The sequence below is a fragment of the Brevibacterium epidermidis NBRC 14811 genome (assembly GCF_001570805.1).
GTDB classification, from domain to species: Bacteria; Actinomycetota; Actinomycetes; order Actinomycetales; family Brevibacteriaceae; genus Brevibacterium; species Brevibacterium epidermidis.
Genome location: NZ_BCSJ01000015.1, coordinates 516,959 through 573,831, shown reverse-complemented (window position 1 = coordinate 573,831; position 56,873 = coordinate 516,959). Strand labels below are relative to the sequence as shown.

Here is a 56,873-nt window from a genome sequence, read left to right as displayed (position 1 = left end):
GACGGCTTGAGTCCGGCGGTGAGTCCGGCGGCGGTGAAGCCGAGTGGGGCGGTGACGCTCATGGGGCGACTCCTTCGAGGGGAAGAGCGGTGGTCTCGTCGAGACCGAGGGCCAGGTGGATGGATTGGATAGCTTGTCCAGCCGTGCCGCGGACCAGGTTGTCCAGTGCCACGACAATGAGGATCTTCTCGGCTCGTTCGTCGACGGTGAACTGGATCTGCGCAACGTTCGATCCCGTGGTGGCAGCGGTCTGCGGCCAGAGGCCGTCGGGCAGGATGCGGACGAACGGTTCGTCGGCATAAGCATCATCGAAAGCTTGGCGAATCTGCTCCACCCTTGCTTCCGCTGTGATCTCCTCGTGCTTTCCCTTCCAAATGCGATCCCCGAAGTCGGCGGTGATGGTGGCGAGGATCCCTCGGGCCATGGGCACGAGTGTCGGGGTGAAGGAGATCCGGGTGGGGCCGTCGGCAGCGTCGGCGCCGAGGACTCCGTTGAGGTTCTGTTCGATCTCGGGCACGTGCCGGTGGGTGCCGCCGGTGCCGTACGGGGAGGCATTGCCGAGGATCTTTGCGGCGGTGAGATGCGGCTTGAGTGCCTTGCCCGCGCCGGAGACGCCATTGGCGAGCACGGCGTTGAGCCCGGTCGGTGCTGCGAGGCCAGCTTGGATGAGCGGGGCGAGGCCGAGCGTCACGGCGGTGACGTTGCAGCCGGGCACGGCAATGCGTTTCGTGGTCTTCAGTGCCTCGCGCTGTTTGGTGCCGTCGGCGGTGAGGAGTTCGGGCAGGCCGTAGGTCCAGGTGCCCTGGTGGTCGGAGCCGTAGAACTTCTCCCAGGCGGCGGCGCTGATGAGGCGGTGGTCGGCGGCGAGGTCGACGATGAGGGTGTCGGGGCTCGTGGATTCGAGCTCGGCGGCGATCTGTCCGGACTGACCGTGCGGGAGCGCGAGGATGACGACATCGTGGCCGGCGAGCACCTCGGCGGTGGACTCCTTGACCACGAAGTCGGAATATCGGGCAAGATGGGGTTGATGTCGGCCAAGCTTCTCGCCTGCAGTGGAATGTCCGCACACCGTGGTGACGTTCAGGTGAGGGTGAGTGCTCAGCAGCCGGAGGACCTCTCCCCCGGCGTATCCGGTAGCACCGGAGACGGCAACCGTAAGATCGTTCATATGTATAACCATACCAGGCAATTAATTTATATGCAGGAGGCGTTATGACCCAGGCAGTTCGTGCGATGCAGGCTGGTGGACCGGAGGTCCTTGAGTTCGGTGAGATCGAGACTCCGAAGCCCGGCCCCGGCGAGGTGCTCGTCAACGTTGAGGCTGCGGGCGTGAATTTCATCGATACGTACCGTCGTTCGGGCGTGTATCCGATGGACTACCCGCATGTCGTCGGATCCGAGGGAACCGGTCGCATCGCCGAGGTGGGCGAGGGCGTCGAGTCCTGGCAGGTTGGTGACCGTGTCGCTTGGCACGAGGCGCCTGGTTCGTATGCGACTCAGGTTGTCGTGAACACGGACAACCTGCTGCGTGTCCCGGAGGGTGTGAGCGCCGAGGTGGCTGCCGCGATGCCGCTGCAGGGGCTGACCGCGCAGTATTTGGCGACGAGTTCGCATGAGATCAAGCCGGGACAGACGGCACTCGTCCATGCCGGGGCGGGCGGAGTAGGCCTGCTGCTGACGCAGATCATCAAGCACTTGGGCGGCAATGTCATCTCGACCGTGAGCACCGAGGAGAAGGCGGAACTCGCCCGCAAGGCCGGAGCCGATGAGGTCTTCCTCTACGGCGAGGGCGTCGACATCACGGCGAAGGTCAAGGAACTCACCGACGATGAAGGTGTGGATGTCGCATACGACGGGGTCGGCAAAGACACGTTCGATGCCTCGTTGGCTTCGATCAAGCCGCTCGGTTCGATGGTGCTCTTCGGCGGAGCATCGGGCCAGGTGCCGCCGTTCGACATTCAGCGCTTGAACTCGTCGGGCGGAATCTTCCTCTCCCGCCCGTCGCTGGCCTGGTTCGTCCGCAGCTCGGAGGAGCTGGCGAAGCGTTCGGCAATGCTCTTCAACGGCATCGAACACGGCTGGCTGAATTTCCGCGTCGGCGCCACGTTCGCGCTGGCCGATGCCGTCGATGCGCATCGTGCGCTGGAGGGCCGGAAGACGACGGGCAAGGTAGTGCTGACTGCCTGACCCAGCCACATCAGGTTTGGCCCGGAGTTGCTGAAAATGAGCAGGAACTCCGGGCCCCATTTGTCGGGATAACGACGTAAGACTGAACGCACTCCAATTCCGCTTGGTTGATACATGAGATCCAACTTTCGCTTGGCATCGCCCACTTGTCGCACGTCGCTGATAACTTGAAGTCATGTACGAAGATTCTGTTCGCGACACAGTCCGCCAGTTCATGGCAGAACGCGATTGGCAGCAGTTCCACTCCCCCGAGAATCTCGCGAAGAGCGTTTCCATCGAAGCGGGAGAACTACTCGAATGTTTCCAATGGGGAGATGCCGACCTCGAGTCCGCGAAGGACGAGTTGGCTGATGTGCTGACTTATTGCATGTTGCTCGCGGACAAGCTGGGCCTGGATCCCGACACCATCATTTTGGACAAGCTGGCCAAGACTCGCGAGAAGTATCCAGTGGATAAGGCTCGAGGCACGAGCGTGAAATATGACCAGCTTTAAGATCGAACGGTTCCCGTTCAAGTCGGAACGGGTCAAGGTTTGGGGCGCTGCCGACCCACGACACCGGAACTGGCCCGTCGTCTACGTGATGAACAATCACAAAGAGGTGTACATCGGTGAGTCGCTCAACGTCGAAGGGCGAATGCGCCAACACCTGGACTCCGAATCCAAGAAGAACTTGAACTCAGTCAGAGTCGTTCTCGACGATACGTTCAACAAGTCGGCATGCTTAGATCTGGAATCGTTCCTCATTCGAATGTTCCACGGCGATGGTAGCCGCCAAGTTCTCAACCTCAATGCCGGCATCACTGATGCCGACTATTACGACCGAGAAACCTACAACAAGACGTTCCACCAGATCTTCGAAGAGTTGCGGACTCAAGAAAGCCTCTTCAAACGCACCATCCCCCAGATCATCAACAGCGATCTCTTCAAGCTCTCGCCTTTCAAAGCTCTCAACCATGACCAGGCCATCGCTGTCGATGACATTCTCGAGGGCTTCTTTGACGACTTAGAGAGCGGCGTTGACAACACCGTCATTGTCGAGGGCAATCCAGGAACGGGTAAGACTGTCGTAGCGATCTATCTGCTCAAGTTGCTGGAAGACATCAGACGGCACGACTCGGAAGAGCCGCTCGACATCGATTCCATCTTCAGCGACTACTTCACACCTGAGCATGCGGAACTGCTCAAATCTCTCAAGTTCGCAATCGTAGTCCCCCAACAGTCTCTACGGGATTCAATCGCCAAAGTATTTAGACTGACTCCCGGATTGAGCAAGAGCATGGTGCTGACTCCGTTCGAGGTAGGCGAAAGCGCTGAACGGTTCGACCTTCTCGTTGTCGATGAAGCTCACCGACTCAACCATCGTGCAAATCAACCCTCTGGATCACAAAACACGAGGTTTGCAGAGATCAATCAGAAGCTATTTGGCGAGGACGACCTGAAGAAGACCCAATTGGACTGGATCAAAAAGCAGAGTCGTCATTCAATCCTCATGTTAGATGTCAATCAAACTGTTCGTCCCGCTGATCTGCCTGCAGACGCGACGAAGAAGCTCGCTGCGCAAGCAAGGTCTGCCGGTCGGCTCTATCCGCTTCAAACTCAGATGCGCATTGAGGCGGACAAGGACTATGTGGGGTACGTCCGCTCAATACTTAGCAACAATCCGCCAACCGCTCGGGAAGATTTCGGGGAGTATGACCTTCGATTGTTCACTGATCTGGGAGACATGAGAACCGAGCTTAAGAAGCGCGAAGAAGAGTACGGACTCTCCCGCCTCGTCGCTGGATACGCATGGTTCTGGAAGAGCAAGAACGACAAGACTGGAACCGTCTACGACATCGAACTTGACGGGCAGCAGATGCAATGGAACAAGGCCAAGACGGACTGGATTAACTCACCAAGCTCGGTGAATGAAGTCGGCTCCATCCATACCGTCCAAGGCTACGACCTGAACTATGTCGGGGTCATCATCGGCAACGACCTCCGCTACGACCCTGACGCAGGCAAGCTCGTCTTTGACGGCGCCAACTATCACGACAAGAAGGGTCGCGAGAACAACCCCAAACTCGGAATCAAATACACAGACGAAGACCTTCTCGAATATGTTCGCAACATCTACAGCGTGCTGCTCACACGAGGAATTCGGGGCACTTACGTTTACATCTGCGACCCCGCTTTACGGGCCCGACTCCAAGAATTTTTCTAAGGTACCGGTCGAATTAACTGATTGTTCCCGTCTCGCAATCTAACGCAAAACGAGACCGCCGACGGTAGCATAGCGAATCAGCTCCCGAGTTGCGACTCTCTCATCCGAGTCTTTGAATCGCTCCGGTCCTTGCAGGACATCGGCAACGGTCTGCCATCTATTCTGATCAAGATATGCTTATCGACGCCCATGAAGCGGCGAATCCGAGTTCGGATTGAATCCTTCGGTGACTATCGGGTAGTCGTCGAGAGTATCCACCATTTTTCACCGTCAAAACGCCGACGCTGATACATGGATATCTTTTGAACCATTGTCAGTTTCAAGAGCATTCTCCGCAGATCGATTATCTTGAAGCATGATTTGGGGCGTCTACTTTAGAGGCTCTTCGTAAACGAGAGTGTAGACCGGTGATCCCAGGACACGGCGATTCGCTTGTCCGGATAGTCGTCGAGATCTTCCGATGATGGAAGTTCCTGCACAGTCCATCCGATATACCTCGTCGTGGCCAGGCCTCTCTTCTCAACCATTGACCTCATGACATCAGGCCCGACCTTCTTCGCCGGACCTCCTGTGGATCAAGCCGGTGCGTAACCTCGTGACATCCAGGTTTTTCATCATTTCGATGACTTCTCGACCCCAGCTGTCCCGAAGACTCCGGGCGACCTCATCGACTATCTGCAAGCGAACAACGAGTTTATTGAAGCCCGCAACCGACGGATCGCCCGGAGTCTGGAGTAATGCCTACTCTTCGACGCGCTCAACCTTGCCAACGAGGAACACGTACGACAGCACACCCACGATCGTGATCGCGGCCATATAGACGAACGCCGGCGCGAAGTCGACATCGGTGACGAGGAATCCGATGACAATTGGGGTGGCAATCGATGACAGGTTGCCAATGAAGTTGAACATGCCTCCGGTCAGACCCAGCAGCCGTTCCGGTGCAAGCGCAGACACCAGTGACCACGTGATGGAGGCGAAGCCGTTGCCGAAGAACGCGATCGACATGAACACGATGACCAGGGCTGATGAGTCCGTGTAGTTGGCGCCGAGCATGAACACTGTCATCGCCAGGCCGATGATGATCGGCAGCTTCCGGGCTGTACCCAGTGACAGTCCCTTCTTCACCATGAGGTCCGAGACCCACCCGGAGAGAAGCACACCGACGAGCGCGGCGATGAACGGCAGCGAGGCCATGAAGCCCGACTCGATGTAGTCCATTCCTCGGTAGTCGACGAGGTAGGTCGGGAACCAGGTGAGGAAGAACCATAGCGTCGAGGTCAGGCAGAACTGGCCGAGGTAGATGCCCCACAGCTTCCGACGAGTCAGCACGACCTTGACGTCGGACCATTTGAGCTTCGGCTTCGACTCCTTCGACGTACCAGACTCGACATCGACCAGTCCCCCACCTGAGGCGATGAGGTCGATCTCGGCCTGGTTGGCTCCCGACTTATCGCGCGGCTCGCGGTAGACGAACCACCAGATCGCGGCCCAGATGATGCCCACAACACCGGTGAGGATGAACACCCAGTGCCAAGTGAGCACCGTCTGCAGCCACGACAGCACGGGAGTGAGCAACGCGAGACCGATGAACTGGCCCGAGGTGTAGAAGGCGATGACTCGTCCGCGTTCGCGCTCCGGGAACCACGCGGTAGCGACCTTGTTGTTGATGGGATAGGCCGGCGCTTCGAACCCACCGACCATGAGCCTGAGGATGATGAGGGCGACGAATCCGCCGGACATTCCCATGAACAGTGTGGCCAGGGACCACAGCACCAGGCACGAGGCGTAGAGCACGCGCGGTCGCACGCGGTCGACGAGCCACCCGCCGGGCAGCTGCATCGCGGCATAGGTCCAGCCGAACGCAGAGAGCAGCAGTCCCTGCTGTCCCGTGGTGAGGTCGAATTCCTGGGACAGTGCCGGCATTGCGATGGACAGGTTGGCCCGGTCCATGTAGTTGATGACGACGGTGATGAAGAGCAGAACCGCGATGATGTAGCGGATCCGTGTGGGACGAGTGGTGACTGCAGTGTCGAGTTTCGTCATGACGTCGGGTTTCCGGTTTCTGTTGGGCCGCTGGTCACACGTATCGGAGCCCGCAGCAGGAGCAGGTAGGCGATTCCCGCAATTACTGCGACGACGGCGCCCAGGAGGAAGGGAACGAGGTATGAGTCTGTGGTCGTCACCAAGACTCCGGTGAGCCAAGGCGAGAGTGAACCAGCGAAGTAGCCGCCGAAGTTCTGGATAGATCCCAGTGAGGCGACGCGACTACCAGTCACCACATCAGCAGGGATTGACCACCCCACGGCGCTCAGTGCTCCACAGAAGAACAGTGCAAGGCTCATCGCCGACAGTTGGAGAACAAAGTGACCGGTGGTCACTCCGACAAGGACTGAGCATACGGCGAGTGCGCCGCCATAGATTGCAGCGATCTGTCGTTTGCAGACCAGAGGAGCTAATTGGTCTCGCATCCGCGAATACTTCGTGGTGAACCAGCCGCCGAGGATACCGCCGATGCCTCCGACCGCGAATGGAATCGCCGTGTACCACCCCAGTGCGGCATCGGCCACCGAGTAGATGTCATTGAGCATCAGGGGCAGAAAGGTCACGAAGATGTTCAGTGTCCACACGACGGCGACGAATCCCAGCACCATTGCCCAAGTTTGGGGCTTGGTGAAGAGCTTCAACCAGGGGATGTGACCGGTCGGGGCATTGTCGTCTTCTTCTCGAGCTCGGATGTGCTCGAGTTCAGCCGCCGAGACCCTGCGGTCATACTCCGGGGAACGGTAGAAAACCCAGAAGCCCACTGCCACGATGACACCGAGCACACCGAGGATGACGAACATTGCTCGCCAACCGAAGCCCATAATGAGGAAGGTGAGGATCGGCGGAGCGACGGCGGGTCCCCATTTGCTTCCCGAGTCGTAGACGCCGACTGCGGCTCCGCGCTCTCGGGGTGGGAACCACTCGGCGACTATCTTCGCTGAAGTAGGCGATACCGGGGCTTCGAAGACTCCGAGCAGGACTCGTGACACCATAAAATGCCACATGTGGTGGCCAAAAGCCATCAGCGCAGTGGCGATCGACCAGAGCCCCAACGCAATGACGTATACCGGCTTCGCACCGAGACGATCGGTCAGCCATCCACCTGGCAGCTGAAAGAACGCGTATGTCAGTGAGAACGCAGTACCCAACAGCCCGATGTCCGCGGCGGTCAGACCGAGTTCGTCGATCATGTGTGGAGCTGCGATCGACAGTGACGATCGATCCATGTAGTTGATCATCATCGCTGCGAGCAGCCATCCGAGGATCCACCACCGGGCTCTTCCCGGTGAGGCTACACGTCGCGACACCGTAGCTTCCGTCTTCGAGCTCATCGTTGAACACCCTTCTCTTCTACCGATCCCATCCCGTCACCATTCCGCGAAGGAGCCGTCGGCGTGGCGCCAGATGGGGTTGCGCCACCGGTGTCCTTCTGCGGAGCGTTCGATGACGTACTCTTCGTTGACCTCGATGCCGAGACCCGGTCCGGACGGGATGTCGATCATGCCGTCGTCGTAGTTGAACACCGACGGGTCAGTGACGTAGTCGAGCAGGTCGTTGCTCGTGTTGTAGTGGATGCCCAGGCTCTGTTCCTGGATGAAGGCGTTGTAGCTGCCGGCATCGACCTGGAGGCAGGCGGCGAGCGCGATCGGCCCCAAGGGACAGTGCAGCGCGAGCGCCACATCGTAGGCTTCGGCCATCATCGCAATCTTCCGCGTCTCTGTGATGCCGCCGGCGTGGGAGACATCCGGCTGGACGATGTCGACGGCACCGGAGGCGACCACCTCACGGAAGTCCCACCGTGAGAAGAGCCGCTCTCCCAACGCGATCGGCGTCGGTGTGTTCGCCATGACGTCGCGGAGTGAACCGAAGTGTTCGGAGAGCACCGGTTCTTCGATGAAGAGCAGCCGGTAGGGTTCGAGTTCCTTGATGAGGACCTTGGCCATCGGCTTGTGCACGCGGCCGTGGAAGTCGACGCCGATGCCGAAATCCTCACCTGTGGCCTCCCGGATCGCCTGGACGTTCTCGATGACCTGGTCGACCTTGGTAAAGGAGTCGATGAACTGCATTTCCTCGGTGGCGTTCATCTTCACCGCGGTGAACCCGCGGTTCTTCGTCTCGAGTGCGGCTGCGGCGGTGTCGCCTGGACGGTCTCCGCCGATCCACGAGTAGGTGCGGATCCGATCCCGGACCTTCCCGCCGAGGAGCTGATGCACAGGTTGGCCAAGCGCCTTGCCCTTGATGTCCCACAGTGCCTGATCGATTCCGGAGATCGCACTCATAAGAATGGGGCCACCGCGGTAGAAGCCACCGCGGTACATGATCGTCCACAGGTCCTCGATGTTCGCCGGATCCTTGCCGATGAGTAGGTCGGAGAGCTCATCGACGGCGGCGGCAACGGTGGCTGCCTTGCCTTCGATGATGGGTTCGCCCCATCCCACGATCCCTTCATCGGTTTCGATCTTGAGGAACAGCCACCGAGGCGGCACTGTGTACGCCGTCATCGACGTGATCTTCATTGGTCTGGCCTTTCGTTCGGGTGTTGTCGTTGATGGAGCGGTGCTCAGTTGGTGGGCGCCCACGCCGAGGCGATCGACTGGGCCCGGGTGCGGACGTCGTCGGGGCGGTCGCCTCGGCGATAGAGGGAAGAACCGAGGCCGAGGCCGGCTGCGCCAGCCTTTCGCCATTCGGCGGCGTTGTCGGCTCCTACTCCCCCGACGGGGAAGAGTTCGGTGCCAACAGGCAGCACCTCACTCCAGGCCTTCATCCCGCTGATCCCCACCGCCGAGGAGGGGAAGAGTTTGACCTTGGTGGCGCCTGCTTTGATGGCTGCGAACGCCTCGGTTGGTGTCGCTGCTCCCGGGTATGGGGTGAGGCCCATCCCGAGCGCGGTCTGGATGACTTCGGTGTCGGTGTCGGGGGCGACGATGATGCGGGCACCGGCTCGCTCGCAATCGCGGACCTGATTGGCGGTGAGCACGGTGCCGGCACCGATCTCCAGGTCGTTGCCGAACCGTTCGACCAGCGCGGCGATCGAGTCGAGGGGGTCGGGCGAGTTGAGCGGAACCTCGATGGCGGAGAACCCGGCGGCGACGATGCCCTCGGCGATGTCGAGGACTTCGTCGGGGCGGACACCGCGGAGGATGGCGATGAGGCCGGAGGGGACAGTGTCAGGCATGGGTGTGCTCCTTGGTCGGGACGAGGCCGGATTGTACGGCGATGCGGAAGAGACCGGTGGCGGCCGCACGCGGATTCGCGTTAATCGTCTCTCGGCCTGCTCGGTGCAGTGCGCGGGTGTAGCGCTTCGTCAGATCTGTGGTTCCGCAGACGATGACGGGGGCGCTCGACTCGGCAACCACGGCGAGCTGGTGGGCCACCTCGGCGCCGATGAGCATTCCCGAGAGGTAGTCGTTGACTTCTTCGGCACGCAGGCGTCCGTCGAGAGCCCAGGTTCGGGCGGAGAAGATTGAGGACGTGACGGCGGCGGGGTCGTCAGCTCCGACGCTCAGTCCCCAGTCGAAAGCCTCAGAGTGGAAGCCTGCGGTGGGTTCGGCGAGGCGGCCGAGGATCGATGAGGTGCTGAGCAGGCCGAAGAGCTCCCCGCTCATCGAGGTGGTGAAGTCGGTGACACGTTGTCCGTGGCAGCTCACCCATTTGGTGTGTGTGCCGGGCAGGATCACCGTGCTCGGTTCGGTGTCATCCACGCCGAGGAGGCCGAGCAGTTGAGTCTCTTCCCCGCGGATGACATCGGGTGCGGTCGCCTCGGTCGGGGCTTTCTGCAGGCCAGGGACGATGTGGAGGTCACCGGTCGTCAGTTCGACCGTCGTCAGTCGCCTGCCCATGTCGCTGAGGTCGGCGGGAAGATCGAGGTAGCCCGCCTCAGCGACGCCCTGGGTTGAGCCGATCATTCCGCAGGCGAGCATCGGCAGGGGGCCGTAGGTGGTCAGCCAGTCGCCAACCGCGGCTTCAGCGATCCGGGAGAAGTCGCCTCGGAGATCTGTGGTGTCGGAGCTGACGGCCATGATGCCGTCGGAACCGTTGCGTTCGGCGAGGACCTGTCCGTCGCTGTCGATGAGGAAGGCTCTCAGAGAGCTTGTCCCCCAGTCGAGGCCGATCATCTGTGGGGCCTCGGGTGGTGCCAGATTTGCCATAGATGCCACTATGAGCACGTGTTCCACCATGCGCCACCGGTGTCCCTATATGTGGGATGGGGTGACATACTGGGGTGATGATCGAGGATTCTGGAACTGTTATCGGCGAAGCCATTCCGCAGGGCACTCAGACCCTGGCCAGAGGGCTGCAGATCGTCAGCGCCGTGGCTCATGGCTCGACGACGCTGAAGTCGATCGTTGATTCGACGGGTATCGGTCGGTCAAGTGCACACAGGATGATCCAGCTGTTGGTGCAGATGGGGTATCTGCGGCATGGGTCGCCGGGAGAGTTTCGGCTCGGGCCGACGCTGATCGAGTATGGTTTCACCGCGCTCAATCAGGATCCGCTGCCGGTCGTAGCCAGGGAGAGCCTGGAGGCGTTGGCTGAACGGACTCAGGACACGATCCATCTCTCGGTCGAGGATGGTGAGTCGGTGCTCTATCTCCATAAGATCCCAGGCACCCGCGGGGCCGAGATGCGTTCTCGGATCGGTCATAGGATGCCGATGACGCGCACCGGTGTCGGCAAGGCACTGCTGCTTGGGCAGGAAGAGCGGTGGGAGGGTCTGTTCGTCGCAGAAAACCCCGGTGCCGACTCCGCTGCGGTAGACGCATTCGTGAAGAGGATGGAGGGCTACACCCGCGACGGAGCCGCACTCGATCTAGAAGAGAATGAGCCGGGCATTCGGTGCGTGGCTGCTCCCATTCGTGATGGCAGCGGGGACATCGTGGCCGGCATTTCGCTGTCGGCCACTCGCCCATTCATGCCGAAGGATCGGATGCAGGGGCTGGTGCCGGTGATGAAGGCAGCTGCGAGGGAGATTTCGGTGAAGTTGGGGTTCAAGTAGCCCTACGCCGGGCGCTTGCATTCCGACGAAGCTACTTGAACCTAATTCAGACCACCAGGCATATAACGCTACAAGCAATTAAATCGAACGGCTCATCCCCACCTCTGAATTAAGAGACGCACGCACTAATCAACTCATCCTGAAGAGCTGTTTGGCCAGCGAAGATCTAGGAATCACGGTCCCGTCAAACTCGAACTCGAAGAGGTGCATGCCTGTCTCTTCGGCCCACTGGATCGCTTGAGCCGAGTACCCTCCCAGCGAGAAAAATAATGCCAACGCATCACGATGCGCTGCTATGCCATAAAGCCGTTGAAGCTGCTCGCGAGATGATCGCCTCCCCTCAAGCTTGACCTGCGCAATTGCTTCCGTTGACTCAACGTCGATCCCGCCGTCAGCTCCCAAGCCAGTGGGGACGACGTTCGTGAACCCAGTTGCTTCCATAACTTCTGCTGCATAAATTTCGGCATCGCGAGGAGTCTTAATCAATCGTGGCGACGGAAGCCTCAGCGAACTACCAACATCCGCACCGCCATCTATTTGCATTGGTTCAAATATCTGACGACTACCAGGCATTCTCGTGCCTGGTATCGCAGCATTCAAAATCTCTTCAAACCTGGCGTCTCTGTCTTGCCACTCGCGTAAGTGAGAATCGCCGATCAGGCTACTTCTCCTAATTAAATAATCATAGTCCTGCTCAAGTTCTACCCAGGATTCATAGCTCACCCCAGGGATTCGCAAATTGTAAAATGCCCTATCTAATTGGTTAAAGAAATGCATGGACTCCGCCAAAGATGCACCAGGGAGCTTCCGGTAAGTCGATGAATTATAGTCAGTGCAATCATTAGTGTTCAGTATATCCAGCATAATTTCGGGCCCCCGGCGCCCTTCGGTTACCAGCGCCACTACTAGCGCAACTACTCGCGTACCAAAGGTAATCGAACAATCGCTGACCACCTGATAATGTGTGGTGGATCCAGACGGACGAAACTGCGGCAACTGGCCGGGACCGCTTGGCGCTTTAATGTGTCCCTCCAGCAACAAGGTCGGCCAGCTCACTATTGAATTGGCTTCGTACTTCTGAAGGAGATCTGATTCCACATCTGAAAACTGGGAATTATCTACGGTGGGTTCGACAAATGCCAACGGCCTAGCTAAAAGTGCACCGCTGAGTGGATCAAGGTCATCCACGTATGCAATTAAATTAAGAGTAGTTTGGATGTCAAACATAAAGCTTTCGGCTTTACGCTCTTTTGAGCTGGCGTCGGGGAACGCCAATACAAACTGGTTGTGCTGATCGATCAGGGCACAGATTGAGGTGTCCCAAGGAAAGACTGGGATCTCCAGGTAGCTATGAATCGCTTCTCGTTGCGCCTTGGTTGGGCGAGACCGCCTGAACAGGTCGGTTTCATCAGATTCTGGCGTCTTGAACCAATCCGATATTGCCATCATTGCTCACTTTCGGTCTCCACCACTGTTGTCTCCCAATGATAGAGGTCAGAGCACAGGCCCATTCGTATTCTGTCAACATGTCAGACAACAATTCCCATGAGCTGTCACCCAAGTCGAGTCTCAGTCAAATTCGCATCCGCCGACACCGGGCCAGGCCTGCCGCTCACTAAATCAACACCAGCAAAAACTCGTCCGGAAGCAGCTGTTCCCCGATTGGCCCATTATATTGGATGTCTTGCCCCGCCTCCGGGTCGCTTTCTAACTGAGCCCAACACCAAGAAACTCCCGCATCACCGGAAGCTCCCGCCGAGACTGCGACAGTCCCATCCGGTGAGCAGCTGCGAGCCGCGAGAGATCACGAGTGCTGTTGTCGACTGGCATACGCTCAGGAGCGAAGACGTGGGCCTTCCCCTCCGCTTCGAGTTCGAAGATTCGTTCGCGGGTCTCGTTGTATCGCTTCCACCGAGTCAGCAGCGCATCAGCCAAGGCCGGATATTTTCGGAAGATTCTGCGATAGACCGCCGGAAATCTCTGCGGCACTTTCTTGTACCTGCGTTCCTGGGTCAGAACGATGACGAACTTCTCGAAGCCCTCGCGCTGGGCCTGGCTCAGGGCGATCCCGCCGTCCTCCCCCATCGCACCGTCGACGTACACATGCCCGTCGAGGTGGACAGGCGGCATGACAATCGGCATCGTCGATGATGCCTGCACCCGGATCATCAAATCGTCGATGTTCGGGGTGTCCTTCTTCGACCACACCGCCTCATCGCCGGTCACCGCATCGAACGCGATGATCCGCATGTCACCAGTGCTTGCCTCGTAGGTGTCCCAGTCGAACGGCAGAGCCTCATCGGGAGCGCCCGCTCGTTGGTAGATGTACTCGCCGTGGAACATTCCCTTGCCACGGGCGAAGTACCGCCACCCGCCGAATTCTTCTTCCGCGGCGAACTCGACGAATGACCTGCGTATCCTCCACGCGTCTCCGGAGAGGTAGTTCACTGCAGTGGATGCTCCTGCGCTGATGCCGGCGACCCAGTCAAACGCCAAGCCTTCGTTGAGCAAGACGACTGCCACGGCGCTGGTGAGCGAAGCCCGCATGCCACCGCCTTCGAAGATGAGTGCGGTATCGCTGATTCGCGTCGTCTCCACTGGCTCCGTCACTTGGCCTACCCCAGCCCTTCCCACGTCATCCTCTGCCTGAGCGCTGGTGCAAGAACCAACGCCGCAATCACACTACCAGCAAGTAACATCCAGGCGCCGAAGTACGTGAAGAGTTTGAGCTCAGGGGCCAGGGCAGGTCCGAAGTCAGCGGCCATAAGGATCACCCCGCCGAGGATGAGTGCAGTTGAGACGATGACCTGAATGAACTGTTCAACCGTGGAGACCAGCAGATTCTTGATCGTCGCAATGTTCAGCCCACTCGTCCCGACGTCGAGCGTGCCGTCCTGCAGGTGACCGGCGATACGCGAGATCTGCCCGGGCAGCTCAGCGATCTGCGGTGCAGTCGCCGCCGCGTAGAGCGTCATCTCGTGTCGGTCGACTCCCAGTCCCCCGACCTCGCGCAGCAACGTCTTACCGTTCTGCGTGACTAGGGCCAGCAGGTTGAGTTCCGGCACCAGACGAGTAATCGATCCCTCGAGGGTACTGATAGCACGGAATGCTGTTGCTACCGAGGCCGGCATCGGGAAACCGAAGTCGACGACGAAGTCAATGAGCTCGCCGAACAGCGCCGCCGAGGTCGAGCCCGGTGCCCCGTCTCCGTATTTGAGCATGATCTGCCCGATCTCACGCTGCAACTCCCGCAGGTTCACTTCGCTCGGAGTCCCGAGCAGTTCGAGGATCGCGGCGGTTGCCGCCTGCGAGTTCTGCGAGTCGAAGGCCATGAGCAGCAGCGCGATGGCTCGGCGATCGCGTTTGTCGATCCGGCCGACGGCACCGAAGTCGACGAGGCCGGCACGGCCCGCGCTTGAGACGACGATGTTTCCAGGGTGGAGGTCGGCGTGGAAGATGCCCTTCCCGAGCACCTGTCGGACGACCATGAGGAAGAGGTCCTGGGCGATCTCTCTGCGCGCGATCTCGGAGAGGTGGTCGACCACCTCGGCGCCGTGGGACAGAGGGGAACCTTCAACAAGGTCCATGACGATGACGAACTCGCCGGAGAGCTCCTTATACACGTGCGGGATATGGACAACAGAATCAGTCTGCGTCGTCGACCGGCCGGTTTCATCGGCGAGGCGGAGTGCTTCGATGTGGGCGAGCTCGCCGCGGTAGTCGAGTTCGCCCTGCAGTGAATCGACGAAGCTGCGGGCGAGTTTCGAGATGCCGATCTTCTTCGCCCAGTCGGTGGTGCGGTCGAGCCGGTCGGCCAGGGTGAGGACGATATCGCAGTCGGCGCGGACCTGTTTGCGGATCTTCGGCCGTTGCACCTTGACCGCGACCACGCGGCCTTCCCAGGTCACGGCTCGGTGGACCTGAGCGACGGAGGCACCGGCGAACGGTTTCTCATCGAACTCGGCGAACACCTCGGCGACGGGGCGGCCCCATCGGGCTTCAAGCTGGTCCTTCACCTCGGCGAAGGGAACGGGCTTCACCCCGGCCTGGAGGGTGGAGAACTCCTCGACGAATTCGTGCGGGATCATGTCACCGCGGGTGGCGATGAACTGGCCGAGCTTGATGAACGTGACCCCCGAGGCGGCCAGGGCGTCACGGGTGGTGGCGGCGATCTCTCGGAGGGAGACGCGCAGGGTGGGAATTCGCGGTCGCAGGTAGCGGGAGAGGCCGAATTTGATGAGGATCTTCTGGATCTGGGCCAGGCGGTTGACGCGGCGATACCAGGTGGGGATCTTCGGCGCGTTGCGGATGAGTGAGCTGAGCGTGCCCGAGGGCATGATGAGTTCGATCGCAAGCAGGACGAACATCTGGATGACGATGAACCAGGCGAAGAGCAGCAGGAAGACCATGATGGCGGGGAAGCTCATGTCGAGGGTTGGATAGTATCCGCCTGCGGAGATGCCGAGCATCTTGTAGGCCTGGAGGGTGATCGGCCAGATCGACAGGCCCATGATGAGGGAGACGATGGTGTTGCGGGCAGCCCCGGTGCCGGTGAGCATCATCCGCCGGACGAGGAATCCGACGATGAGCGCGCTGAGGACGCCCAGTCCGATGGTGTAGAGGATCGTCACCCGTCAGCCCTTCCGTCGACTTTGTCCTACGCGATCACCAGCCTAGTTGATTAGGGAGTAGGTTCGATTGAGAGTTTGCGGTGGATCGGAATAGCTCTCTTCCGATCACGCACCGACAGCGATATCATTGTAGTGATATCAAAGGAGGAGCCGTGGAACAGATTCTCATCCGCAATCTGCCGGAGGGCACCAAAGCCATATTGCGCAGACGAGCAGCTGCTCATAACTCAAGCATCGAGGCGGAAGCCAGGGAAGCTCTTGCCGTAGGCATTGCGGCCGAGGAGCCGACACTTGTCGACCTCATCTCGATGAGCACCGATACTCAGGTCGAGTTCGAGCCTAAGCGCCTTGGCCTGAAGGCACGTAGCGCAGAGCTATGAACTTCCTTCTTGACACGAACGTCGTTTCAGCTCTGCGAGTCCGGGGTCGAAATCCGGAAGTCGAAGAGTGGTCTAGTTCGATACCCGCACAAGCCCAGTATGTTTCTGCCTTGACCATTTCCGAGATCGAGCGTGGTGTAGCGGCGAAGGAACGCACGGACTCACAGCAAGGCAAGATTCTGCGAATGTGGTTCGAGGACATGTTGCTCCCCGGTTTTGCGGGACGCGTTCTCCCCTTCGACCTGCCCGCCGCCCGTGCGCTGGGCTCGTTCCGCGTACCTGATCGTGCACCGCTCGACGGCGCCCTCATTGCTTCGATCGCGGTTGCTCACCACATGACTGTCGCTACCCGCAACACTAAGCATTTCGAAGCGCTGGACGGAGTGCAATTAGTAAATCCGTGGTCGGGCTATTCCAGCTGATCCCAGCCTTGTTCGCACAACACAAAAGCCCTGTTGAACGGTGGACTATTTGCCATCCGTTCAACAGGGCCTTTTTAAGTTCGGGCCTAGCCCGCTACGGTACTACTCCGGCCGGTGCTCGGCCATGACCTTTTCGAAGAGCTCGTCGCCGAGCTTGTCGTACGAGGCGTCCTCCGGGTACCACTCGTCGAGGGAAGCGAAGTCGCCCTTGTCGTCATAGCCGAGTTCGGACACGGACTTTGCCCATTCGGTTCCAGCGGTGCCCAGCGTCTTCGGCGCATCGGGCACCTCGGCCTTCTCCGCGGTCTTGTCCGACAGCGTCTTCGCGTACTTCGCCATCTGCTTCTGCACGTCATCGTCAAACGGCTGAACCGAACCGTCGTTGTCCTTCGCCTGCTCGACGGCCTGTGCCTTCGCACCGATGACGACCTCCATCATCGTGCTGAACGTCGTCGACATCGAGTCGAAGATGACCTGCTGGTAGGCAACCGGCAGCTCCGAATATTTCTTGCCCGCCGTAATCGCACCCGCCGAACGTGCAATGCCCGCGTCCGATGCCACACCGATGTTCGGGGCCACCTCGAAGGTGCCGGCCTCAACATTCGGCGCCAACTGGCCGAGGTCGCAGTCGACAGTTCCGCGCTGCAGCGCCTCATAGGTCTCCGGGAATGACAATGACACCGGAGTCGCACCCAGGTCCGTCACCTGCTTGCCTGCCGCGGCTGAACCGACGCGCACCTGCTTGCCTTTCCAATCATCAAGCGAGGTCATCGGCTTCGAGCACATCGTCGAGTACCCACCCGCGGCGAGCATCGGAATGAGCGGAACGAGGTTCTTCTTCTCGAACTCCTCAAGCACCTCGGGCGTCTCCCATGCTGCCTGCACACCGGCCGCGTTCGCCGCCAGATCACTGGCTACCGGCGAGGACGGCAACGTCGACATGGCCGTGCCGATCGCGTCGAAGGCCGGGTACTCGGCCGGGGTGTATGAGGGCAGTGTGAAGGCGAGATCGACTCGGCCATCGGCCAGGGCATCATCAACGTCTTCGTAGCTGGCTATCGCCTGGCCCCACACGATGTCGACGGTGATCTTGCCATCCGAGCGTTCCTCGATGGCCTTCTTCACGTCGAGTCCGTTCGGCGCGAGGATCGACTTCTCCGACATCGACGACGGCTGGAACTTGATCGTCACCGGATCAAGGTCGGCCAGAGCCTCATCGATCTCGTCCTGCGAGGCGTCATAAGCGAAGCCCTCCCCCGCGGAGTCACTCGAACCGGCTCCATCGCCACCGACGGATCCGGCGCATCCGGCCAACAGTGCCAGCGATGCGACCGCCGCAATGGCCTTGGCGGGGCGTGCTGCCGTGCGGATGCGCTTCATGGGACTCCTTTGAACGAAGGCTGAGAATTCCCTCCAATCATATGCCTGAATGAGGTCACCCTAACCATGAGTCCGCTCACACCCTGCGGCAGCCACCCGAACGACACAGTGCACGGGTGGGCAGGGCCACCTCGGCGAGGATTATCCGGGCATTCCCCCGCTCGTGCGGCTGATGAGGTCGGGCAGCCATTCGGTCATTCCGGGCACGGCGACCATGAGGATGAGGAAGATGACACCGACGGGCAGGAACCACAGCAGAGAGATGAAGATGTCGCGCAGCGTGACCGTGGCACCGAGGTTGACCTCGGGGTTCTTCGCGATCGAGTGGACGATGTAGGGGATGATGCCGACCGGCGGGGTGACCATAGCGAACTCGCCGAGGAGGACGACGAAGACCCCGAACCACAGCGGGCTCACCCCCATCGTTTCCAGGGTGGGCAAGAGGATCGGGATGGTCAGCAGCATCATCGACAGGGTGTCGAAGAACATGCCCATGACGATGTAGAGGACGATGAGGACGAGCAGGAATCCGATCCGCGACAGTCCGAGGTCCGTGATGAGGCCGGTGAGGATGGGGGCGAGTCCGGTGATGGCGAGCAGGCTGGTGAGCATGGTCGCGCCGATCATGATGAAGAAGATCGCCGAGGTGGCTGCCACCGTATCCATGGCCGATTCCGCGACCTTGCGCCACGGATGGCTGCCGCGCTTCTCCCAGAGGCAGAGGAGGAGTGAGCAGAGTGCGGCGGCGGCTCCGGCCTCGGTGGGGGTGAAGATGCCGGAGAACATGCCGCCGAAGAGAACGACGAGGATGATCGCGAAACCCCACACGCTGGTCAGGGAGGTGAAGCGGTCGCGCCAGGTCGTCGTGGGGCGAGTGGTGTTTGCGTCTGTTGCGGTCTTGGCGCTTTGGCCGCGACCAACGAGCCTCGGAGCGACGACGCCGAGGGCGAAGATGAAGGCAGCGAAGCACACGGCGAGCAGGATCCCGGGGACGGCTCCGGCCATGAGTGCGGGACCGACTGGCACGGAGGCGATGCCGGCGTAGACGACCATGAGGATCGAGGGTGGGATGAGGTTGCCGGTCATGCCGGAAACCATGATTGTGCCCACGGCCATGCGTTTGTCGTAGCCGGCTTTGAGCATTTCGGGAATGCCTGCCCGTCCCAGCGCGTAGGTCATGCCGATGGTTGAACCGGTGACGGCGGAGAGTCCTGCTCCGGCGAAGGTGGTGCCGATGCCGATGCCGCCGGGCAGCCAGGAGAACCAGTGGTCGGCGACGCGGTAGACCTTGCCGGACAGTCCGGATTGGGTGAGCAGCATGCCCATGAAGATGAACATGGGCAGCACGCTCATCGACCAGTCGGAGACGGCGCTGAACGGGGCGGTGGAGAGGATGTTCATCGTCGCCGGAATCCCGGATACGGCGTAGACGCCGATGATCGACGGCACGGATAGCGCAATCGCCACCGGGACGGAGAGGAAGAGGAGGACGAGCATCATGCCGATGCACCAGGCGCCTCCGATGGCCGCGGATGGGCTGGTGAAGAGGCCGATGAGGCAGACGGCGACAAGTCCGAACCCGACGGTCAAGGCGAGTGCGCCGGGGCGTTCGCGACGGGAGCCATTCGGTAAGAGAGCCGTGGTGGGTTTCTGGGTGGTGGCGCCGGTGATGCTCGCTGTATTGGAGTCTTCTGGCGGCAAGGGTGCGCCGGTGAGGTCGGTATTCGCGTTCACTGCTCCTCCCCTACCTGGTTGCGGCGGCGGAGGATCGCGACGGCGTCGAGGATGTAGAGCACGGCGAGGAGGACGAACACGATCGGAACGAGGTAATACACCGGCCAGGTGATGACGGCGGAGACATCGGCGGTCGACCCGATCGCCGTGTTCTCGAGCGCCTTGCTCAGCCCGAACCAGGCGAAGGCGATCGATACAAGGGCGCCGAGGATGCATGCGAAGACAGTGAACACCGCTGCGGTGGCAGGATTCGCCCGCTCGATGGCCATCGTCACAGTGATGTGTTCCTTCTGCAGCTGAGCGGCCGGGATGCCGAGCAGCGCGACGATCGGCAGGTACCAGTATTCGACGATCTCGTTGGTGCCATCGAGCGGGGCGTGGAAGATCGACCGGGCCAGTGCGTGGGTGACGATGTGGAGCATCATCACGATGATCGCCGCGGCCGTGGTGACCGTCAGCCACCTATCGAGGACTCTGGTGAACGTACTCATCAGGAGTCACTGTAGCCGTCGGGCGCGGTGGTGGCGGTAGTTCCGGTCGCTGCTGCTTTTGCTTGGGTGCCGGTTTCGACGTCTGTCGCACCGCCGCCGGTGACGTCGGCGGCACGCAGTGCTTCAATCAGGTCGACAATCTCGGAGGCGGCTGCCAGTCCGTCGGGGATCATTGCGGTCACTCGTCGGGCGCCGGCTTCTTGAAGGGCGATGGGGTCGATGCCGGCCACCTTCGAGTAACGACGGGCGCTGCGGGGCAGGAGGGCGACGCCGAGTCCGTTGGAGACGAGTGATTGGATGGCGCCGGGGTTGTCGGTGATGTGGCGGGTGCGGGGTTCGAAGCCGGCGTGCCGGCAGAGTCGTTCGGCGGTGGAGCGGCAGCGCACGCAGCCCATGATCCAAGGTAGGTCGGCGACGTCGTTGAGGTGTTGGATCTGTCCGGCGCGGTTCCAGCGTTCGGGGACGAGGAGGTCGAGGTGGTCGGCGCCGAGGTCGACGGTCGTACGTCCGGGCAGTTCAGGTGGTGTTTCGTCTTCGTGGTGGAAGAGGAAGGCGATGTCGATGGCGCCGTCGTCGAGTAGGCGCAGCGCTTCCGGCGGTTCGGCCTCGGACACTTCATAGGAGTGGTGCAGTGGCGAGTCTGTTCCACTGCCGGCGTTCGCTTCGAGTCGACCGAGGGCTGCAGCCAGGGGGCCGATGACGAAGCTGGGGAACCCGGCCAGCCGGACATTGCGTCCACCGAGGCCGAAGGCTTTGGCGAGGTCGCTGCGCAGTCCCGTCACCGAGGCGGCTACTTCGCCTGAGCGGATGCGGGCGAGTTGGCCGGCGGTGGTCAGCCGAATGCCGCGGGGTGTGCGGTCGAAGAGCGTGACACCGAGGTCCTTTTCGAGAGCGGTCATGTGCTGGGACAGGGCTGGTTGGGACCAGCCGAGTGTGCGAGCGGCGGCGCCGATGCTGCCGGCTTCGGCGATGGCACCGAAGATGAGAAGACGTTTGGGTTCGCCGAGAGTGAGAGCGTGTTCGAACACGGAAGACATAAGTACAGCTTATGTCAGAGCAGAGGGAACTGGGTCTACCGAGCGCGTTGGTATCGGGTCAGACTGGATCATGTAGCTGGTTTCGTGATGACAAGGAGTGGAAGATGCGCAGGATCGGTCTGCTGGGTGGAATGAGTTGGCATTCGAGCATTGAGTACTACACGAAGATCAATGAAGCGGTGGCTGGTCAGCTCGGCGGACATCATTCCGCACGGATCCTCCTTGATTCGACGGACTTCGCTGATATTCGTGAGATGCAGGTCGCCGAGGATTGGGCAGGCAACGACGCGTCGCTCGTGGCGACGGCGCAGCGCCTGGTCGATGGCGGCGCCGAGGCGGTCGCGATCGCCACAAACCTCATGCATAAGTGCGCTCCGGCCATTGAGGCGGCGGTCGATGTGCCGCTCATCCATATCGTCGATTCGATCGCGACAGTGGCGAAGCGTCAGGACTATTCGACGCTGGCGGTTCTGGGCACGAAGTGGACGATGCTCGATGACTTCTACACGGGACGACTCGAGGAGCAGGGAATCCGGACGCTCGTTCCCGATGAGGAGACGTGCCTCGAGGTCGATCAGATCATTTTCGACGAACTCACGCAGGGAGTCTTCACGGATGCTTCGCGGGCACGCTACGTCGAGAGCATGAACGACCTCAAGGCCCGCGGCGCTGACGCGGTGGCGCTGTCATGCACGGAGATCGGCCTGTTGGTCCCACCGGAGACCGCTCCCCTACCGGCCCTCGACTCGGTCGATGCTCATGTTGCCGCAATCGTCGAGTGGATAGTGGCGAACGAGCCTGTAACCATTCGGCATTGAACATCGGAGACTGCGACGATCGGAACGGTGATCGCCACGAGCCAAAACGCATCCGGTCAAGAACGGTGCGCCTTCAAATGGAGAGTCCGACGCTACCCCGCCCGCCGGCTTCGGCCGCCCTGACCTGACCGCCTTCGCGTCTTATCCCAATCGACTCTGATCGGGTCTGCTGATCCTCTCGACGAGAACGCAGCGACATCACAGCCACCCAACCCCGACCGTCCGGGAAGCCGGGACACGTCACATGGCCTGTGCTGCGGGCGTGTCGAGTGGGTCGTCCAGGGGCGACGCAGGAGCGTCGACGCGACGTGCTGAGAGGTGGTTCCAGTCGAGCACTAGCACACCGGCTACAGGCATGGCGATAGGTCAGGAACGGCGTCGCTCCCTACGCAGGAGGGAGCGCAGAGTTTCGGCGTTCGCGTAGCCGACCCGTAGCGCGATCTCGGCGGAGGTGAGGTCCGTGGTTGCTGAGAGGTGCCGAGCTCGTTCGATGCGAAGCCGTTGGACGAAGCCGAGCGGAGTGAGGTTGAGCGCCGCACGGACTCGTCGTTCGAGGGTGCGCCGGCTGGTGCCGAGCGACTGCGCGACGAAGGCGACGTTGAACGGTTCGTCCAGTCGGGCGCGCACGAAGCGTTCGAACTCGACGACGATCGGGTCCTCGTGCCGGAGATGTTCGTAGGCGACGAAGGCCGCCTGCGACGGGCGCTCGTCGATGATGAGGAGCTTGGCGACGTGTTGGGCCAGGTCGGGGCTGATCGATCGCACGAGTGAGAGCGCGAGGTCGATATGGGCGAACGCGGCGCCGGCGGTGACGAGGTTCCCGTCGACCACGACCATGGTGTCGAGATCGAGGGCGACGGTCGGATAGCGCTTCAGGAACTCCGGCCCCAGGAACCAGCTGGTCGTCGCCCGCCGATGATGCATCCGTCCGGTCTCGGCGACAGCGAACACGCCGGTGCACGCCGCGGCGATCCGGGTGGTCGCCTCGTCGAGGCGCCCGAGCGAGGCGATGACCGAACGAGCATCTCGGCTCTGGAGGGCGTCGTTGGTAGCGGCGGCCGTAAGGGTTCCAAGCGCAGGGACGACGACCACGTCGAACTCTGCGGACTCCGACAGCGGGTGGTCCACCGACAGGGTCATCGATGCCGTCGTGGTCACTCGCCGTTTCGGTCCGAGGATGGCGAGTTCGATCGGGTCGATCCGCGGGTCGACATCGCCGCGGGCTCCGTCGGCCACCCGCACGATGTCGATGATCGACGCGATAGCCGAACCGAAGCAGCCGTCAATCGCGATCAGTCCGATACGCATGCCGTAAACAATAGCAATACTGCCGTATACGCCACTACCCACCGGCCCTCGCTCGTCATACGCTGAACTCGTCACACGAAGAATCATGACTCCAAGGAGAGTCCCTCATGTCAACACCCGCATCACTTCCGTATGCCTTCGTCGCCAAGATCGTCGCGGCCGATGGACAGCACGACGCGCTCGCCGATCTGCTCGCCGGCGCTGTCGCACTCGCCAACGAAGAAGTAGGAACGATTGTCTGGTTCGCGGTCAGGACCCACGCCGACACCTTCTGGATCTTCGATGCATTCCCCGACGAGGCCGCTCGCGACGCCCACGCCAACGGCGCCATCGTCGCAGCCCTGATGGCCAACCAGCACCTCCTCAGCGCAGCACCCGAGATTCTGGCGGCCGACGTCCTCGCGTCCAAGCTCCCGTAGTCCGCCAACGCACGAGACGATCGCGCCCCGCCGAGCCGTCGCCAGGTCGCGACCCAACGCCATGCTGCGTTGCCGAGCGGTGCGAGGCCTATCGGCACACGGACAGGATGCCGGCCGCGAGCGCTCAGCCGGCGAGGGTCCGTCGCAGAGGAGAGCGACGTCGGTGTCGGGCAGAGCCGTGAGGCCAGCGCATCGCGCGACCACCAGAACCGAACAGCCCCTGCCCTGCGTTTCCGCAGGTCAGGGGCTGTTCGCCGGAGCCGCCTGTCGGAATCGAACCGACGACCTAATCACGTCGGCTTTGCGTCTATCGCTTGATGCGCCCACTGGGCGAACGAACCGCTGACCTGCGCAAACGCCGAGCGTGGGGGACGCCGCCATCCGGTGGTGACCGACGACCGACCAGTACCGATCGTTTCACCGGAGCTTGCGGCGGTGTCGAAGCCGAGCAAGCTCCATTCCTTTAGCTCACCGCGCCCTCCTCCTCGCCGGTCCCGTCGTCGTCGAAGACGTTTCAGGGGTCTTCTCAGATGATGGTGTAGGTCGGCCGGGCGCGTCGGTCCGCAGATAGACGTCGAGGTCTCGCGACGACGGAGGTTCCTACGCCATCCATCCGAAAGACCTCGACGTGTCCGACGCTACCCCGCCGGCTGGCTTCGGCCGACTTGACCTGACCGCCTTCGCTCGACTCGACGGCCTCGGTCTGAGCGTGACCGGACAACGACTTGAACCGGATCGTGCGGTCCTCGCGTGCCGCGTGGTGGAACCAGATCAGTGGTGCCGACGGTGCGGCAGCGAAGGCGCTGCTCGTGACACCGTGATCCGGCGGTTGGCCCACCAGCCGCTGGGCTGGCGACCGACCGTGCTGGAAGTTGTAGTGCGCCGCTACCGCTGTGCCGACTGCAGACACGTGTGGCGCCAAGACACCAGCGCCGCGGCGGAGCCACACGCGAAGCTCTCGCGCACCGGGCTGCGGTGGGCGCTGGAAGGGATCGTGGTCGCACACCTCACCGTCGCCCGTGTCGCCGAGGGACTCGGGGTCGCGTGGGACACCGCCACCAACGCGGTCCTGGCTGAAGGCAAGCGGCTGCTGATCAACGACCCCACGCGGTTTGAGGGCGTGAAGGTCATTGGCGTCGATGGGCACGTCTGGCGACACACCAGGCGTGGCGACAAGTACGTCACCGTCGTACTCCTGGCGATCTTCGGCGCCAGCGATTGGGTCGATGGCTATCTCGCCCGCGCCCTGAACCAGACCAGCGCGGCGGGAGCCGTCCTAGACCCGGTCGCCGACCGCATCGGTGTGGCAACGATCGCACTCGCTCTCGCCGTAGCAGGCCACATCGACCTCGGAGTGGTTCTCGTGATCGCCGCCGTCGACGTTGCACTCGCCGTTCTCTACCTGGTGACCCGCCCCGGAGGAGCGCCGAAGGCCTCTCGCGTCGGGAAGGTGCGCACCGCCGTGCTCATGTCAGGCCTCGCGCTCGTCGGGCTCCGGGCTCCACCCAGTTGGAACTGCAGGCGCTGTCGTCTGAATCGCCGGGATCGTCCTCCATGCCATCGCAGGGTTCGGGTACGTTCGCGCTCTACTCCACCGCCGCATCGACGAGGACACCTCGGAGCAGTAGTGCTGTCGCGCTTCGGCTATTGCCGCTGTCTTCGACGGACGGATCCGGGGGTCTGTCCGTTAATTCGGGTGAAGGCGCGATTGAACGCAGCCTCCGATCGGTATCCCAGTTCGGCTGCCAGACGGGTGGCGGTGATGTCCTCGTCACGCAACCTTGATGCGGCAATGCTCATACGCCAGCGAGTGAGGTATGCGATCGGTGCTTCACCAGTCAGTGTCGTGAAGCGGTTGCTGAACGACGACCTCGACATCGTCGCAAGCTGTGCGAGGCGGTCGAGGCTCCACTCATTGCCGGGATTATGGTGGATTGCTTCGATCACACGGCCGATTCTCTCGTCTTCAAGTGCGCGCAACCAACCTGCAGGCGTTGTCGCACCGTTCATGAGCCAGGAGCGGATCGCTTGAACGACGAGAATGTCGGCAAGCCTGGTAGCGACGGCTTCGCCGCCGATCTGTGGGTGGGAAAGCTCGCCCGCCATAAGACGCAACGTGTCCTTGATCGAGGACGCTGTAGAGAGTGTGTCACCACCGATGAAGAGCACAGCAGGCAGAGTGCGCATCAACTCGCGGGCGGCGGGATCGTCGAACGACACAATGCCGCAGATCAACTGCGCTGCACGGCCAGGACCCCCATATTTGAGTATCGAATACCGGGGATTCACATACTCCTGGGGCAGCTGGTCAACCCTCGGGCCGTGGTGCGCGTCGGCTTCGCTCAGCAGGTCATGTCCCAGGCCGTGAGGAACAAGGGCGAGGTCTCCAGCGCGCATCTCGATCGGATCGGCTTCGGGCAAGCGTAGCCAGCACGTCCCTGCGGTGACGACGTGGAAGCTCACCGAGTCGGCGATCGCGGGCATCTCCAGCGCCCACGGCTCCGAGAGCTCGGCATGGCAGTAGAAGGTACTGCACATCCGGAGCGTGTGGAGCACGCGCGCCAGCCGATCCTGATGCTCAGCGCGCGGGATGACTTCCATGCCGCAATCGTGCCACATGAATAAGCAGATTCACCGCAAAACCAGACGAATGAGCAAGAAATGTGCTTATTCGAGCATGGTATCGCCGGGTGTCGACGCATAACGTAGAAGAACCGTCAAGTAGCACTTAAGGGAGGAACCATCATGTATGCCATCGCAGGGGCCACGGGCAGAGTCGGATCGGTGACCGCACAGATACTGCTCAATGCAGGGGTCGACGTACGGGTTCTCGTGCGCCGTAAGTCGGATGCGGAAGCGTGGGAGACACAAGGCGCCGAGACACGGATCACCTCGCTGGAAGATCAGGCGGTGTTGAGCGATGCGCTCGACGACGTAGCAGGGCTCTTCGTGCTGTTGCCGTTCAATCTGTGCGCCGATAACCTCGAAGCTCACGCCGACGCGCTGATCGCTTCGATCACGGGTGCGGTCGCTGCTCAGCAGGTACCGCACGTCATCTTGCTCTCATCAGGTGGAGCAGACCTGGCCCAAGGCACCGGCCCGATCACGGGGCTGCACCGATTGGAGCAGGCACTCCTCGCGACCGGTACTATAGCGACCGCGCTGCGTTCGGGTCACTTCCAGGAGAAAGTGACCGACGTGATTGACGTCGCCCGAAGCACCGGCATCTATCCGGTGTTCGCGGCGTCAGCCGACGTACCGCTTCCCATGGTCGCGACCCGCGACATAGGAGCCGTAGCCGCCCAGATGCTACTCTCACCGCCCGCCCGTAGCGAGGCCATCGATATCATCGGCCCCTCCTACACGGAACGTGATGTCGCCACGATGCTCGGTGAGGGCCTCGGGCGCGAGCTACATGTCGCCATGATGCCGGAGGAGGCCTGGGCCGACGCGCTGATCGATGCGGGGTTCCGCCCGCACATCGCAGCGAGCCTCGCCGAGCTGTACCGGGCCGGCGAACAGGGGCTGCTCGCGCCGCGCGGCGACCGCAGCATCCGAGTGGAGACGAGCATCGACGTCACCCTGGATCGTCTGCTCGCCCCACGCGCTGAGTAAGCATCGTGTTCGCTTTCGCATCCACGGCGGTGCTCGCGGTCTCCCTCATCACCAACGGGCTGCTGGCCGGCCTGTTCTTCGTGTTCTCCTGCGCAATCTGCCCTGGGTTCCGAGGCATGGACGACCGCAGCTACGTCCGAGCATTCCGCGCTATCAATAGGACGATCCCGAACGTTTGGTTCCTCAGCGTCTTCTGCGCCGCACCGCTCACCGCCATAGCAAGCGCGATCATGATCATCGGTCGAGAAGAGCCGACACCTCTCGGCTGGCTCGTCGCGGGCGCTGCCTGCTCAGTGCTCACCTTCGTCATCACCGCCGCCGGGAATGTGCCTCTGAACCGTGCTCTCGAGGTGGCTCCCGCCGATACTGAGCAGCAACAGTGCAGGGCTCGCCAGGATTTCGAGGCCCGCTGGAACACATGGAACCACGCCCGCACCCTCTCAAGCATTGTCGCGCTTACAGCCCTGGCGATCTCTTCCACAGGCTGAGGAGGTGGCCAGGAACGAGCTCATCTGCTCCTCCGGGGCGGGGCGAGGAAGGAAAATCAGAACTGCTCGACGCAGGTGCAAGCCCCGTCCTGACGCAGAGGTCCGATACGAACAACCGGGGGCCCAGGGTCGGACTGCGCCTCTCGGGGATACCTCTCATCTCCGCCGAAGAGGTCGGGCTGCAAAAGTGTCACACTGTGATCCGACGATCAAATACAGGCGCGGTCGGCTGCTACCGCTCGAGGGGCCTCGGAGAAGAAGTGAAGCGGGACGGACGGGCGCTGATAGCCATGATGCGGCGTCGGGCACAGCTCAGCATCTCGACAAAGTGAGTTTCAGATGGGTCAATAGCCTTGCTCTGCGCCTGCAGCCTCAAGGAGATCCGGGACGCCACGATGAGATGAGTCACAAAGGTTTTTCAAGACCTGCGGCCAGTCCATCGACCAGAGCAGTGAGCCCAAATTCAAAAGTGTCGTCGTTATCGGTCTTGTCGATGTCGTCGCGTACTCCGGCCTGTTCTTCTAATACAACACCGACCGTGTATCGACTGATTGCTATCAGCGCGCTGATAGCGGAGTGCTCTTCGAAGCCTTGATTCACGAGTAGCCTAATCTGTTGGCTGGGCGCCTCAGAGAGGTTGCTCGACTCACTGCAGGGCCTCCGATGGTACCCTGCGTGCAATCGCGCACCGTCACGCACGGCGTGAAGCGCTGTGCGGAAGCTTCGTGCGTTGCGCATCAGAAACGCTTCCCACCCTTCACCTGGCTCTGGCAACGAAGCATGGTGTTCACGCTCGAGAATGTCCGCAGCCAGCGCAGACAACAAATCAGCCTTCGTGGGGAAATGCCAGTAGAGCCCCGGCTGCCGCACCTGCAGGTGGGCCGCCAATGCGCGGGTCGTGAAGCCGTCAAGCCCAGTTCTGTCGAGAACCTCGCGAGCACCGCAGAGAACTGCCGTTCGGTCCAGCCGTGTCCGCACCTGAGTCATACTTGAACTTTATCATCGATAACTTTATCGTTGATAAAGTGCAACCTCGTCACCCACACAGCGGAACCGTCGCCATGGTGCTCACTACCGCCAGCCTCGACGCCGTGGGGCTAGGCCTGGTTCTCCCGATCCTGCCCGCACTACTGGGTCAGGTCGGCTCGGCCGCAAGCACTATCCCCATGCATGTCGGATTGCTTACCGCGCTCTACGCGGTAATGCAGTTCCTTTGCGCTCCGGTACTGGGCAGACTGTCCGATCGCTTCGGCCGCCGTCGAGTACTGTTGGCTTCCTTGGCCGGCGCGACTGTCGACTATCTCATTCTGGCCTTGACTTCGACCCTCTGGGTCTTCTACGTAGCACGGGCTGTCGCGGGCATCACCGGGGCAACAAATGCCGTGACCGCCACCGTGATCGCCGACGTCACCCCACCCGCAGAGCGGGCCAAGCGATACGGATGGCTCGGGGCGTGCTACGGCGGAGGAATGATCGCCGGCCCGGTAATCGGCGGTCTCTTCGGTGGCTTCTCACCCCATTTGCCGTTCCTCGTAGCCGCTCTCCTGACGGCGGTGAATCTCACTCTCAGCTTGAGCATGCTGCACGAGACAAGACCAGATCTCCCAATCAAGTCACAGGAGTCAGCATCGACGTCGGCGCCTTTTCGACTCCAAGCTATCCAGGGGGTGGTGCCCCTCATTGCGGCTTTCGGCCTCGTACAGCTCATCGGCCAGGCCCCCGGCTCGACGTGGGTTCTGTTCACGCAACAACGTCTCGACTGGAGCCCCGTCGAAGTCGGGATTTCCTTGTCCCTCTTCGGTCTGGTGCAGGTGCTTGTTCAGGCCGTCCTCACCGGACGGGTCGTGACGCGACTCGGCGAAACTAGAACGATCTATCTCGGCATTGTCGCCGACGCGTCGGGTCTCATAGGTCTCGCATTCGTCACCGGCTCCTGGGCGATGATGCCCATCCTCGCAGCACTCGGAGTCGGAGGTATCACGGTCCCGGCCCTGCAGACACTGCTCTCCCAACGTACTCCCGAGCAGCACCAAGGCCGGCTGCAAGGCCACCTCGCTAGCCTCAACAGCCTCACATCAATCCTCGGGCCTATTGCCTTCACGACGATCTTCGCCCTGAGTCAGATAGACGCCGATGGCACTCTATGGTTCTGCGCCGCTGCGCTCTACATTCCTTGTGCGATCCTCGTCACAAGGAACGCAAGATCCTCTGGGTAGGTCGGGCCAGGCGAACTGCTCCTTCCCTCGGGCAACTTCCGCGATGCAGCTCCAGCCATACGCTCACGCGTGCCTTGGCGCGCGGCTGGCGCACGGTACAGCACCCTGGAGGATGCAATAGATCAAGATTCGCTGACGGGCATTTCGGAGCATCCAGTGACACGCCAAGCACATCTGATAAGCCCATGCTACGGCGACGCAGAGTCACCGCAGCATGGGCTTATCTTATTCAGATCAGTTCCATCACCGGACCGTCATGAAGAGCCCGATAGATTGTGTTTCGTATCGTGTTCGCCTGGTCTGCGGTGAGTGTATGGTCGATCGGACGGAGGATGATCCGCAGGAGCAGGTTGACCTGGCCCGGCTGAGTGCACAGGCGTGATCGCGCGGCCTCGGGCAGCTCCTCATGCGCGGTGCGGCCCAGCACCTCGACCGTTTCGATCATCTCTGCGTCGTCGCCAAGAACCGTGCGAACACGGTCGCCGAGGGTCTCCTCGTCCTCTTCAGTCGCGACGACCACGGAAATGTCGCGTCTTGCCGGCGGGAACGGAGACACGTGCCGCCAGGGTTCCAAGGTCAGCATCTGCGCGGCGATCCTCGGGTCGCGGGCGCGCAGATAGCGGATATCCGGAATCGCCTTGCGCAGCATGAGCGCGCGCTCAAGGCCCATGCCGAGCGCCAGTCCCGACCACTTCTCGGGATCAAGACCGCAGCCGCGCAGCACCTCGGGGTGGATGCGCCCGCACTCGGCGAGCTCGAGCCACTCACCCTCGTGTCGAACGTCGATCTGCCTTCCTCCGACGGTGTAGGGGTGCTCGGCATCGGTGATCCTCCACTCCGCACGAGGGAGGACTGCCTCGACCAGTTCCTCGATCATGTCCAGCATGTCCTCGTCGCACGTGTCACCCGTGCTGCGTATGCGCCACAGGTCGACCTGGTGCGGTTCTCCGACGTGGCTGCGATCGACAACGTCGCGCCGGTACACGAGCCCTGGAACGACGATCAGCTCGTCGATGCCGGCCTGCCCACCATATGCTTCCAGTGCGGTTGGGAGCTCGGCACTCATGTGACTCCGCAGCATGACCGTTGGGCTGATGTATCGGGTGTACCGGCGGGCGCGGGTTACGTCATCCGGGGCGTAACCGAGGCGATCATAGTTCGCTGCGACCGACACGATGGGAGAGCTACGCACATAACGAACCGTGCTACCCCATGGGCGTTCGAGCGCAGCGACCACGGCGCTCAAGAGCGCTTGCATCGCGTGCTCGCCCTGGGCAGGGTCGGTGAGATCGCGCAGAGCGAGAGCGCGGCAGAGTTGATCAGGTGTCAGATAAGCGGCGTAAGCCATGAGAGAATCTCCAATAGGATTGCGGGCTGACGAAAGATAAGATCATCCCCCGGCCGCGCCTGCGGAGACCCGGTGAGCTAGTGGCGCACGTCGAGAACCCCGCGGCCGTTACCTGGCCGGGGGTACAAAAATCGCTGCTGCCAACTCATGGGGGAAATTCTATCAGGATCGCCGCTTCCGATAGCAGCTTTGGTACTCGTGATGATAGAGGCGGACATGATCGGTGCCCGCGCAGGCTCATTATGTCGAGTACCGCGAGACCGAAATGACTACGACGGTGTCTCCCAAGACATCAACGCCTATGCCCGACGGGTACTGGGCGTAGGCGAGAGGCGACCTGCAGTCGCGAGTATCGCCGTGCCCCAGACCAGCCATCCGCCGTACACGAGCAGGCCGGTGGCGGGATCGCCGGCTGGGCTGCGCGCCACGCCCCACAGTCCGGAGACGCCGAGGGATAGCAGGACGAGGCCCCCGATCAGAGCGGCAGATCGCATCCATCTCGGAGCGGGACGATCCCACCAGCGCATCGCGATCGGGAGCGCCGGTACCGCCGCCAGAGACACCGCGACAGTCGCAGTGAACGTCGCATCGACGACACCTACCGTGCCGGGCGGGGCCGCAACATCGGTCCCGAACGCCCAGAGCGCTTTGAGCGTCGGATACACGAGCGACGCGGTAATGCCGACCACAGGCACCCAGCGAGGCACTGAAACACGCAGGTCGCGAGGGGGCCGGAGCGGGTTCGGTAAGATCCACAAGCTGAGGAGCATGATCGCCGCCCCGATCGAGGCTGAGGCGGAGATCAGATCTACCGGGAATGGAATCGCACCCACCGCCCGCAACACATGCAGAAGCAACAGAGTGCACGCGGACGGTAGTAGCAGCACCGTCGCGATGAGCAATCCCGCGTAGCGCTGGCCCGTAGTCCGAGCGGACAAACGGGCTATGACAGCAACCGCGACACCTGTCAGGACGAACCATCTTGGTGAATTGTCTGCGACGTAATCAGAAGCTGAATGAAGGAACGCGAGTGTTCCTGCAGCGGCACCAATACTGAGACAGACCCAACTCGATGTGAGCTTTCGGTTCTGCGGCCAAGAGGATCCAGATTTGAACGCTCCTTTCCAGCCTTGACGGCGCACCGGCTTGGCGTAGCTGGCGTGAGCAGACGAAGCTGCTCTGATCATTCGAGCGCGTGAGTGTTGTTCTTCGGCTTCTCGTGCGCGATCTGCCATGATCTCTTTGGCTAGGTGTGCATTGATCTCGTTCATAAGTTCTCCAAGTAGTCTGTTGGCGAGACGCATTGTGGTTTTACCCAGCGCTGCGGGTGGTCAACTAGTAGCTGATCGAGCGGTGAGCAGCGCCGTTCACACGGCGAATGAATGCGAAGACTGCAGCCAATTCAAGGGGGCCCCAGAAAATGATTGGGGCGTAGCACAGGACCATGATCACCAGCGCATCGCCATGCACTAGCCCCTGATCTGGTCGGGATCCACTAGCCAAACCCACCAGCGACGCAATTGTGAATAGGTACGTCACTGCGCAACCGCCTATAATCCCGAAACCAATGGGGATCCAATGCGGGATCTTAAGCCCCCCGATTCGCTCGCCCCACGGGCGTATGAGACCGATCGCGAGGAATCCGGCAGCAAGTTGCACGAGGCTCAGGCCCCAGACATAGAGCTCATCCCCTGCGTGCGCCATGCGTAGATCGGCTGTGCCCGGCAGGAACCCCATAATCATCAACACGCGCCAAACCGCTGAGGGCACCGTTACAGCGAATGCTCCCCATGCCGCAATGTGGGCCATGAGTGACGGTGGTCTACTCCACCCGGGTTGCACGTCCGAGGGTTTTAGAATTTCTGTTCTAGAATACATATTCATAAATTAACAGGCACAATGGAACTATGGCAAGACCTTCGAAGTTCTCTTTTGACGAGATCCTTGACGCTGCAGCTGCAGCTGTTTCGGCCCACGGGCCCAAAGTGACCATTGCTCAAGTCTCAGATGAGATCGGGGTACCAGTGGGATCCATCTACCACCGGTTCCCTTCGCGCATCCATTTGATGGCGAGCCTTTGGCTCCGGTCGGTGCAGCGCTTCCACGTAGGGTTACTGGAAACTGCCAGCCTGGCTGACCCTTACCAGGCAATGCTTGCCCAGGCAGTGCACCAGCCGCGGTTTTGTCGGGAGCACCCTGACGACGCCTTGGCGATGACCCTTTTTAGTCAAAGCCAATTGCTCGCTATTGCTCCGCCTGAACTTCGCTCGGCAGTTGCTGACGTCAACGACAACATCTGGAGGCTCGGCCGGGAACAGGTATTGGAATACTTCGGAACTGCCGAGGACGGCGCGGTCGATGTCGTTGCTTTGGCAATCCGTCAGACTCCCTATGGGATGATCCGCTCGTACGTGAGAGACCAGCACCCTATTCCAGTATGGCTCGACGACGCGGTTCGGGCGGCAGCCGACGCTATCCTCCAGCTTGCGGTAAAGCAGACTGCGAACAAGTAGCGTGCGTTAGCGTCACTCGGTGCAGTTGGGGCTGAAGCAGCATCAGGTACTCCATGTGGCCCGCTTTTCGTAGGCGCTCAAGTCTCGTTCTCCAGGTTGAGGTAGGCCATCTCGGGATGCTCACGAAGCGATGATGGACGCCTCGAAACTGTCCTCTGTCAGAGACGACATGCGCTACCAGTACTAGCGTGCTCCGGTGCAGGACATCAATTGCGATAGCCAAGCGTCGCTTCCTTCGCCACAAGGGGAACTCATCAGTGAGAGTTCGGTCCTTTATGGGATCACGCAACCTGGCACACCGGAGCAAATGACGCATGAGCCAGCCGACGGGTGCCGCGTCAACTCCGACAAGAACGCGGGTAAGGCGCGAGTCGAGTAATCCCCGCCTGCCAAGGCGGGAGAACCCCAAGCGGCTATCTCTCACCATCGGATCGGAAGGAGAGTGTTGCCGCCACATCGACAGAAGACGGTCCGCCCGGGTACCCAGCCTGGGAAACGAGTACAGCCCCAAAGACTGCACTCCAGAATGTCTTCGCAGCACGGCCGATGTCTTGATCTACTGTCCATCCGCGTTCCTCCTGCACACGTTCCAAGAAGCGCTCGGACTGCCGGAAGAGGAGGCCGAGGGAATCTTCGACAGCATGTTGGACCGCAGGGTTCCCGCGCGCGAGCGCAAGCGCACTCACAATGACAGTCGTCGATGGCATTGTGAGAGCCGTGCGGGCGAGCACTTCATGCAGAGTACCCGGTGTGGGCGCCCTGCGCCCTGCCCTCTGAAGCCGTTCAGTGTCTCCTAGCAGGAGCCCAAATGCGGCGTCGATATACAACGCATCTTTCGAACCGAAGTGATGGGTGATCTGATTCGGATACACTCCAGCCGACTCCGCCAGTTCGCTCACCGTGACGTCCCCGAATTCACGGTCGCGGAAGAGTTCCATCGCGGTGGCTCGAATCCGGCGTCGTGTCTCTGCTCCTCGAACGGTATAACTGCGCTGCTTCTGTTCGGCCATAACGTCATTGTATGTGATACAACTGACTTGTACGTGATACAAGAATGGAGAATGCTGATGAGAATTGCGATGACGGGATACGGCGCGGTGACCCCGCTCGGAAACGATGTGGATGCCTTGTGGCAAGGATTGGTCGCGGGACGCTCGGGTGTACGCGAGCTGGACCGGCTTGATGACACGTGGAATGACCTTCCGGTCCGTGTCGCCGCTCCCGTGACGACCGACCTGGAGTTGGCTCTTGGCCGTGTACGCGCGAGGAAGCTCGACCGTAACCAGCAGCTGGCCCTGATCGCTGCCGATGAGGCGTGGCGAGACGCCGCCATTCGTGACTGTGATCCCGAACGCCTGGCGGTGGCCGTAGGGACGGGAGTAGGTGGTGTGCAGACACTGCTCGCCCAAGACGACGTACTTGAGAACTCCGGTCCGCGGCGAGTTTCACCCCGCGTGGTACCAATGCTGATGGCTAACGGCGCTTCAGCCCAGATCAGTCTTGAGTACACAGCTAAAGGCGGAGTTTACACACCCGTTTCGGCTTGCGCATCGGGAGCCGAAGCCATCGCCACGGGCGCTCGGCTGATCCAAAGCGGCGATGCCGATGTGGTGATTGCGGGAGGAACGGAAGCTGCCATTTCTCCGCTCACCCTCGCCGGGTTTGCGCAGGCACAAGCTCTCGCTAAACCGGATGGAGGACCAGCTGATCGACTTTCTCGACCGTTTGACATCGACAGACGAGGGTTCGTACTCGGGGAAGGAGCCGGCATCGTGATCCTTGAGAGCGAAAGCCATGTAGTCGCGCGTGGTGGCCGGGTCCGCGCATGGCTTGCTGGATGGGGTATCACCTCGGATGCTTATCACATCACTGGCACCGAGCCGGGCGGACTCAGCCAGATCCGGGCCATTCGCAAAGCACTTGCAATCGGCGATCTCCACACCAGCGACATCGACCATGTAAACGCTCATGCGACCGGTACGCTCGTCGGCGATCGTGCCGAGGCTCAAGCACTCTTTGAGGTGTTCGGTGACAACGTGTCGGTCACTGCCCCGAAGGGCGCTCTGGGCCACCTGGTCGCGGGGGCGGGTGCGCTTGAAGCGATTATCACGGCAAAGACTCTAGAATCCGGAGTCGTTCCTGCAACGCTGAACCTGCAGCGCATAGACCCTGAAATCTGTCTTGATGTGGTCCAAGAGACACGTCGCACGTCAGTACGAGGCGCGGTCAGTAATTCTTTTGGGTTCGGCGGTCAGAACGTGACGCTCGCATTCTCAGCGGTATAGAAGCTCCGCGTACATGGTATGCGGACATTGCAGATGCCATGTGTTCGAAGAGCCGCAGAGATGCCACATCGCTCGCGACATTTGGCAAAGTGTGAAGAATTGGACGGTCAGATCAGGAGTGAGCGGCACGGGTGCCGCTCACTCCTGATCCTGTCAGAGGCCACTTGGATAATATGGCAGCTCGATGTCCGTCGATTTGCTGAACTGCTTCTCCATGAACCCTCGAATCGGCCAGCGAGTAGCCCAGGACATCGAGGCCTGGACAAGGCGGAGCGTGAGACCATTCATAGGCGCGAATCCTCCAGTGCCGCCCGCCAGCTGCTGGGCCCCCGTGGCAAAGGGGCGCACAATCCGGTCGTATTCTTCGAACGCGGCAGCATGCTCTGCTCCAGCGCCGAGTTCTCCGGCCACGACGTAGGCGCCAACGAGCGCGACGCTGGTGCCCAGTCCGCTCAGCGGGCTCGGGCACGCTGCACCGTCGCCGATTAGCGCGACCCTGCCAGTCCACCACCGGTCGAGTTCGACCTGCGCCATGGTGTCGAAGGAGAAATCGGGCGCCGTGTGGGCAGCTTCGAGCAGACGTGCCGTGTGCCATCCAGCCCCTGCGAATCGCTTGTCGAGGAGAGCAAGCTGCGCGGCGCGGTCGCGCCGATCGTAGCGGATAATTTCGCCTCGGCGAGGTCGGAAGCTAAGCGCGGCTTTGGACTGCGTGCTGATCCGGCCCGGCCGGATGGATGCGACAAGGCCACCGGGGTGGTTGTACGTCTGATACCAGCCGTCGAGGTCATCGAACGCGGGTGCAGTGAACCATGCCGTGTACAGTCCTAAAGGTTTGACGAATTGTTCTTCGGGCCCAAAAGCGGCGGCACGCACACCTGAGTGCAGCCCGTCGGCACCGATGACGAGGTCAAATCGGCGTGGTGGCGCGTGGCGGAAGACCACTTCGACGCCACCAGCATCCTATGCAAGTCTCATTATGGAGTCGTTGAAGAGGTATTCCACCTCGTCATCGAGTCGGCGGTGAAGCAGGTCGACGAGGTCGCCGCGAAGGATCTCGATCTCCGAAATGAACCCCTCCCCGTCGAAGTCGTCGGAGCCAATTGCCGCCCGAGTGCGGCCCTGTTGGTCGACCCAGGAGATGCCGGCCTGGTCGAGGCCGATGCAGCGGGCATCATCGAGCATGCCCATACGTTCGATGACGGTGCGCCCCGCGCCGCGCAGGTCCACTGCCTGTCCGCCAGGACGCGTGGCCGGCGCTATCTCAACGATGGTAACCGCGAAACCGTAGCTGCGTAGCCAGTACGCACATGCGAGTCCGGCAATGCTCGCCCCCGAAATGAGTATCTGTCGTCTGTTCATGGCACACAGCGTAGGAACGGCACCCGCGAGGGGCAATCGCGCACTAGTACGGTCACCGTCCTCGACGTGCGGGTGGAGGGAAATACGGGGGCTTGCCGACTGTCGGTGTTCTAGTACAGGATGTAGTAGTGAGCACCTCATCGACGACCATCGCCGCCGAACTGCGTGAGCAAATCGTCTCCGGCGCCCTGCGGCCTGGAGACCCGCTCCCCTCTGCGCGAGAAATCGTGCGGACCCGGCACGTCGCCGTCGCGACCGCGAGCCGAGTGCACGCGCTGCTGCGCGCCGAAGGTCTCGCTCTCCCTGTGCCGGGCGTCGGAACAATCGTAGCGGGAGATCGCAACGTCGATTCGCCCCGCTTTCACGCCCGCCCGCCGAAGAACCGGTCCGCTCAACCTGCAGGTCAGGGGACCGTACCACTCAACGCCGAGTGGATCACGGCTGCCGGCATCGCGGTCGCCGACGCCGAAGGCCTGGAAATGCTCTCGATGCGCAGAGTCGCTCATCTGCTGCGAACCCAGCCGACTTCCCTGTACCGGCATGTGACCAGCAAGGAAGACCTCGTCACCAGAATGATGGAGCGTGCCCTCAGGAAATGGTCCCCTGGGGCCAGCGATGGTGATTGGCGAGATCGGCTGATCGCAGGCCACCGAGAGCTCTGGCGGGTCTTTCGCCGTCATCCGTGGCTCGCACCCCAGCTTTCCGTGACCCGCCCACAACTCCTCCCTGCGGCGCTAGCGTTCGCGGAATGGGCGATCCAGACATTCAGGCAGGCCGGCATCAGCGCCGAAGAGGCGTTCGAGGCGCACCTGCTACTGTTTACGCAGATGCGCGGCATGGCCATCCTGCTCGAGCCGGAAGCTGAGGCCGAAGCAACTTCGGGTATCGACGCCGACACGTGGGTCGACGAGCGCATGACCACGCTGCGAGACCTGAGCTATCGGAACAATCATGCTGGCCTGCAGGCGCTCGTCGGATCCGGCTATGAACTCGATTTGGATCGACTCTTCGAACGGGGCCTGGGCTTTCTCCTCGATGGCATCAACTCTCGACTCCGCTCCTAGACGCCACTGCTAACCAGACAGTAGTACTAAGGCGTACGAGCTGACCGACTGAAGAGCGCGATCGAATTTGAAGCGCGCGACAGTCGCGGTCTGAACAACTTAAGTTGACGCGGCGATCAAGCTACTGCGGGTTGACACAGTTGTGAGCGATTATGTCTTGATGGCTCGGGTTGCAATGTAGGCCGGGAAATACTCCGCAGTAATGTCTGCGTGATGTGGCGCTTCAACAAGGTCGGTGAGCATGAATCCTGCTTTTAGTTGTCCGCCGATCTGCTCAGTCAGCGAGTGGCTGTACTCGATTGGCCCGTCTCCGTAGGTGCACATTCGATCGTTTTCCGAGAGGTCGAGTGAGCTAAAGGGTAGTCGATGGCGCACGACGAGCGTTTGCTGATCAAGCGACGCCTCATCGAAGAGGTAGACATCCGGATTCATGAAACCAGTGAGGAGCAGACCACCGGGCCGTAGGACGCGGAAGGCCTCCGTCCAGACCGGCGCCAGATCGGGACAGAACACAGTCGACACGGGGTTGATGATGAGGTCAAAGACCTCGTCGCTAAAGGCACTGAGATCGCGCATATCGCCCAGAACAGTGCGAAGCTCCAGACCCTCACGTGATGCGACTTGGTCATCTCGGGCAAGTTGCTTGGGAGAATTGTCGAAGACCGTTACGGTGGCACCCGCTGCTGCGAGGATGGGACCCTGTTGACCTCCACCGGAAGCGAGGCAGAGCGTACGTACGCCAGACAACTTGGCGGGAAACCAATTACGGGGTGTCGGTTCGTGGCCGATGAGGACCACGGACCAGTCGCCTTCGCCCGCACGCTCGATGACATCAGCGTCGACAGGTTGAGACCATTCGATATCGTTATCAACAAGGCGATCCCAGGCAATACGATTATGCACAACCGGGTCGAAGTCTGCTCCCATGACTGCCGACTCTAGCACGCCAGCGCAATGCTCTGTTGCCTTGAAGACCATCAAGTTAGACCGGCAGCGATCGCGAGATGCAGGCGGAGAACGACCTAAGGCATAGCATTTCTGGCATCACCCACACATGGCGTAGATCGTATCAGGGTAACTGAGCCTTTCGTACTACTAGACGCATCATCACCCTCGAATCCGACCGAGCGGTAGTAGGCGATGGCGTCCTCATTCGACCTTTGGATCACGGCTCGGACATGCTGTACACCGGCTTCCTCTGCGATGGCCGAAGTAGCCTGTGACAAGCCACGGCCAATACCCGAGCCTCTCACGCGGTCAGTGACAAATGTGGCAATGTCCGCCATATCCTGTGGCAAGTCGTCGTGAAAGCGTTCTAGGGACTGGAAACCCAGGATTCCGCTATCAGCCTCCGCCACGATACAACATATGCAGTGAGGCCCGGTAATGAACCAAGCCGCGAACTCCGAGCCTGTCAAAGGTGTATCGATCGCGGTTTTTCCACCTTCGGCAATGACGCTGTTCAGGAGGCAAGCCAACTCTTCTGCGTCCGCGATTTCAGCATGACGAATATGCATGGAACTATACTAGTACTTGCATGGACGTGCGATCGATTGCCGGGTAGACGCATCAGAGTGGTCAGCCTCGCCTCCAGCGTCGCCATCGCTGCGTTGGCAACTTGTGTCTACACAACCTCCTTCGACGTCCGGATCCGGCTCAAATCTAGTAACTCCAGCTGCTTCTGGTTCCGCGAATCTGTGCGAAACATTTACAGCCCAAGGTAGCGAATCTCGTGATCGTGGATAGAATAATTCACGCATCATTTCGAGGAGACGGATGCGCGTTCGAATCGTCGCGGTGTTACTGTACAGATCTTCATTCTGCCTCGGTTCTTTTGGCCATCTTCAGCCCAGCACGAGTCGACGGGTCGAATCCGACAATCCGCCAGCCGCCTCGGCGATGAGCGACTCCTCCGAATCCTTACCCGCACGGACATACCTTCCGGTGTAAGCATCCAGCGTCCCCGAGGCCAAGGCCAACGCGAGACCAGTCACCTGCTCAGGTGAGGTCCAGTCATCACCGGTGCGGAAATCGTGAACGGGCATCGACTTCGTCATTGCGGTCTCGACGACGCCGGGAGCCATTTCGAAGATGCGCAGTCCCTTCTCGTGACCGAAATGGACGACCGAATCGGCGAGACGGAACAGCGACGCCTTCGACGCCGAGTACACGGCGTAGGCGGGTGTCCCCTGCGCCCCCGACCCCGAGTTGAGGTCGATGATCCGGCTGGGACGGCTGGCCGCCTCGGCGTTCGTGATCAGCACAGGCGCGAACGCATTGATCATGAGCGCAACCCCGGTGACGTTCGCGTCGACGACGCCTTTGAGGCTCTCCGGATCGGCGTCCCACAGCGAGCCCTCGGTCGACTCGATGCGACCGGCATTGTTGATGAGCACCTGCAGTCGCCGGCCGGCCTCTGCCTCGAGAGCGGTCACGGACTCACGCAGAGCCTTCACCGCGGCGATATCGTCGGTGCGCAGTCCGACCCCGGTGACCGCTCCCCCGGTCGCCTTGCCGATCTCGTCGGCCGCGTCTTCAGCGCTGCTCGCCGAGGTGGCCGTGACGATCACGTGATACCCGGCCGTCGCGAACGCCTCCGACAAGTGGCGGCCGATTCCGCGGGCACCGCCGGTGATGAGTGCGATCGTCTCCGCCGGGACTGCGGTTGCCTCGGGTGCGTTCTCGCCGGTGGGCATGGTGGTTCCGTAGGGCAGCTTCTCGGACATATCAGGGCTCCTCAGCGATGGTCGGTTTCGGGTGGTCGATTGTAGTAGTGCGCGGTGCGGGTACGGTAGAGCCCGGTCGAACCACTCTAACGGTTGACCGGGCTCTGTGACGCACTGTTCTCAGCTGCGGACTTCGGCGCCGTGACGTTCGGCGGCCAACTTCGTTGCCGCCTCACGCATCGCCGAGGCCTCATCGGCCTTGAGCGTGCGATCTGGGGCGCGGAAGGTCAGGCGGAACGCCAGCGACTTCTTGCCCTCGGGCAGCTGGTCGCCGGTGTAGAGGTCGAAGGTCTCTAGCAGTTCGAGCTCCTCCCCCGCACCTTCGCGCAGCGTCGCGGCCAGAGTCTGAGTCGGCAGCTCGGCATCGACGATGAGCGCCACATCCTGACGCGACACCGGATAGGTCGACAGCGCACCGTCCCAGGCTCGCAGGTCGTCTTGGGCCAGCAGTGCATCGAGGTCGATCTCGAAGGCGACGGTCCGAGCCGGCAGGCCGAGGTTCTCGCACACCTTCGGGTGCAGCTCACCTGCATGGCCGAGCACCTGACCGTCGGCGAGGACAAACTTCGCCGCACGGCCCGGATGCCACGGAGCGATCTGGTCGGCCTCGACGGTGACCTCGAGGCCATTGACCGCAGCGATCCGGCGCACGGTATCGATGACGTCGGTGGCCTCGGCCTTGCGCCCCTTGCCCCAGACTCCGGGAAGCTCCGCATTGCCGGAGATGATGCCCGCGTAGTGGTAGGGCTGGTGCGGCACCGAAGCGTAGATCTTCTCGAGTTCCACCTCGGTGGGGTGATATCCGGGCAGGTGACGCGGTCCGGGACCCTCAGGCAGGCCCGCCGAGGTGGACACCAGTCCCGCCTCGAAGAGCGCGACATCCTTCGCCCCGCGGCCCTGGTTGCGAACGACGAGGTCGACCAGCGTCGAGAGCAGGTTGGTGCGCATGAGCGGTAGGTCTTCGGACATCGGGTTGGCCAGGCGCACGTGCTTGCGGCGCACATCATCGGCCTCGAGCCGCAGCTGATCGTCCCGCTTGTCGTTTGTGAACGGGTACGACAGCACCTCGGTGAACCCATCAGCAGCCAACAGGTTCGAGACACGGCGACGCGTCTTCTGCGCGACAGTCAGTCCGTTGCCTGCCCGAGCGGCGGGCTGAACGGACGGAATCCGGTCATAGCCGCCGGTGCGGGCGACTTCCTCGATGAGGTCGACGTCGTCGGTGATGTCCGTGCGCCAGCTGGGCACGGTCACGGACACGGTCTCATCGTCCTTAGTCGACACGGTTGCGCCGATGCCCTCGAGCAGTGAGGTCACCTCGGCGACGGTGTAATCGACACCGACCAAGGAAGCGACACGGGCGACCTTGAGGTCGAGAATGGTCGGCTCGGGAGCCTGACCGACCTGCGTGGTCGCCGGGCTGAGCGTGCCGCCGCCGAGTTCGACGAGCAGATCCGCGCAGCGACGAGCCGCCACAGGGGCGAGCTTCGGGTCGACTCCGCGTTCGAAGCGACGCGAGGCCTCCGAGGACAGCTTGTGGCGACGCGAGGTGCGAGCGATCGAGATCGGGTCGAAGTGTGCGGCCTCGATGACGACGTCGGTCGTCTGGTCGTTGACCTCGACATCGGCGCCGCCCATGACGCCGGCCAGTCCGATGATCTTCCCACCCTTGCCGCTGGGGCCGCCCCCGCGGTCGGTGATGAGCAGGTCCTCGGGATCGAGTTTGCGCTCGACATCGTCCAGAGTCGTGAACTTCTCGCCTCCACTCGCACGGCGGACGACGATTTCGTCACCGAGCAGCGAAGTGTCGTAGGCGTGCAGAGGCTGGCCGAGTTCGAGCATGACGTAGTTCGTGACGTCCACGGTCAGGCTGATCGGACGCATTCCCGCCTGCTGCAGGCGACGCTGCATCCAGAACGGAGTCTTCGCCTGAGGATCAAGACCGGTGACCTGGAGGGCAGTGAACTGGTCACAGCCGGCCACCTCGTTGATGGGGTTGTTGTCCTCAACCGATACCGGGTAGCCATCGTCGGTGGCCGCACTGGTGGGAGCCACCTCGGCGGATCCGATATCGGTGAAGGTCTGGCCCTTCATCTGCGCGTATTCGCGGGCGATGCCGCGCATCGACAGCTGGTAGCCGCGGTCGGGGGTGACGTTGACGTCGAGGATGACCTGGTCGAGGCCGAGCAACGCGATCGCGTCATCGCCGGGCTCACCGGTCAGGCCGAGGTCGGACAGGACGATGATGCCGGAGTGATCCTCGCCGAGGCCGAGCTCCTTGGCCGAGCAGATCATGCCATCGGACTTGTGACCGTAGGTCTTCCGTGCGGCGATGGCGAAGTCACCGGGCAGGACGGCTCCGGGCAGGCAGGCGACGATGAGGTCGCCGGGCGCGAAGTTGTGCGCACCGCAGATGATGCCGCGGCTGGGACGTTCCTCGCCGGGCTGCGGGTCCTTCGGATCATCCTGGGCTTCGTTGTGTTCGGGGCCGACGTCGACGCGGCACCAGTTGACGGTCTTGCCGTTCGAGTGCTCTTCTTTGACGAGTTCGAGCACGCGGCCGACGACGAGGGGGCCGGTGATCTCGGGTCCGAAGAAGTCCTCTTCCTCGAGTCCGATGGACGCGAATTCGGCGGCGAGGGTATGGGGGTCGGTCTCGGCTGGGAGATCGACATAGTCGGCCAGCCAGTTCAGTGGGACGCGCATATCAAGCCTTCATTCCGAAACGGGCCGAGAAGCGCACATCGCCTTCGACCATGTCGTGCATATCGTTGATTCCCTCGCGCAGCATCAGGGTGCGCTCGATGCCCATGCCGAAGGCGAAGCCCTGGTAGACATCGGGGTCGATGCCGGCGGCGCGCAGCACATTGGGGTGGACCATTCCGCAGCCGCCCCATTCGATCCAGCCGGGTCCACCGACCTTGTTGGGGAACCAGAAGTCCATCTCCGCGCTCGGTTCGGTGAACGGGAAGAAGCTCGGGCGCAGGCGGGTCTTCGACTCGGGGCCGAACATCTCGCGGGCGAAGCCGTCGAGGGTGCCCTGCAGGTTCGCCATGGTCAGGCCCTTGTCGATGGCGATGCCTTCGATCTGGTGGAAGACAGGGGTGTGCGTGGCGTCGAGCTCATCGGTGCGGAAGGTCTTGCCGGGGCACACGATGTAGAGCGGCACGCCACGCTCGAGCAGTGAGCGTGACTGGACCGGTGAGGTGTGGGTGCGCAGGACGAGGCCGGCCTCGGGAGGCTCGACGAAGAAGGTGTCCTGCATCTGGCGAGCAGGGTGGTCGGGACCGAAGTTCAGCGAGTCGAAGTTCAGCCACTCGGATTCGATCTCGGGGCCTTCGGCGATCTCCCAGCCGAGGCCTACGAAGTAGTCCGCGGCCTGTTCCTGGATGAGGCTCAGCGGGTGGCGAGCGCCGAGGCGGCGACGGTCAGTGGGCAGAGTGACGTCGATGGCCTCTTCGATGAGCACGGCCGCATCGCGTTCGGCTTCGAGTTCGTTAAGGCGTGCGTCGTGGGCCTGCTTGACCTGTCCCCTGGACTTGCCGACGATCTTGCCGGCGGCGGCCTTATCGGCCTTGTCGAGTGAGCCGATGGCTCGGTTGGCGAGCGCCAGCGGGGCTTTGTCGCCGGTGTGGTCGATCTTCGCCTGCTTGAGCTCGTCGAGAGTCGTCGCATCCGCGAAAGCCTTGAGTGCCGCGTCGACGGCCTGCTTCACGGCCGACTCGTCCAAGGGGTCGAGTTGGTCTGTCATCAATGTCCTTTTGTCCGTACTTGCCCGCAGCTGAGGGGACGTCGTTTCTCTTCGCCTGCAAGTCTATCGTCTCCCCCGGCAGGGCCCTGGTCGGGTCCGCTGGGTGGGTGGTCCACCTCGGTGATGGAGGTGTGGGACCGGTCATAGGGACTGAGCGGAGAAAAGCGTAGGGTCGGGCACATGACGACACAACGTGCATCAGATGTCATGGTCAAAGCGCTGGAAAACGAGGGCGTCGAGCGGATCTTCGGCATTCCCGGTGAGGAGAACCTCGACTTCGTCGACTCGCTGCGGACCTCTTCGATCGAACTCATCCTCACCCGCCACGAGCAGGCGGCCGCGTTCATGGCCGCGACCTACGGGCGGTTGACGGGTAAGCCCGGGGTGGTGCTGACGACCTTGGGGCCGGGCGCGCTCAACCTGGCGACCGGGGCTGCGTACGCCCACCTCGGCGGGATGCCGGTCATCATGATCACCGGGCAGAAGGGCATTCGCACGGCCGAGCAGGCGGCGTTCCAGATGGTCAATACGGTGGCGACGATGGACCCGCTGACGAAGGTGAGCAAGCAGATCACCTCGGCGGCGATGATTCCGACGATAGTCCGTGAGGCGTTCCGCGCCGCTCAGGCCGAGCGTCCGGGACCAGTGCACCTCGAACTGCCCGAGGACATCGCGGGGATGCCGGTCGACGGGTTCGAGCTCGTCGAACCGCATACGAACGGTCGGCCCGTCGCCGGGGATACGGCGATCGCGAACGCCGCGAACGTCATCAAGGAGGCGAAGAACCCGCTGCTCATGCTCGGTGCGGATGCTTCCCGGGCCTCGTGCAGTGAGGCGCTGTCGCGTTTCGTCGCTGAGATGCGCATCCCCTACGTCACCACGCAGATGGGCAAGGGGTCGGTGACGGGCGCGTCGGATCTGTACATGGGCACGGCGGCGCTGACGTCCGGTGACTACGTCCACGACGCGATCGATGCGGCCGATGTCATCGTCACCATCGGTCACGATACGACGGAGAAGCCGCCGTTCACGATGGATGAGACCGGGCCGACCGTCGTGCACATCGGGTACCGTCCCGCCATCGTCGAGCAGGTGTATTTCCCGCAGTTCGAGGTCATCGGTGACCTGGGTCCGTCCCTGGACAAGCTCGCCGAGGTACTCGGCGGTCCCGTGCCCACCGCCGAGGCGCTCCTTCCGATGCGTGATGAGATCCTCATCAAGATCCACGAGGGAGCCGACGAAGATCGGTTCATCCCGCAGCGCATCGTCCAGGAGGTCCGCGACGTCGTGCCGACCGATGGGATCGTGACCCTCGACAACGGAATGTACAAGATCTGGTTCGCCCGCAACTACCGCACGACCCGGGCGAACACCCTGCTGCTCGACAATGCTCTCGCGACGATGGGCGCCGGGCTGCCGTCGGCGATCGGGGCGAAGCTGACCTACCCGGAGCGTCGGGTCATGGCCGTGGTCGGCGACGGTGGGTTCATGATGAACAGCCAGGAGCTGGAGACCGCTGTGCGTTTGGGTCTCGATCTTGTTGTCGTCATCCTCGAGGACAACGCCTACGGCATGATCCGGTGGAAGCAGGCTGCGGACGGATTCCCCGACTACGGTCTGACTTACGGCAACCCTGATTTCGTGAAGTACGCGGAGTCGTATGGGGCCACCGGCACCCGCGTCGAGGATGTCGACAGCATCAGCGACGCGCTGGAGAATGCGTTCGAGGCCGGCGGTGTGCACGTCGTAGTAGTGCCCGTCGACTACTCGGAGAACAAGCGCGTGCTCATCGACGAGTTGGGGAAGCGGTGAGGCACTCAGCCCATCCGGCCCTGATCGGGTAGCTGGTCGATTGCTGCGGTCACGGATCTTCACGATTCTGCTGGGGATCTCCACGCTCTGTGCGTGGGGATCTCTCGGCGAGATCGCCAAAGCCGTCCTCCGGGATCGACCGATCAATTCACTGCTCTGGGTGATATTCGTGGTGGCGGCCGCTTCGGCGATGGTGGTCTGGGCTGTGTTTCGGGCGCGAAGTGTCAGGCTCGAGGTCAGAAGCTTCATCGGCAGCGTTCCGCTGGGAGTCGTATTGCTGTGCTCGTTGGTGGGCGGCTTCGTTCTGCCGTCGCTGTTGGTCGGCGGAGCAGACCTCGTCGACGTGGCCGTCACCGCGGTCGTGGCAGCGGCGATCTGTGTCGCTGCGTTGATCTACCTGCGCAGAACCTATTTCACTCCCCCGGACAGCCCGGAGGGGTTGGACGACGAATGACAGGGGTTGACCTTCAAGTCGGTTGAGACCGGACAATGTGCGAGTGACTGATTCTGACTTGATGCCGATCGGCGCCTTCGCCCGAATAGTGGGTCTGACGGCGAGCGCGCTGCGATTCTACGACGATGCCGGCATCCTCCGCCCTGACCACGTCGACGCCCAGACCGGATATCGCTTCTACAGTGAGGAACAGATACACACGGCCGAGAGACTGCGGGAGCTTCGCGAGCTCGGAATGCCGCTGCCCGATGTCTCTCGGTTCTTCACGGCCGAAACTGCGTCCGATTCTGCGGAATCGCTGCGGCTCCTGAATGACCATATGCGCAGGGTGTCGGCTGAAAACGCGCGATTACACCACGTGGCCGCACGCCTCACCCAGTCTTTGCAATCGAAGTCTTCGGCATCGTTGTGCGCTCTCCCCGGGCCCATCTTTGCCGCAGCAGTCGACCAGCTTCTGGCCACTACCACCGACGATCCCAGCTTCCCCGTTCTCAACGGGGTTCGCCTCTGCGTCGAACCGGACGCACTCGCATTGGCGGCGACGGACCGTTACCGCTTCGCCAGTCGTACCCTGGTGCCGAGCCGGTCTGCAGGTACGACGTGGGCAGGCACCGTGTCCGGCGATGCTCTTCGGAACACCGTTTCGATGGTCCGCAGAAGCCCGACAGTGACTCTCGCGGCTCACGAAAGTTTCCTGCACCTCGTGCTTGAAGACGGCACCGTGCACCAGTGCCCATTGATCGATGAGCCATTTCCGGATACCCACGACTTCTTCGAGTCCCTACCGACAGCAGTCCACCACTGCATGGTCGACCGCAGGCAGCTGTTGGGGACGATGGAACAGAGGCCGCTGGAAAAGCTCGGTTTGCGACTCACCTCGAGTGGGATACAGGTTCTGGCTCCTGATGACGTCCCCGATCTCGAAGGCACGGGTGATGACTCTGAGATCACTCTGTGGTTCGAACTCACGACACTGCATCCGGCTATGACCAATGCGCTCGGAAACGATCTCATCCTCGACGTCTCTGCGTCGGATCAACCCGTCATCCTGCGCTCAGCTGATGACGGAGACTTCACCACCGTCATCATGCCGTGCCAGGCACCCGCCCACTGATACAGACAGGAGCAGACCACCATGACCTCTACACCAGCCGCACCCGATCCGACGATGGAGACGATCGGTCGAGCCGTCGAACTCGGGAGAGCAGGTGACGTGGACACGGCTCGGCGCCAGCTAGTCGACCTCTGGCAGGAGGTCGGCCCCTCCGGCGATCCCTTCCATCGCTGCACACTTGCGCACTATCTCGCCGATCTCTTTGATCACCCGGCCGAGGCACTCATCTGGGACATTCGAGCTCTCGACGCCGCTGCTTCGCTCAGTGATGAACGCGCGCAGGCACATCACCAGTCGCTTCAGGTCGCCGGCTTCTATCCCAGCCTCCACCTCAATATCGGTGACAATCTCCGACGGCTGGGATCATTCGATACCGCGGCGGAGCACATCTCTGCGGCAGAGGAACACAGCGAAGCATTGCCTGACGACGGTTATGGACGAGTGATCCGCACAGCGATCAAGGAAGTAGGTGCTGCCATCGACCGGCGCGATACCGCTCGCCGCGCCTCGGCGCCCGGCGGTTCTTAATTCGACCGGCTTGTGGCCCTCACTCCACGGTGATGCCGAGTTCCGAGGCGAAGAGTTCGGCGAAGAGCATGAGCTGGGTGTCGTCGATGGTCGCTCCGCGCAGCGAGTGCACGCCGGAGATCTTGTGCGGTTCCAATCCCCGGATGTCGACGTTGCCGAGGGTGGCGCCTTCGCACTGGAAGACGCCGACACTGCTGCCCGTAAACGCGACCCGGCTGACCTTCGCCCGGTCGAGGTCGATCTCGTCGATCTTGCAGTCGCGGAACTCGACATCGGTGAGCTTCGCCCCGCGCAGGTTGAGGTAGGAGATACGGCAATCGGTGAATCGCACCTTCTCCCACACGCTGTCATAGACAACGCCGGCACCGATCCGTGTTCCGGAGATCTCGGTGTGCAACAGGTTTCCACGGGTCATGTTCCAGGTGTCGGCACGGCAGTCCGCGATCTCGGTACCGGAGATCCTGGCTCCGGTGAGGTCGATCGGTGCGTCGGCATCGCCGAAGTTGACGTTCGACCATCGGCAGTCGAGGAACGTCGCTTGGGTGGCGTCTGCCTCGGCGAGGTTGAGGTCGATGAACTCCATGCCTTCGAGGAAGTCCTCTGAACCGATATCGCCGAGGAATCCCTGAACCAGATCGCCGAGGCTGAGCTTCGGTGGGCGTGGGGCTTCGATTACCATAGGGTCACCCTAGTCGCTTCGGATGACGCAGCTCGGAATATCAAGTTCGCCGCCGCAACTTGCCGCTTCCACTCCACCCATTTCCGTGCAGAATAGTCTTTCCAAAATAGAGTCATGACACCTCGCGACTCTTTTTAAGTTGAACAACGCATTCTTCAAGGTCTAGTTCCTCGCCCACGACGGGAACTTGCTTCGAATCGTGGTTCCAGACCGGCGCAATACCGGCATACGCAGCCAAATGACCATCTGGCTGGAACGCGATGCAATCACTGGCTGTCAGGAGGGCCTCAAGACGAGGGACCAAATAAGTCAAACTGGTCGCTTCTACCTCTACGTCCATAGGTTCAACCTACGCGGGCGCGTCCCGTCTCATGAGGGATCGGGAACAGCAGGGATCATGCCGATTGGTCGCGTGCGTAGTATCGCGTGCATGATCCTCGTCGCTGCTGGCCCCGGCCTTACGATTGGCAAGGACAACGGGTCAGAGTCACCCGACCTCAAAATGTGCGGCGTCGTCCGGGTAGTGTAGGGAAGGTGCATTCGGTAGCACCTGTGGATTGAACCGGTGTGTAACCTCGCAACATCGTGGACACCGAACCTCACCACTTCAGGGACAACCGATCTCAGAGCTTTGTATGTCCTGTCTCAACACATCGTGGACACACGATCTCATGACATCGGAGACACTATGTCTCATGACTTCGTGGACACTGGCAGCGTCGTGGTAGCCGGAGAGAATGACGAATTCTCTGACACCCCAGATCCGAGCAGCCATCATCAACTACGACCCGACGCAGCCGAACGCGCTGTCCGTCACCGAGTTCTGCCGCGCCCACAAAATCTCACGTAGTGCCTTCTATAAGATCCGCACCCGCAGCCAACAAGAATCAACCGCGGCGCTGCATCCCCGGTCGCGAGCTCCGAAACAACCCGCCCGGCGATACGGTCGCCAGGTCGTCAATGAACTCGTCCGAATCCGCAAGCAACTCAAAGCCGACGGATGGGACTATGGCCCCCGCACTATCTACTACGAGGCCGCAATCTCCGAGACGTTCCCGGCCACGACGATCCCGTCGCCGGCGACGATCGCCCGCCTGCTGGCCAGCGTCGGCCACGTCGATGCCTCACCGAAGAAGCGCCCCAAATCGTCCTACATCCCTTTCGTCCGCGCCACCGCAATGTCGTTATGGCAACTTGATGCCTTCGAATACGACCTGACCGATGGTCAGACGGTGACGATCTATCAGCTCCTCGATGACTCCACCCGGTTCGACGTCGGCACGACCGCTCATATTCGTGCTGAGAACAGTACGGACGCCAAATCGGTGCTCGCAGACGCGATCGCTGCTCATGGTGCCCCGCAGGAGGTCCTATCGGACAATTCCTCGGCGTTCAACCAACTTCGGCAGGGCACGATCGGAGCCGTGGAAGTGTTCCTCGCCTCTCATGGAACAATGCCCATCAGCGGCCTGCCAGGCAAGCCGACGACGCAGGGCAAGAACGAACGCTCCCACCAGACACTGGTGCGTTTCCTCGACGCGAACCGGGCCGCAACGGTCGAGCAGCTGCGGCGAATTATTCGGCGTTTCCGTGATCAGTACAACTCGCGTCGGCCGCACCAGTCGCTCAACGATGCCACGCCGACTCAAGCATGGAACCTCGTCGAGCACACTCCGGCCACCGAACCGATTCCGATGGCTGTTCTTGAGGCGAAAGCACGAGAATATCTACAGGCCCGTTTGCAGCGGCAGAATCAGCTCAACCGTGCTGGGCTGACGATCACGAAGAATGGACATGTCCTCCCGGACACCGCTTCGGATAGGCAGCGTTCTGATCAGTCGGTCGTAACCGTCACGCGAGCGAACCGGCAAGTGTACTATCACGGCTATCACGTGTCGCTGCCGTCGACTTTTGCTGATCGGCAGTTTTATCGTACGATCACCGATCAGACATTCTTGCTCACGGACATGGGCACCGGTGAGATTGTGTTCTCCTTCCCCTTGCCGATGGTCGCTCTCGGCGTACGAGGACGCTTCATTTCTTCCTATGCGATCCGTGGAGTCCAGGTCGCGAATCCGACGAAGCAATGGCGCATAAAATACGAACAGTATGTTGAAGAGTTCGCCTCGCGTGGTGAGGATATGCCCGACGTATTCATGCTCCGGTAGATGAACTCGATTCCGGACCGCTCCCTCCTCAGCGGAGGCAGCGGTAGTTGTGTACAAAGCTCTGAGATCGGTTGTCCCTGAAGTGGTGAGGTTCGGTGTCCACGATGTTGCGAGGTTACACACCACTTCGTTACACAGGTGCCACCGAAAAGCGCTTCCGTACAGGTAGTGTCGACCATGCTCAACAAGTCCCTGGCATCAATCTTCGCCTGGCGCGGAAACAGGTCGGCCGTTTTCCGCACCGCTAGTCAAGGCAACGAAGCAAAATTGGCACCACAATTCCAGACAGCCGCGCAGGAAACGCACCGATCGTTATCGAATGGTTGACGATGACGAGCACTCTGCCCTACTCGATTGACAACCTCAAGAGCGAGTCCCTAATCGCGATTCTGTCCCGGGCGAGTTGGTTGTCAAAGTCCCGCTAACCTTCCGACCCAATCCGCACCCGTGACGGGTGGTAGAGCCCCCTCGAGGCCGAGCCACACGTCGCATTCGCAGTCCACCACAGGTTTCATCGGCTGTCCATCTCAGTGGTCGCATTTTGCCATGACCGCCGATGCAGCCACCCACTACACGACGAGACCTCAACAGTAGTGAGCCAAGTCCCAATCAGTAGTCACGGCAGACAAGATACCAGGCTATCCCCCGGATCATCCACGACAGAGCAAAATAGCAATACTAGTACAAGAGACCAAACAACATTCCCCGCGTCTTAATCCATACAGTCAAGAATATATACTTCCGGTGAGACTCCCGCCCTGCCTCCGACCGCAGGGCGGGATAGCGTTCACAAGAATGCGAAAGTATGAAGAACTCAGCTAGACTTTCATATCCGAGCGACGCTTAATCCACGACGCAAGAACCAATAGCGCGATAAGAACCGGACAAGCGATTGCTACCAGCATCGAACCAAACCCAATTCCTACCAGAAGGTCAGATCCCGCGAACCCGCCGCCATCGGTGGAAAAGGTAATTAGTGCAATTCCGATGATTGCCAATATACTGAGCGAGAACAGCGCTATAAGAACAATAAGAGCCGGTTTGAATAGTTTCATTTTAACAGAATCCTTTACCTATTACTTCCGGTTGCAACGATCGAAAGGGTTCGCGATCTGCTGCCATTTCTTAGTGGGCCGCCAAGACTCCATATTATACACTCCCGTCGGGAACCATGCCCCTACAACGTGACAGAGAAACTGCTGTTCGATATTGTAGTTCCAGTATTTCTTAGTGTTCGCAGATCCAAGCACCTTCTTCGCATGCTTGACATGTGTTTTATGCGTGTTCAAGGCATTTTGCTTCCTTCCAAGCCTCGTAGGATCTAGATTCACGACATATTTTTTGCCAGATTTTTTAGTTACCCAGCCCTTGTTGTACCAAACAGTTGAAGCGTATACATCGACGGACACAGGCTCCTTGACCTCATCATTTCCTGCCACGAACTTCGGCGTAATCGTTTCACCTTCTAACGCCAGTTCGGAATGAACAGGTTCGCCATTGCTCGAGCGAGTAGCTTCAATTACTATGCCGCCGACGATTTCTCCATTTGCGTCAGTCAGCTGAATCGACTGATCACCCTGGTCGTCTTCTACGACCTCGACATCAGTACCATCCTCAACTTCGGTACGCAGAGTGGCATCGCCCGGATCCACGCGGTTCAATGAAAATTCGGCCCCTGTTCCGTTCTCAACGACCGCAGGGCGATGATTGTGGCTGCCGACCGTCGGAAGTAAAACGTTGAATCGCGAAACCGGGCCCTGAAGATCAAGTGAACTCTTGTTGATCTCAGCACTTGCTTCCACGTTGATGGCAGTTGGTTCCGGGACTTCCTGGGCCACTGCCCCAGAGCCAACCTGGACTGTTGAAACGCTTGCCAGTAGTAGGGCTAGCGAAACCATCGCGATCGGTCTCGACATTGTCCGACTCATCGTTGCTCTCCTGTGAATGTTTCGTTCTGCTGGTTGGACATTACTTGAGCGGTCGAACGTCTGAAGCACGACCAGCAGGTACAAACTATCAAGCGATGTTGCGTTCCCGCTTCCCTCAAAAGTATGAAATTTGATGCTTAGTCCTCAGGTGAGTTGTGGCAAGATTCCCTTACTCGTTGCTTCCGATCACGTTTACCGCCTTGGCGACATCCTGTCCTGCACGGCCAGGCAAGCAGTTTGTATTTCAACGCAATCGAATGTTCAACGACTTGACAAACCTTATACTCACCATCATCGGCGGTCGGCATACTCCAAGGGTTACCGCAGCATCCAATTCAATGGGCAAAACATTCCTCGAGCCTGGAGATAAAAAGATGAATATCACAAAGGTGCAACTGTTCTCCGATCGCTTTGCGACTCTAACCTCGATCAGTTACGACAACGTTTGGAGATGAACCACCAAGCCTAGCTCTAGCTAAAAAGGCGACCGCCGGACGACGCTTGCTAAAGCAACAATAGATTTTGTAAGTTTCTCCAGTCACCACTAGCATTTGATAGCGGAGTGGGTATGTTCATAGTCAGTCCTCGATCAGACCCATTAGCCCCGTATCCGACCGGTCCAGGTAACTGAATCGCGCAGGGTTTGGTCGGTAGACGATAGTGTAGGCAGATCCCCACTCGAATGCAGGGATGAAGCCGCTAACAACGATCCTATCCTTGCCCGTTGTCGACCCGCCGACCAAAGCGAACTTCTACGCCAATGACCTTGGACTCGAAACTGACGGTGTAAAGAACGGCATCGTCGCTTTCGAGTTGCCCCATCTATCTATCTTCTTCATCGCCGCAGACGAGTATGGACAATATCTCGAGCTCCCGGGCCAGCCGGGTTCGAAGTATCCGGTTCCGGGTGCCAGCATCGTCTAGTGTGCATTCGCCACGCGAGCCGAGATCGACGAAGTACTCGACCGTGCGGTTGCCGCTGGTGAATCAGCCGATCCGGGTCCAGACGTCGATGGTTCGTGCATGGGCTACTTCACTGACCTCGACGGCTACGTCTGGGAACTAGTCGCAAACAAGCAGACCGCGAAGGCCGCTGCCGCGGCCGAACAGTTCCGCACTCGGCGGTTGCGCCAGTCACACCGATTGGCTGAAACGACTACGTCAATGCGACGCCGGTGATCGCATCCGAGACCGGCAAATCCCGATCAATAAAGCGGCGGGGTCCCGATCTCCAGTTGCTGCCTTTCGACTTGGTATTTGACGAGAAGAAGGATCACGAACGCGGGAATCATGATCGTGAAGACGCTCCACTGCTGCGTGGCATCATTTGAATTGAAGCCGATGCCCATGAAGAACAGCCCGACGATGGCGCATTGCGCCACGATCGTCAGCCCTTCTCGGAGGGCTTTCGCGCGCAATGAACGTATGGTCAGCGGTTCAGTGGCCGTGGTGTCCATTCCTCTGTTCCTCACTGTCGCTCATCTTTGAGTTGGCTCGTGTGCGGCTATCAGTTGAACTGTCTCTGGGAAGTCAGTCCGCCTCTCATCCCCATGCTCGGGACTTCAACGAATCCTCGACGCTTCACTTCCGAGACATAGATGACGTACTCCTTGAGAAGTATCACAGGCAACGCGATCGTCACCAGCATTTGAGGCACCGATGGTGAGGCATCGGTGCCGAAACCAATAGCCCAGAAGATCAGCGCGCCCGCCCCAAAAGCCACCACCGAGCTTCCGGCCTCTTTGAGGTGATGGTGTCTCAGCATCGATAGCGACATCGGCCTTTCGACTGTTTCAACCATTCTCGACTCACCACCCTCGCTGATCCGACTGTTCGGCTAGGTTCCTTGTCGCCAAGGATAGCTCAGACCACGGAAAAAGTGAACCGTTCTGGAGGTCCAGCGAATGCCGTAAAGGCATCCGAATGGAGTCACCGAAGCCTCCCGCAGCATCACATCCGCTGGTTGCGCGCACTCTCGTAGATGCACACGCCGGCGGCGGTGCCCAGGTTGAGGCTCTCGGCCGAGCCGTAGATCGGGACAGCCACGGACGAATCGCACAGCTCCAGATCCTCGGCGCTCATCCCCCACGCTTCGTTGCCGAAGACCCACGCGGTTCGTGCGGTGAGATCGAGACCGGTGTCCCACGGGTGGTGAAGATCGTGGGCTTCATCGTTCGCATCGGCGGCAAGCACCTGCAGGCCGCGCGCACGGGCCAGTTCGGTCACCTCGGACAGCCCGACTCCGGTGACGACGGGAATGTGGAAGAGCGAACCGGCGGTCGACCGCACGGTCTTGTCGTTGTAGACATCCACCGACGATGAGGTCAGCACCACGGCGTCGGCCCCTGCGGCATCGGCCAGGCGAATGATCGTGCCGGCGTTGCCCGGGTCGCGCACCTGCGACAGGACGACGACGAGCTGCGCGTCCTTGTCGAGCACGGAGGTCAGCTCCACGTCGAGGGTCGTGCACACGGCCACGACACCCTGAGAGTTCACGGTCGATGCGAGCTCGGTGAGCACCTCGGGGGTGACGATGCTGCACTGCATGCGACCGTGCTTTGCCGCGGAGACGAACTCGGGGTGCTCCTCGGCGGCCTCCTCGGTGATGAAGAGCTCGACGACGGAGCCCTTGCGCGCCAGTGCCTCACGGACGGCCTGCGGACCCTCGACGAGGAACTGCCCCGTGGCCTTGCGATCACGCCGTTTGAGCAGCTTCGCTGCGTTCTTGATCCGCTTCGACTGAGGCGAGGAGATGACGTCAGGGAGTTTCAT

At 61.1% G+C, this 56,873-nt stretch carries 54 protein-coding genes and 2 pseudogenes (1 of these 56 cut by a window edge); 23 read left to right on the top strand and 33 right to left on the bottom strand.

Features of this window, described 5'->3' with window-relative positions; translation table 11 throughout:
* Both argJ and argC read right to left on the bottom strand, forming a co-directional pair.
* A protein-coding gene (argJ, locus tag BEP01S_RS13770) for a bifunctional glutamate N-acetyltransferase/amino-acid acetyltransferase ArgJ (protein ID WP_062244235.1) crosses the window boundary here: on the bottom strand, positions 1-62 show its 5' portion. The gene continues 1,117 nt to the left of window position 1, outside the view; only the first 62 of its 1,179 coding nucleotides appear in the window; it begins with the start codon at positions 60-62; the stop codon falls past the left edge of the window.
* Positions 59-1,168: an N-acetyl-gamma-glutamyl-phosphate reductase gene (argC, locus tag BEP01S_RS13765; RefSeq protein ID WP_083532723.1), complete on the bottom strand. Its 1,110-nt coding sequence runs from the start codon at positions 1,166-1,168 to the stop codon at positions 59-61. Before argC ends, argJ begins: the two co-directional genes overlap by 4 nt.
* A 44-nt stretch (positions 1,169-1,212) precedes the next feature.
* Between argC and BEP01S_RS13760 the strand changes: the two genes are divergently transcribed.
* The 4 genes from BEP01S_RS13760 (at position 1,213) to BEP01S_RS17355 (ending at position 5,129) form a co-directional block, all read left to right on the top strand.
* Complete coding sequence (locus BEP01S_RS13760; protein WP_062244230.1) at positions 1,213-2,187, top strand: quinone oxidoreductase family protein; 975 nt, start codon at positions 1,213-1,215, stop codon at positions 2,185-2,187.
* A 175-nt stretch (positions 2,188-2,362) separates the two neighbouring features.
* On the top strand, positions 2,363-2,680 hold the full coding sequence (locus tag BEP01S_RS13755; protein ID WP_062244226.1) for a nucleotide pyrophosphohydrolase: 318 nt from the start codon (positions 2,363-2,365) through the stop codon (positions 2,678-2,680).
* Entirely contained in the window at positions 2,667-4,391 is a 1,725-nt protein-coding gene (locus BEP01S_RS13750; protein WP_062244223.1) for a DUF2075 domain-containing protein, read from the top strand. Before BEP01S_RS13755 ends, BEP01S_RS13750 begins: the two co-directional genes overlap by 14 nt.
* A gap of 600 nt (positions 4,392-4,991) precedes the next feature.
* Positions 4,992-5,129 carry a DUF6994 family protein gene (locus tag BEP01S_RS17355; protein WP_373277912.1) on the top strand — a complete coding sequence of 46 codons (138 nt, stop codon included), beginning with the start codon at positions 4,992-4,994 and terminating at the stop codon, positions 5,127-5,129.
* Positions 5,130-5,132: 3 nt separating this feature from the next.
* Here BEP01S_RS17355 and BEP01S_RS13745 read toward each other — a convergent pair whose 3' ends face one another.
* From BEP01S_RS13745 to BEP01S_RS13725, 5 genes are read right to left on the bottom strand one after another with little or no spacing between them, the layout of a single operon-like run.
* Positions 5,133-6,437: an MFS transporter gene (locus tag BEP01S_RS13745; RefSeq protein WP_062244220.1), complete on the bottom strand. Its 1,305-nt coding sequence runs from the start codon at positions 6,435-6,437 to the stop codon at positions 5,133-5,135.
* Entirely contained in the window at positions 6,434-7,768 is a 1,335-nt protein-coding gene (locus BEP01S_RS13740; protein WP_083532722.1) for an MFS transporter, read from the bottom strand. Before BEP01S_RS13740 ends, BEP01S_RS13745 begins: the two co-directional genes overlap by 4 nt.
* A 36-nt stretch (positions 7,769-7,804) precedes the next feature.
* Positions 7,805-9,016, bottom strand: a complete 1,212-nt coding sequence (gene dgoD / locus BEP01S_RS13735; RefSeq protein WP_280512739.1) for a galactonate dehydratase — start codon at positions 9,014-9,016, stop codon at positions 7,805-7,807.
* Positions 8,998-9,612 (bottom strand): 2-dehydro-3-deoxy-6-phosphogalactonate aldolase, encoded by a 615-nt coding sequence (locus BEP01S_RS13730; protein WP_062244211.1) that lies wholly within the window; start codon positions 9,610-9,612, stop codon positions 8,998-9,000. Before BEP01S_RS13730 ends, dgoD begins: the two co-directional genes overlap by 19 nt.
* Positions 9,605-10,585 carry a 2-dehydro-3-deoxygalactonokinase gene (locus BEP01S_RS13725; protein ID WP_167348283.1) on the bottom strand — a complete coding sequence of 327 codons (981 nt, stop codon included), beginning with the start codon at positions 10,583-10,585 and terminating at the stop codon, positions 9,605-9,607. The genes BEP01S_RS13730 and BEP01S_RS13725 overlap by 8 nt, the downstream gene beginning before the upstream one ends.
* Before the next feature lie 77 nt (positions 10,586-10,662).
* Here BEP01S_RS13725 and BEP01S_RS13720 point away from each other — a divergent pair, with 77 nt between their 5' ends.
* A complete protein-coding gene (locus BEP01S_RS13720; RefSeq protein ID WP_062244203.1) occupies positions 10,663-11,433 on the top strand; it encodes an IclR family transcriptional regulator in 771 nt (256 codons plus the stop codon).
* A gap of 129 nt (positions 11,434-11,562) precedes the next feature.
* On the opposite strand, the gene BEP01S_RS13715 is transcribed toward BEP01S_RS13720, so the two are convergent.
* From BEP01S_RS13715 to BEP01S_RS13705, 3 genes are all read right to left on the bottom strand, one after another.
* A complete protein-coding gene (locus BEP01S_RS13715; protein ID WP_062244202.1) occupies positions 11,563-12,882 on the bottom strand; it encodes a restriction endonuclease in 1,320 nt (439 codons plus the stop codon).
* A 258-nt stretch (positions 12,883-13,140) separates the two neighbouring features.
* Positions 13,141-14,031 (bottom strand): patatin-like phospholipase family protein, encoded by an 891-nt coding sequence (locus BEP01S_RS13710; RefSeq protein ID WP_280512738.1) that lies wholly within the window; start codon positions 14,029-14,031, stop codon positions 13,141-13,143.
* A gap of 17 nt (positions 14,032-14,048) precedes the next feature.
* Positions 14,049-16,064, bottom strand: a complete 2,016-nt coding sequence (locus BEP01S_RS13705; RefSeq protein ID WP_062244195.1) for an ABC1 kinase family protein — start codon at positions 16,062-16,064, stop codon at positions 14,049-14,051.
* Between the two features lie 152 nt (positions 16,065-16,216).
* Here BEP01S_RS13705 and BEP01S_RS13700 point away from each other — a divergent pair, with 152 nt between their 5' ends.
* Both BEP01S_RS13700 and BEP01S_RS13695 read left to right on the top strand, forming a co-directional pair.
* Positions 16,217-16,444 (top strand): FitA-like ribbon-helix-helix domain-containing protein, encoded by a 228-nt coding sequence (locus tag BEP01S_RS13700; RefSeq protein WP_062244193.1) that lies wholly within the window; start codon positions 16,217-16,219, stop codon positions 16,442-16,444.
* A complete protein-coding gene (locus BEP01S_RS13695) occupies positions 16,441-16,866 on the top strand; it encodes a type II toxin-antitoxin system VapC family toxin (RefSeq protein ID WP_062244190.1) in 426 nt (141 codons plus the stop codon). The genes BEP01S_RS13700 and BEP01S_RS13695 overlap by 4 nt, the downstream gene beginning before the upstream one ends.
* A gap of 102 nt (positions 16,867-16,968) precedes the next feature.
* Here BEP01S_RS13695 and dctP read toward each other — a convergent pair whose 3' ends face one another.
* The 4 genes from dctP to BEP01S_RS13675 all read right to left on the bottom strand — a co-directional run bounded on the left by dctP (position 16,969) and on the right by BEP01S_RS13675 (position 21,508).
* The gene (gene dctP / locus BEP01S_RS13690) at positions 16,969-18,246 is read right to left on the bottom strand and encodes a TRAP transporter substrate-binding protein DctP (protein ID WP_062244187.1); all 1,278 of its coding nucleotides are present in this window, start codon (positions 18,244-18,246) and stop codon (positions 16,969-16,971) included.
* Positions 18,247-18,387: 141 nt separating this feature from the next.
* On the bottom strand, positions 18,388-19,980 hold the full coding sequence (locus tag BEP01S_RS13685; RefSeq protein ID WP_062244184.1) for a TRAP transporter large permease: 1,593 nt from the start codon (positions 19,978-19,980) through the stop codon (positions 18,388-18,390).
* A complete protein-coding gene (locus tag BEP01S_RS13680; RefSeq protein ID WP_062244181.1) occupies positions 19,977-20,471 on the bottom strand; it encodes a TRAP transporter small permease in 495 nt (164 codons plus the stop codon). The genes BEP01S_RS13685 and BEP01S_RS13680 overlap by 4 nt, the downstream gene beginning before the upstream one ends.
* Entirely contained in the window at positions 20,471-21,508 is a 1,038-nt protein-coding gene (locus BEP01S_RS13675) for a LysR family transcriptional regulator (RefSeq protein ID WP_244882239.1), read from the bottom strand. Before BEP01S_RS13675 ends, BEP01S_RS13680 begins: the two co-directional genes overlap by 1 nt.
* A 104-nt stretch (positions 21,509-21,612) precedes the next feature.
* Between BEP01S_RS13675 and BEP01S_RS13670 the strand changes: the two genes are divergently transcribed.
* Positions 21,613-22,326: an aspartate/glutamate racemase family protein gene (locus BEP01S_RS13670; RefSeq protein ID WP_062244178.1), complete on the top strand. Its 714-nt coding sequence runs from the start codon at positions 21,613-21,615 to the stop codon at positions 22,324-22,326.
* Positions 22,327-22,692: 366 nt separating this feature from the next.
* Here the strand turns inward: BEP01S_RS13670 and BEP01S_RS13665 are convergent, their stop codons facing one another.
* Positions 22,693-23,634 (bottom strand): GlxA family transcriptional regulator, encoded by a 942-nt coding sequence (locus tag BEP01S_RS13665; RefSeq protein WP_062244175.1) that lies wholly within the window; start codon positions 23,632-23,634, stop codon positions 22,693-22,695.
* A gap of 107 nt (positions 23,635-23,741) precedes the next feature.
* On the opposite strand from BEP01S_RS13665, the gene BEP01S_RS13660 reads away from it, so the two are divergent.
* The 3 genes and pseudogenes from BEP01S_RS13660 to BEP01S_RS17350 all read left to right on the top strand — a co-directional run.
* Positions 23,742-24,053, top strand: a complete 312-nt coding sequence (locus tag BEP01S_RS13660) for a putative quinol monooxygenase (RefSeq protein ID WP_027020518.1) — start codon at positions 23,742-23,744, stop codon at positions 24,051-24,053.
* Between the two features lie 628 nt (positions 24,054-24,681).
* Positions 24,682-25,248, top strand: a pseudogene (locus BEP01S_RS16940) (transposase); the annotation flags it as partial.
* Positions 25,249-25,482 (top strand): annotated as a pseudogene (locus tag BEP01S_RS17350) (CDP-alcohol phosphatidyltransferase family protein); the annotation flags it as partial. It abuts the pseudogene before it with no gap.
* Positions 25,483-25,697: 215 nt separating this feature from the next.
* Here the strand turns inward: BEP01S_RS17350 and BEP01S_RS13650 are convergent.
* Positions 25,698-26,654, bottom strand: a complete 957-nt coding sequence (locus BEP01S_RS13650; protein ID WP_062244172.1) for an AraC family transcriptional regulator — start codon at positions 26,652-26,654, stop codon at positions 25,698-25,700.
* Between the two features lie 144 nt (positions 26,655-26,798).
* Here BEP01S_RS13650 and BEP01S_RS13645 point away from each other — a divergent pair, with 144 nt between their 5' ends.
* Both BEP01S_RS13645 and BEP01S_RS13640 read left to right on the top strand, forming a co-directional pair.
* Positions 26,799-27,668 (top strand): NmrA family NAD(P)-binding protein, encoded by an 870-nt coding sequence (locus tag BEP01S_RS13645; RefSeq protein WP_039206707.1) that lies wholly within the window; start codon positions 26,799-26,801, stop codon positions 27,666-27,668.
* A 5-nt stretch (positions 27,669-27,673) separates the two neighbouring features.
* Complete coding sequence (locus tag BEP01S_RS13640; protein ID WP_062244169.1) at positions 27,674-28,156, top strand: anthrone oxygenase family protein; 483 nt, start codon at positions 27,674-27,676, stop codon at positions 28,154-28,156.
* A 405-nt stretch (positions 28,157-28,561) separates the two neighbouring features.
* Here BEP01S_RS13640 and BEP01S_RS13635 read toward each other — a convergent pair whose 3' ends face one another.
* Positions 28,562-29,143 carry a TetR/AcrR family transcriptional regulator C-terminal domain-containing protein gene (locus BEP01S_RS13635; protein WP_062244167.1) on the bottom strand — a complete coding sequence of 194 codons (582 nt, stop codon included), beginning with the start codon at positions 29,141-29,143 and terminating at the stop codon, positions 28,562-28,564.
* A gap of 77 nt (positions 29,144-29,220) precedes the next feature.
* Between BEP01S_RS13635 and tet(65) the strand changes: the two genes are divergently transcribed.
* A complete protein-coding gene (tet(65), locus tag BEP01S_RS13630; protein ID WP_152609570.1) occupies positions 29,221-30,372 on the top strand; it encodes a tetracycline efflux MFS transporter Tet(65) in 1,152 nt (383 codons plus the stop codon).
* 229 nt (positions 30,373-30,601) lie between these two features.
* Here the strand turns inward: tet(65) and srmL are convergent, their stop codons facing one another.
* Both srmL and BEP01S_RS16855 read right to left on the bottom strand, forming a co-directional pair.
* Complete coding sequence (srmL, locus tag BEP01S_RS13625; RefSeq protein ID WP_062244164.1) at positions 30,602-31,720, bottom strand: PheS-related mystery ligase SrmL; 1,119 nt, start codon at positions 31,718-31,720, stop codon at positions 30,602-30,604.
* A gap of 299 nt (positions 31,721-32,019) precedes the next feature.
* On the bottom strand, positions 32,020-32,409 hold the full coding sequence (locus BEP01S_RS16855) for a hypothetical protein (RefSeq protein ID WP_157070576.1): 390 nt from the start codon (positions 32,407-32,409) through the stop codon (positions 32,020-32,022).
* A 1,218-nt stretch (positions 32,410-33,627) separates the two neighbouring features.
* On the opposite strand from BEP01S_RS16855, the gene BEP01S_RS13610 reads away from it, so the two are divergent.
* A complete protein-coding gene (locus BEP01S_RS13610; protein WP_062244152.1) occupies positions 33,628-34,233 on the top strand; it encodes a TetR/AcrR family transcriptional regulator in 606 nt (201 codons plus the stop codon).
* Positions 34,234-34,646: 413 nt separating this feature from the next.
* Here BEP01S_RS13610 and BEP01S_RS13605 read toward each other — a convergent pair whose 3' ends face one another.
* Positions 34,647-35,243 (bottom strand): TetR/AcrR family transcriptional regulator, encoded by a 597-nt coding sequence (locus tag BEP01S_RS13605; RefSeq protein WP_062244147.1) that lies wholly within the window; start codon positions 35,241-35,243, stop codon positions 34,647-34,649.
* A 57-nt stretch (positions 35,244-35,300) separates the two neighbouring features.
* On the opposite strand from BEP01S_RS13605, the gene BEP01S_RS13600 reads away from it, so the two are divergent.
* Positions 35,301-36,518: a beta-ketoacyl-[acyl-carrier-protein] synthase family protein gene (locus BEP01S_RS13600; RefSeq protein WP_218004340.1), complete on the top strand. Its 1,218-nt coding sequence runs from the start codon at positions 35,301-35,303 to the stop codon at positions 36,516-36,518.
* A 153-nt stretch (positions 36,519-36,671) separates the two neighbouring features.
* Here the strand turns inward: BEP01S_RS13600 and BEP01S_RS13595 are convergent, their stop codons facing one another.
* On the bottom strand, positions 36,672-37,460 hold the full coding sequence (locus BEP01S_RS13595; RefSeq protein ID WP_218004339.1) for an FAD-dependent monooxygenase: 789 nt from the start codon (positions 37,458-37,460) through the stop codon (positions 36,672-36,674).
* A gap of 18 nt (positions 37,461-37,478) precedes the next feature.
* Positions 37,479-37,877, bottom strand: coding sequence for an NAD(P)-binding protein (locus BEP01S_RS17025; RefSeq protein ID WP_218004338.1), 399 nt, complete (start codon positions 37,875-37,877; stop codon positions 37,479-37,481).
* 128 nt (positions 37,878-38,005) lie between these two features.
* Between BEP01S_RS17025 and BEP01S_RS13590 the strand changes: the two genes are divergently transcribed.
* The gene (locus BEP01S_RS13590) at positions 38,006-38,941 is read left to right on the top strand and encodes a TetR/AcrR family transcriptional regulator C-terminal domain-containing protein (RefSeq protein WP_167348282.1); all 936 of its coding nucleotides are present in this window, start codon (positions 38,006-38,008) and stop codon (positions 38,939-38,941) included.
* A 150-nt stretch (positions 38,942-39,091) separates the two neighbouring features.
* Here the strand turns inward: BEP01S_RS13590 and BEP01S_RS13585 are convergent, their stop codons facing one another.
* The 5 genes from BEP01S_RS13585 to BEP01S_RS13565 all read right to left on the bottom strand — a co-directional run bounded on the left by BEP01S_RS13585 (position 39,092) and on the right by BEP01S_RS13565 (position 45,418).
* On the bottom strand, positions 39,092-39,868 hold the full coding sequence (locus BEP01S_RS13585; protein WP_062244141.1) for a class I SAM-dependent methyltransferase: 777 nt from the start codon (positions 39,866-39,868) through the stop codon (positions 39,092-39,094).
* 95 nt (positions 39,869-39,963) lie between these two features.
* Complete coding sequence (locus tag BEP01S_RS13580; protein ID WP_062244139.1) at positions 39,964-40,458, bottom strand: GNAT family N-acetyltransferase; 495 nt, start codon at positions 40,456-40,458, stop codon at positions 39,964-39,966.
* Between the two features lie 327 nt (positions 40,459-40,785).
* Positions 40,786-41,667 carry an SDR family NAD(P)-dependent oxidoreductase gene (locus BEP01S_RS13575; RefSeq protein WP_062244136.1) on the bottom strand — a complete coding sequence of 294 codons (882 nt, stop codon included), beginning with the start codon at positions 41,665-41,667 and terminating at the stop codon, positions 40,786-40,788.
* A 120-nt stretch (positions 41,668-41,787) separates the two neighbouring features.
* The gene (gene pheT, locus BEP01S_RS13570) at positions 41,788-44,373 is read right to left on the bottom strand and encodes a phenylalanine--tRNA ligase subunit beta (protein WP_062244135.1); all 2,586 of its coding nucleotides are present in this window, start codon (positions 44,371-44,373) and stop codon (positions 41,788-41,790) included.
* A gap of 1 nt (position 44,374) precedes the next feature.
* Complete coding sequence (locus BEP01S_RS13565; protein WP_062244134.1) at positions 44,375-45,418, bottom strand: phenylalanine--tRNA ligase subunit alpha; 1,044 nt, start codon at positions 45,416-45,418, stop codon at positions 44,375-44,377.
* 180 nt (positions 45,419-45,598) lie between these two features.
* Here BEP01S_RS13565 and BEP01S_RS13560 point away from each other — a divergent pair, with 180 nt between their 5' ends.
* The 4 genes from BEP01S_RS13560 to BEP01S_RS13545 all read left to right on the top strand — a co-directional run bounded on the left by BEP01S_RS13560 (position 45,599) and on the right by BEP01S_RS13545 (position 49,326).
* Positions 45,599-47,230 (top strand): acetolactate synthase large subunit, encoded by a 1,632-nt coding sequence (locus BEP01S_RS13560; protein ID WP_062244131.1) that lies wholly within the window; start codon positions 45,599-45,601, stop codon positions 47,228-47,230.
* 160 nt (positions 47,231-47,390) lie between these two features.
* Positions 47,391-47,684: a hypothetical protein gene (locus BEP01S_RS13555; protein ID WP_157070575.1), complete on the top strand. Its 294-nt coding sequence runs from the start codon at positions 47,391-47,393 to the stop codon at positions 47,682-47,684.
* Positions 47,685-47,727: 43 nt separating this feature from the next.
* On the top strand, positions 47,728-48,798 hold the full coding sequence (locus BEP01S_RS13550) for a DNA polymerase III subunit beta family protein (RefSeq protein WP_157070574.1): 1,071 nt from the start codon (positions 47,728-47,730) through the stop codon (positions 48,796-48,798).
* 21 nt (positions 48,799-48,819) lie between these two features.
* Positions 48,820-49,326, top strand: a complete 507-nt coding sequence (locus tag BEP01S_RS13545) for a hypothetical protein (protein WP_062244122.1) — start codon at positions 48,820-48,822, stop codon at positions 49,324-49,326.
* Between the two features lie 19 nt (positions 49,327-49,345).
* Here BEP01S_RS13545 and BEP01S_RS13540 read toward each other — a convergent pair whose 3' ends face one another.
* A complete protein-coding gene (locus BEP01S_RS13540) occupies positions 49,346-50,005 on the bottom strand; it encodes a pentapeptide repeat-containing protein (RefSeq protein ID WP_062244112.1) in 660 nt (219 codons plus the stop codon).
* Positions 50,006-50,742: 737 nt separating this feature from the next.
* Between BEP01S_RS13540 and BEP01S_RS13530 the strand changes: the two genes are divergently transcribed.
* On the top strand, positions 50,743-52,173 hold the full coding sequence (locus BEP01S_RS13530) for an IS481 family transposase (protein WP_062244110.1): 1,431 nt from the start codon (positions 50,743-50,745) through the stop codon (positions 52,171-52,173).
* An 818-nt stretch (positions 52,174-52,991) separates the two neighbouring features.
* On the opposite strand, the gene BEP01S_RS13525 is transcribed toward BEP01S_RS13530, so the two are convergent.
* A complete protein-coding gene (locus BEP01S_RS13525; RefSeq protein ID WP_062244107.1) occupies positions 52,992-53,228 on the bottom strand; it encodes a hypothetical protein in 237 nt (78 codons plus the stop codon).
* A gap of 21 nt (positions 53,229-53,249) precedes the next feature.
* Positions 53,250-54,089 (bottom strand): DUF2599 domain-containing protein, encoded by an 840-nt coding sequence (locus BEP01S_RS16850; RefSeq protein ID WP_152609563.1) that lies wholly within the window; start codon positions 54,087-54,089, stop codon positions 53,250-53,252.
* A gap of 702 nt (positions 54,090-54,791) precedes the next feature.
* On the opposite strand from BEP01S_RS16850, the gene BEP01S_RS13515 reads away from it, so the two are divergent.
* A complete protein-coding gene (locus BEP01S_RS13515) occupies positions 54,792-55,025 on the top strand; it encodes a hypothetical protein (RefSeq protein ID WP_098731330.1) in 234 nt (77 codons plus the stop codon).
* 281 nt (positions 55,026-55,306) lie between these two features.
* Here the strand turns inward: BEP01S_RS13515 and BEP01S_RS13510 are convergent, their stop codons facing one another.
* From BEP01S_RS13510 to BEP01S_RS13500, 3 genes are all read right to left on the bottom strand, one after another.
* Positions 55,307-55,558, bottom strand: coding sequence for a hypothetical protein (locus tag BEP01S_RS13510; protein WP_039206673.1), 252 nt, complete (start codon positions 55,556-55,558; stop codon positions 55,307-55,309).
* Between the two features lie 50 nt (positions 55,559-55,608).
* Positions 55,609-55,902, bottom strand: a complete 294-nt coding sequence (locus BEP01S_RS13505; protein WP_152609562.1) for a hypothetical protein — start codon at positions 55,900-55,902, stop codon at positions 55,609-55,611.
* A 149-nt stretch (positions 55,903-56,051) separates the two neighbouring features.
* Positions 56,052-56,873 carry a TrmH family RNA methyltransferase gene (locus BEP01S_RS13500; RefSeq protein ID WP_062244105.1) on the bottom strand — a complete coding sequence of 274 codons (822 nt, stop codon included), beginning with the start codon at positions 56,871-56,873 and terminating at the stop codon, positions 56,052-56,054.

Coding starts and splice junctions, on each gene's coding strand:
- argC (WP_083532723.1), bottom strand. CDS start 1,168: ATGAACGATCTTACGGTTGCCGTCTCCGGTGCTACCGGATACGCCGGG.
- BEP01S_RS13760 (WP_062244230.1), top strand. CDS start 1,213: ATGACCCAGGCAGTTCGTGCGATGCAGGCTGGTGGACCGGAGGTCCTT.
- BEP01S_RS13755 (WP_062244226.1), top strand. CDS start 2,363: ATGTACGAAGATTCTGTTCGCGACACAGTCCGCCAGTTCATGGCAGAA.
- BEP01S_RS13750 (WP_062244223.1), top strand. CDS start 2,667: ATGACCAGCTTTAAGATCGAACGGTTCCCGTTCAAGTCGGAACGGGTC.
- BEP01S_RS13745 (WP_062244220.1), bottom strand. CDS start 6,437: ATGACGAAACTCGACACTGCAGTCACCACTCGTCCCACACGGATCCGC.
- BEP01S_RS13740 (WP_083532722.1), bottom strand. CDS start 7,768: ATGAGCTCGAAGACGGAAGCTACGGTGTCGCGACGTGTAGCCTCACCG.
- BEP01S_RS13730 (WP_062244211.1), bottom strand. CDS start 9,612: ATGCCTGACACTGTCCCCTCCGGCCTCATCGCCATCCTCCGCGGTGTC.
- BEP01S_RS13725 (WP_167348283.1), bottom strand. CDS start 10,585: ATGGCAAATCTGGCACCACCCGAGGCCCCACAGATGATCGGCCTCGAC.
- BEP01S_RS13720 (WP_062244203.1), top strand. CDS start 10,663: ATGATCGAGGATTCTGGAACTGTTATCGGCGAAGCCATTCCGCAGGGC.
- BEP01S_RS13715 (WP_062244202.1), bottom strand. CDS start 12,882: ATGATGGCAATATCGGATTGGTTCAAGACGCCAGAATCTGATGAAACC.
- BEP01S_RS13695 (WP_062244190.1), top strand. CDS start 16,441: ATGAACTTCCTTCTTGACACGAACGTCGTTTCAGCTCTGCGAGTCCGG.
- dctP (WP_062244187.1), bottom strand. CDS start 18,246: ATGAAGCGCATCCGCACGGCAGCACGCCCCGCCAAGGCCATTGCGGCG.
- BEP01S_RS13680 (WP_062244181.1), bottom strand. CDS start 20,471: ATGAGTACGTTCACCAGAGTCCTCGATAGGTGGCTGACGGTCACCACG.
- BEP01S_RS13675 (WP_244882239.1), bottom strand. CDS start 21,508: ATGTCTTCCGTGTTCGAACACGCTCTCACTCTCGGCGAACCCAAACGT.
- BEP01S_RS13670 (WP_062244178.1), top strand. CDS start 21,613: ATGCGCAGGATCGGTCTGCTGGGTGGAATGAGTTGGCATTCGAGCATT.
- BEP01S_RS13665 (WP_062244175.1), bottom strand. CDS start 23,634: ATGCGTATCGGACTGATCGCGATTGACGGCTGCTTCGGTTCGGCTATC.
- BEP01S_RS13660 (WP_027020518.1), top strand. CDS start 23,742: ATGTCAACACCCGCATCACTTCCGTATGCCTTCGTCGCCAAGATCGTC.
- BEP01S_RS13650 (WP_062244172.1), bottom strand. CDS start 26,654: ATGGAAGTCATCCCGCGCGCTGAGCATCAGGATCGGCTGGCGCGCGTG.
- BEP01S_RS13645 (WP_039206707.1), top strand. CDS start 26,799: ATGTATGCCATCGCAGGGGCCACGGGCAGAGTCGGATCGGTGACCGCA.
- BEP01S_RS13635 (WP_062244167.1), bottom strand. CDS start 29,143: ATGACTCAGGTGCGGACACGGCTGGACCGAACGGCAGTTCTCTGCGGT.
- srmL (WP_062244164.1), bottom strand. CDS start 31,720: ATGGCTTACGCCGCTTATCTGACACCTGATCAACTCTGCCGCGCTCTC.
- BEP01S_RS13610 (WP_062244152.1), top strand. CDS start 33,628: ATGGCAAGACCTTCGAAGTTCTCTTTTGACGAGATCCTTGACGCTGCA.
- BEP01S_RS13605 (WP_062244147.1), bottom strand. CDS start 35,243: ATGGCCGAACAGAAGCAGCGCAGTTATACCGTTCGAGGAGCAGAGACA.
- BEP01S_RS13600 (WP_218004340.1), top strand. CDS start 35,301: ATGAGAATTGCGATGACGGGATACGGCGCGGTGACCCCGCTCGGAAAC.
- BEP01S_RS17025 (WP_218004338.1), bottom strand. CDS start 37,877: ATGAACAGACGACAGATACTCATTTCGGGGGCGAGCATTGCCGGACTC.
- BEP01S_RS13585 (WP_062244141.1), bottom strand. CDS start 39,868: ATGGGAGCAGACTTCGACCCGGTTGTGCATAATCGTATTGCCTGGGAT.
- BEP01S_RS13580 (WP_062244139.1), bottom strand. CDS start 40,458: ATGCATATTCGTCATGCTGAAATCGCGGACGCAGAAGAGTTGGCTTGC.
- BEP01S_RS13575 (WP_062244136.1), bottom strand. CDS start 41,667: ATGTCCGAGAAGCTGCCCTACGGAACCACCATGCCCACCGGCGAGAAC.
- pheT (WP_062244135.1), bottom strand. CDS start 44,373: ATGCGCGTCCCACTGAACTGGCTGGCCGACTATGTCGATCTCCCAGCC.
- BEP01S_RS13565 (WP_062244134.1), bottom strand. CDS start 45,418: ATGACAGACCAACTCGACCCCTTGGACGAGTCGGCCGTGAAGCAGGCC.
- BEP01S_RS13560 (WP_062244131.1), top strand. CDS start 45,599: ATGACGACACAACGTGCATCAGATGTCATGGTCAAAGCGCTGGAAAAC.
- BEP01S_RS13545 (WP_062244122.1), top strand. CDS start 48,820: ATGACCTCTACACCAGCCGCACCCGATCCGACGATGGAGACGATCGGT.
- BEP01S_RS13540 (WP_062244112.1), bottom strand. CDS start 50,005: ATGGTAATCGAAGCCCCACGCCCACCGAAGCTCAGCCTCGGCGATCTG.
- BEP01S_RS13530 (WP_062244110.1), top strand. CDS start 50,743: ATGACGAATTCTCTGACACCCCAGATCCGAGCAGCCATCATCAACTAC.
- BEP01S_RS13525 (WP_062244107.1), bottom strand. CDS start 53,228: ATGAAACTATTCAAACCGGCTCTTATTGTTCTTATAGCGCTGTTCTCG.
- BEP01S_RS16850 (WP_152609563.1), bottom strand. CDS start 54,089: ATGTCGAGACCGATCGCGATGGTTTCGCTAGCCCTACTACTGGCAAGC.
- BEP01S_RS13515 (WP_098731330.1), top strand. CDS start 54,792: ATGAAGCCGCTAACAACGATCCTATCCTTGCCCGTTGTCGACCCGCCG.
- BEP01S_RS13510 (WP_039206673.1), bottom strand. CDS start 55,558: ATGGACACCACGGCCACTGAACCGCTGACCATACGTTCATTGCGCGCG.
- BEP01S_RS13505 (WP_152609562.1), bottom strand. CDS start 55,902: ATGGTTGAAACAGTCGAAAGGCCGATGTCGCTATCGATGCTGAGACAC.
- BEP01S_RS13500 (WP_062244105.1), bottom strand. CDS start 56,873: ATGAAACTCCCTGACGTCATCTCCTCGCCTCAGTCGAAGCGGATCAAG.